A 56892-nucleotide genomic window follows, 5' to 3' on the forward strand; every position below is an offset into this window, starting at 1 on the left:
GGGGGCGGCAGTGTCATTGCGGCCCTCACGGGGCCACCGCACCCAGGCCGTCACCCCGGCTCTCACCGGCATCCAACCACGAGCACTCTTCCAGTGCCCGCACCAAGGAGGGTCCAGTAGTGACCGCCACCCTCGACACCCCGGCCACCGCGTCCGGGACCCGTCCGGACAGCGGCCCGCGGCCGCACCCGCGCCGCTGGCTCGGCCTCTCGGCGATCCTGGCCGCGACCCTGCTGAACCTCCTCGACTCGACCGTGGTGAACGTGGCCGCGCCCGCGATCCGCGCGGACCTCGGCGGGTCCTTCGCCGCGCTCCAGTGGATGGCCGCCGGGTACACGCTCGCGCTCGCCGTCGCACTGCTCACCGGCGGGCGGCTCGGCGACATGTTCGGCCGCAAGCCCGTCCTGCTGGTCGGCGCGGCCGGGTTCCTCGCCACCTCGGCGCTCTGCGCGCTCGCCTGGTCGCCGGAGAGCCTGATCGCCGCCCGGGTCGCGCAGGGGCTGTGCGCGGCGGTGATGGTGCCGCAGTGCTTCGGGCTCATCCGCGACCTGTTCGGCGCGAAGGACATGGGCAAGGCGTTCGCGCTGTTCGGCCCGGTGATCGGGCTCGCCACGATCCTCGGCCCGGTGATCGCCGGGGTGCTGGTGGACGCCGACCTGCTCGGCACCGGCTGGCGCGCGATCTTCCTGATCAACATGCCGGTCGGCGCGTACGCGCTGGTCGTCGGCGCCCGCGTGCTGCCCGCCCCGGCCGCCGCCGACCGCTCCGGCGGGATCGACGTCGCCGGCATGCTGCTCGGCGGGCTCGGCATGAGCATGCTCGTCTACCCGCTCGTCCAGGGACGCGAGCTGGGCTGGCCCACCTGGACGCTGGCCGTGCTCGCCGGTTCCGTTCCCGTCCTCGCCCTGTTCGCGCTGCACCAGCTCCGCCGCTCCCGCCGCGGAGGGACGCCGCTGCTCCGCCTGTCGGTGTTCGCCAACCGGTCCTACTCCTCCGGCGTCCTGTTCGTCGTCGTCTTCTTCGGGACGATCACCGGCTTCTCCCTCGCCGTCGGCCTGTTCCTGCAGCTCGGCCTCGGCTACACGCCGCTCGCGGCGAGCCTCGCGATGTCGTCCTGGGCGGTCGGCGCGTTCGCCGGGTCGGCGTTCAGCGGCATGACGATGACCCGGCTCGGCCGGACGATCCTGCACATCGGCCTGGTCATGATGGCCGCCGGGCTCGGCGGGCTGTACGCGGTGTTCGAGGCGGCCGGGACGGGCCTGACCGGCTGGCACCTCGCCGCCCCGCTGCTGGTCTTCGGCGCCGGGATGGGCATGATCTTCGTCCCGCTGTTCGACATCATCGTCGCGGGCATCGCCGACCACGAGGTCGGGTCGGCGTCGGCGGCGCTGGAGTCGATCCAGCAGCTCGGCGCGTCGCTCGGGATCGCCGTCCTCGGCACGGTGTTCTTCGGCGCGGTCGGCGCCCCGGCGGCCGGGCACTTCGACCCCGCCGCCGCGCTGGACGCCGCGAAGCGGGTCGCGGAGCTGACGCTCCTCCTCACCGCCGCCGCGTTCCCGGTGGCGTTCCTCCTCCCCCGCCGTGCCCGCGAGACCCCCTGACCCCGTCCCACCGCGCGGGCCCGCCGTCCCCTCCCGGGGCGGCGGGCCCGCGCGGTTCAGGGGCTCAGCGGCGCAGGCGGGCGGCGGCGATCGAGGTGAAGTAGCCGATCTCCGGGACGCGCATCACCCGCGCCGTCGCCACGTAGAGCGCGCCGCCGCCGAGCCCGCCGACGACGACGGCCAGCAGGTCGGACAGCCGTCCGCCCGGCAGCCGCCCGAAGCTCCACACGGCCGCGACGGCGAACACGAACGCGGGCAGCGCGGCCGCGTGCAGCCGGACGAGCGCGCGGCCGATCCGGCGCCCGTCCAGCCCGCCGAGGCGGCGGCGCAGCACGAACACGGCCCCGGTGCCGCCGACCAGGTAGAACAGCCCGTACGCGGCGGGCAGCCAGACCACGACCTGGCGGGCCGGGAGGAACTCCAGCAGCGCGACCGCGGTGACGGCCTGCGCGATCCCGGCGGGGACGGCGATCAGCCCCGGCGTCCGCGTGTCGCCGAGCGCGTAGAACACGCGCATGAGGAGCTGGTGCAGCGTGAACGGCAGCACCATGAACGCGAACACCGTGAGGACGGTCCCGATGCGGTGCGCCCCGGCCTCGGACAGGCTGCCGTGGGCGAACAGCACCACCGACCCGGGGACGGCGAACACCAGCATGCCGAGCCACAGCGGGACGAGCAGCGCGCACGCCAGCCGCAGCCCGCGCGAGAAGTCGTCGCGGACGAGGTCGCGCCGCCCGGTGGCGACGTGCGCGCTCATCCGCGGCAGCAGCGCCGTGATCACCGACACCGCGACGATCGCGTACGGGAGCTGGAACACGACGAGCGCGAACGAGTAGGTGGCGATGCCGCTGCCGCCGCCCGGGGCCCGGTGCCCGGCCCGGGTCGCGACGTTCGCGGTGATGAGGACGCCGACCTGCACGACCACGACGTAGACCAGCATCCAGATCGCGGTGCGGGCCGCCTCGCCGAGGCCGGACCCGCGCAGGTCCAGGCGCGGCCGCCAGCGGAACCCGGCGCGCCGCAGCGTCCAGGCGAGGACGGCGCTCTGCGCGACCGTCCCGAACGCCGACCCGAGGCCCATGAGCGTGAGCTGCGCGTCGGTGACGGTGGCGGGGGTCCGGCCGCGCCCGGCGACCCAGAGGAACAGCAGGCCCGCGCCCATCGTGATGACGTTGTTGACGACCGGCGCCCACATCGGCGCGCCGAACCGCTGCCGGACGTTCAGCATCGTGCTCGCCAGCCCGCTGACGCCGATGAAGAAGATCTGCACCAGCAGCAGGCGGGTGAGCAGGACGGTGACCTCGCGCTGCCGCCCCGTGTACGCGCTCGCGTAGACGGAGACCAGCAGGCCCGCGCCGAGGACGGCGACGACCGTCAGCACGGCGAGCGCGAGCAGCACGACGCCGAGCAGCCGCCGCTCGGTGGCCGCGCCGCCGTCGGCGTCCGCGAGCCGCCGCCTGACCAGGAACGGGACGAACACGCTGGCCAGCAGCCCGCCGAGGAGCAGCTCGTAGACGGTGTAGGGGACCATCTCGGCGGCCTTGTAGGCGTCGCCGAGCAGCGCGGTGCCGAGCGCCGCGCCGATCACGACCGTGCGCATGAACCCGGTGAGGCGGGAGAAGAACGTCGCGATCGCCATGACGGCGCTGGAGCGCGCGACGCCCCGCGGCGCGGCCTGCCCGGCGCCGCCGAGCTCGACGCCCTCGGAGCCGGGCCGGACGGCGGGACCCGGGTCGCCGACGCCGTCCGGGTCGCGGACCGGGACGAGGCCGGGCTCCGGCTCGCCGGGCGGCTCGGCGCGCTCCGCCTCGTCGAAGACCCCCGGCATGAGGGGACGTCCCCTGCCCCGCTCGGTGTCCGGCTCGCGCGCGTCCGTCCCGCCGTCCGTCCCGCCGTCCGTCCCGCCGTCCGTCCCGCCTTGCGGCCCGCCGTCCGGCGGCGCGGGCTCGGTGTCAGGCTCGCCCTCGGTCATCGGCACCACCCCCAAGGGCGCCAGTATGCCCGCGGGCTCCGCGTGGCGGGCGGTTTCAGGTGATCATGAAACGGACCGCGGACACCGCGATCACGACGCCCGCCACGGCCCAGTACGCGCCCGCCGCCGCCGCGACGACCCGCACGCGCCGCGGCTCGGGCAGCGCGGTGAACGTGAGCGTCCAGGCCAGCAGCGGCAGGACGAGGATCGCGTGCATCGTCACGAAGTGCGCGGGCTTCAGCGCCGCGACGACGTGGTACGCCGCCTGCTGGTCGCCCGACTCGACCTTCGCCACCCCGCGGGCGATCATCGCGGCGCCGGACGCCAGCGCGAGCATCAGCGCCGCGAACCCGGACCGGACGGCGAGCCGCATGCTCGGCGCCGTCTGCGGGTTCGCCTTGAAGGCGGCGACCGCGAGCGTGACCAGCGTGACGACGAGGACGCCGCCGCCGGCCGCCAGCATCCGCGTGATCACCGTGTCGAGCGCCGTCTCCATGTTGAAGTGGGACGGCACCCGCCGCCACGCCTGCACGGTGATCAGCGCGACCTCGACGACGCAGTCCGCCGCGAACACCCCGACCAGCGCGTTGCGCGCCCGGTCGCCGAGCCGGACGAACGACCCGACCCACGCGATCGTGACCAACGTCAGTCCGAACGAGAGCCCGAACGTGACGGGCTTGCGCCAGGAGACGGGGCCCGTCCAGGGGCCGCCGTCGACGGCGAAGACGACCAGGTGGAACAGGCCGGAGAGGATTAGCGCGGCCCCGACGGCGTAGGCGGCGCGCTCGACCCGGCGTCCGCCGGTCCAGGCCGACCGCAGGCCGCGGAGCGCGTCCGCGACCGGCAGGCCGCGCGGGACGTCCACCGAACCGGCCATGTCCCCTCCCAAAATGAGTGAGTGCTCACCCAGTATGGATGAGCACCCACGCGGAGCACAAACCGGGCCGCCCGCCCGGCCGGGTCAGCGGAGCGCCGCCTCGACCGCCGGGACCCGCACCGCGCGGCGCGCCGCGCCGTGCGCCGTGACCCCGGTGAGGACGGCGGCGAGCGCGACCACCGCGACGTAGGTCCAGACGCTGCCGTCCGGGGTGGCCGAGTCGCGCCGGGCGAGCCCGAACGGGACGATCGTGAAGACGGACGCGACCGTCCCGCACAGCACGCCGGTGACGGTCAGCACCGCCGACTCCAGGCCCACCGCGGCGAGCACCTGGCCGGGCGTGGCGCCCGCGAGTCGGGTCTGGCCGAACTCGCGCCGCCGGTGCGCGATCGCCGCGATCAGCGTGTTCACCAGCATGATCGCGGTGAACAGCACCACCATGCCGATGACGACGAAGTTGAGCGTCTCGATGCTCTTCTGCTCGGCCGTCTTGGCGAGCCCGGCGTCGTCCATCGCGGCGTTCTCGGTCGCCTGGAGGAACAGGGTGCCGACGGCCGTCCCGACGAACAGGATGACCGGGGTGACCGCGGACGCCAGCGCGGACGTCCGGCGGCGCATCGTCGCCGCGGCGAGCTCGCCCGCCGAGCCGAGCGCCCGCAGCGGTCCGGCCGCCACCGCCGTCGCCCCGCGCATGATCACCGGGCTGAGCAGCGCCAGCCCGATCGCGGCGAGGATGTCGGCCTGGCCGGACGTCGCCATCGCGTCGCTGCCCTTGCCGTCCATCACGGTGACGGTGATGAGGGCCTCCCAGCCGGCGGCCACGAGGAACAGCACCGCGAACACGATCCGCTTGCGGCTCATCCGCCCGTCGCCGACGGCGGCGTCCGCCATCGACTCGGCCACCCGGACGCGGGTGGTCCGGCGCGCCGTGATCATCGCGGCGGCGACGGCGGACACGAGCGTGATCCCGATCCCCATCGACAGCGCGACCGGGCCGAAGCTGTACCCGATGTCGGACGGGACCTGGTCGGTGCCGTGCAGCAGGCCGAGCAGGCCCCGGCCGAGCAGCATCGCCGGGACGATCCCGAGCAGCGCCGCCAGCACGGCGAGGCCCGCGGCCTCACCGGTGATCATCCGGCGGAGCTGCGCCGGGGTCGCGCCGACGCTCTTCAGCAGCGCGATCTCCTGCGCCCGCTGCCGGACGGCCAGCGTCAGCGTCGAGGCGACGGCGAAGACCGACAGCAGCAGCCCCCAGCCGCCGACCACGTTCGCCATGATCGACAGCGTCTCCCGGGCCGTGCCGGTCGCGCCGCTGGCCTGCGCCGTGTCGAGCATCGAGGCAAACGCCATGATGATCGCCGAGCCGAGGAACATCGCGAGGAAGCTCGCCGCGAACGCGCCGGTGCGGTGGCGCAGCGAGCGAAGGGCCAGTCCGAACATCGTCACGCCTCCGCCATCGTCCGCTGACGCTCGACCTCTTCGGCCAGGTGCGTCATCCGCTCCGCGACCGCCTCGGCGGTCGGCGCGCTCTGGTGGCCGACGATCCGGCCGTCGGCCAGGTACAGCACCGCGTTCGCGAACGACGCGGCGACCGGGTCGTGGGTGACCATGACCACCGTCTGCCCGGACATGTGCACCGACTCCTGCAGCAGGCCCAGCACGTCCCGGGCGCTGCGCGTGTCGAGCGCGCCGGTCGGCTCGTCGGCGAAGAGCACGTGCGGGCGGGTGACCAGCGCGCGGGCGATCGCCACCCGCTGCTGCTGACCGCCGGACAGCTCCGCGGGCAGGTGCCCGAGCCGCTCGGCCAGCCCGACCCGTCCGAGGACCTCCCGCGCCAGCTCCCGGTCGACCTTGCGTCCGGCGAGCTTCAGCGGGAGCACCACGTTCTGCATCACGTTCAGCGTGGGCAGCAGGTTGAACTGCTGGAACACGAACCCGATCCGCTGCCGGCGGAACTTCGTCAGCTCCGTCTCGTTCTCGCCGGTCAGCTCGGCGCCGTCCACCAGCACCCGGCCCTCGGTCGGGCTGTCCAGCCCCGCCGCGCACTGCAGCAGCGTGCTCTTGCCGGACCCGGACGGGCCCATCACCGCCGTGAACGACCCGGCGGGCAGCGACAGCGACACGCCGTCGAGCGCGACCACCCGATTGCCGTCCGTCCCGTACACCTTCCGGACGCCCTCCAGCCGAAGCGCCTCACCGGTCGCCTGGCCCGCGGGGTCCGGTCCCTTGCGTCCGAACATCGTCCTTACCTCCAGCCCGGGCGCCCTCGCCGGGCGCCTCCGAGAAAGAAGCTACGGACGGCGGACGCGCCGGAGGATGGGCCCAGCACGCCGATCGGGGTAGGCAAAACCCCACCATCGCCCGGCGCCGACCGGCCCCGGTCCGACCCGGCGCGGCCCGTTCCCACTAGGGTCGGACGCGGTGCGCCGGGAAGTCTGGTCGGCAGGTCCGTCGTCCGCATGCCGATCGGGAGTCACTGTTGGCCGTCGCCGCGATCGTCATCTTCATCGGCGCCTACGTCCTGATCGCGTCGGAGCGGGTGCACCGGACGGCGGTCGCGCTCGGCGGCGCGGGCCTGATGCTGCTCCTGCGCGTCACCGACGGGGACGCCGCGTTCTTCTCGTCCGAGTCCGGGATCGACTGGAACGTCATCTTCCTGCTCCTCGGCATGATGGTGATCGTCTCGGTGCTGCGGCGGACCGGCGTGTTCGAGTTCGTGGCGATCTGGGCGGCCAAGCGCGCGCGGGGACGGCCGTACCGGCTGATGGTGATGCTGGTCGTCCTCACGGCGGGGGCGTCGGCGCTGCTCGACAACGTCACCACCGTGCTGCTGATCGCGCCCGTGACGTTCCTCGTCTGTGACCGGCTCGGATTGCGGCCCGAGCCCTACCTGATCGCGGAGGTGATGGCGTCCAACATCGGCGGCACCGCCACGCTGGTCGGGGACCCGCCCAACATCATCATCGCGAGCCGCGGCGGACTGTCGTTCAACGACTTCCTGGTGCACCTCGCCCCGCTGATCGTCCTGCTGGTCGCGGTGTTCTGCGTGCTGTGCCGGTGGCTGTTCCGCTCGGCGTTCGAGCACGACCCGGCGCTCGCCGCCGAGGTCATGGAGCTGGACGAGCGCAAGGCCATCACCGACCGGGGCCTCCTGCTCCAGGGGCTGACCGTCCTCGGGATCGTGGTGGTCGCGTTCGTGCTGCATCCCGTCCTGCACTACGAGCCGTCCGTCGTCGCGCTGCTCGGGGCCGGGCTCCTCGTCGCGGCGACGAAGGTGACCACCGAGGAGGCGCTCAGCGAGGTCGAGTGGCCGACTCTGGTGTTCTTCGCCGGGCTGTTCGTCATGGTCGGCGGGCTGGTCGAGACCGGCGTCATCGGCGACGTCTCCAGGGCGGCGGCCGACGCGACCGGCGACCGGCTCGGCGCCGCGTCCATGCTCCTGCTGTGGGCGTCCGCCGGGTTGTCGGCGATCGTGGACAACATCCCCTACGTGGCGACGATGAGCCCGATCGTGTCGGACCTCGTCCAGCAGCACCCGGGGACGGACGGCCACGTGCTGTGGTGGGCGCTCGCGCTCGGCGCGGACCTCGGCGGCAACGCCACCGCGATCGGCGCCAGCGCGAACGTCGTCGTCCTCGGGATCGCGGCCCGAAACGGCACGCCGATCAGCTTCTGGCGGTTCACCCGCCACGGCCTCGTCGTCACCTTCGTCACCATCGCGCTCGCCACGCCTTACCTGTGGCTCCGCTACCTGTAGCGATGGGCCAGGATGAGGGGATGGACGAGGTACCTGAGGACTGGGAGCGCGCGCTCGCCGTCGTGGCGCACCCCGACGACCTGGAGTACGGGGGCTCGACCGCCGTCGCCAAATGGACCGCCCAGGGCAAGACGGTGACGCAGGTGCTCGCGACCCGCGGCGAGGCGGGGATCGACTCGATGGACCCGGACGAGGTCCGCCGCGTCCGCACCGAGGAGCAGATCGAGGCGGCGCGCCGCGTCGGGGTCGAGGCCGTCGAGTTCCTCGACTTCGCGGACGGCGTGCTGGAGTACGGCCTGCCGCTGCGGAAGGCGATCGCGGCGGCGGTCCGGCGGCACCGCCCCGAGGTGGTGCTGTCGGTGAGCTACCGGGAGCGCTTCCCCGGCGGCGGGTTCAACATGGCCGACCACCGGGCGCTCGGCCTCGCCGCCGTGGACGCGATCAGGGACGCCGCGAACCGCTGGGTGTTCCGCGACCTCGGCCTCGAAGCGTGGCAGGGCGTCCGGTTCGCGCTGCTCGGCGGCTCGCCGGAGGCGGCGCACTACGTGGACGTCACCGGACATCTCCAGGCGGGCATCGACTCGCTGCTCGCGCACCGCGTGTACTTCTCGAACCTCGGCGCGGACTTCGACGCCGCGGGGTTCCTCACCGGCATCGCCGAGGAGGGCGGACGCGCCGCCGGGGTCGAGCACGCGATGACGTTCGAGATGATCGCCTGAGCGGTTCTGCCCTGACCGTCAGTGGCGGGCGTTGGGCCGCTTTCCCTTGTTGCACTTACCGCGTTTACGGGCCCGTCGCTTGCGCGTCTTCTTCGACATGTCCTGATTCAGCACCCGGCGGGCGGCCCTGGCAAGGGACGGCCGGCGCGCCGCACGGAAAAACCCGCCGTGCCGCACGTCCGAAAAGGCGTGCGGCCGGCGGGTCTGAGAACTCGGGCGGTACCGGACCGGGACGGGTCAGCGGACCTCGGTGATCTCGGGGCCGCGCTCGAAGGGGTTGAAGGTCTCGACGGCCTCCTCGCCCTCCTCCTCGCCGCCCTCGCTGAACTCCTTCGGGATCTGGAGCTCGAGCAGGTCGCGCGGCGGCATCGGGGCGTCGCCGCGGACGACGACCACGCCGTTCAGGACGTCTTCGAGGACCTGCCACTGCTCCTCGTCCTCGATCGCGGCGCCCTGCACCACGGCCTGGAGGAACCAGCGGGGGCCGTCCACGCCGAGGAAGCGGATGATCTGCGGGGCCCAGCCCTGCTCGACGAACTCCGCGGGGATCTGCTCGCGGGCCTCGGCGGGCATCTCCGCGAGGACCTCCTCGGTGAGCGGCGTCGGGATCATCGCGAGCAGCTCGGTGCCGAACGGCCCCTCGCCCTCCTGGATCTGGCCCTGCGCCTCTTCCTGGATGTCCTTGGCGGTCTCGCGGCGCACGTCGTCCCAGATGCCGGTGCGCTTCGGCGCGGCGAACGCCTGGAGCTGCATCACGCTCTGCTCGTACTGCACCAGGACCGCGACCGGGCGCCCGTCGAGCGGGTTGCCCTCCTCGTCGACCTGGGTGGCCTCGAAGTTCACCTGGAAGCCGAGCCCCTGCGCGACCGGGACCAGCATGGAGCCGAAGTCGAGCCGCTGGATATCGGGGAAGGAGTCCTCCGAGTCCCACGGTCCGCCCGCGGCGCTGTCGGCTCGCTCCGCCACGGCGGGAGCCTCCTCCTCGGTGTCCTCCGCCGGCTCCTCGGTCACCTCGGGACCCTCAGCGGGCTCCTCGGCCTGCCGGCGACGTCCAAAAGCCACGACTCACGCTCCTTCTCGACTGTGCTCATTGTTCCCGAAAACGCGCGTGGAGCCGAATCCGCCGGTGGAGCCGAAGCCGTCGGTTCCGCGCGCCGACCCTGGCAGCTCGGAGACCTCGTGGAACACCGCGTGCTCCACCCGCTGCACGACCAGTTGCGCGATGCGGTCGCCGCGCCGCAGCGTCACGGTGGCGCGCGGGTCGGTGTTCAGCAGGGTCACCTGGATCTCACCCCGATAGCCGGCGTCGACCGTACCGGGTGCGTTGACAATGGTCACCCCCAACCTAGCGCCCAAACCGGACCTCGGGTGAACGAACGCGGCGTAGCCGTCGGGCAGCGCGATCGCCATCCCGGTCGGGACGACGGCACGCTCCCCGGGCGGCAGCTCGACGTCCACGGCCGCGACCAGATCGGCGCCCGCGTCGCCCGCGTGCGCGTACCGCGGGAGGGGCAGCTCGGGGTCCAGCCGACGGATCAGCACCTCGACCTTGCTCACGGTCTCACCTCATGATCACCTGCCGGAGAACCACCCGACCCTATCCGGGTCGCGGGGCCCGGCCGGAGCTGAAACGCCGGGGCTGGAACGCCGCCGCCGCGCGGGTCCGGCAGTTGACCCTACCCGCTCCCGCGGATGACCACTTCCGGAAGGTTTGGCCCCTAAGCGAAGGATCACCCGTAGCGTTACCTCTGTTACCCGCGGTGCTTCTGTGGGACATGCGTCCCGCAGGAAGGGGACGGCATGGGCAGACCCGAACGCGACGCCGACGACCGCGTCACACATCGCTCCCTGGACGGCGTGCGCGTCCGGCTGACCGGCCCGCACGACCTCGACCGGCCCTGCACGTCGGTGGCGCGGATCGCCGACCGCGGGCGGCTCCACGAGATCTCCAGCGGGACGCGCGCGGACGCGCTCTCCTGGGCCGACGACATCGGCGTCGAACGGTTCGACGAGGAGTTCCGCGTCCAGGACGGGCGGCTGCGCGTCGGCCGGACCGAGACCCGCGACCCCGACACCGGGCAGCGCGAACCCGTCCTCGCCGCCGTGTGGGAGGGCCGCCGCCACGCCGTGTTCACGCACCTCTACCACGCGCGCCCGGCCGACGCGGTGGCGTTCTTCGGAACGCTCCGACTCGCCGAGCACGACGACGGGATCGTCGCCGTGCCGCGCGGGCGGGCCCGCCGTCCCGACCCGGCGGAGCTGGTGAAGGAAGTCCCCGGGCTCGGCCTCCTGGAGATCACCGCGCTGACGACGCGGACCCGTCGGCGGCTGCCGCCGTGGCGCGGCGCGTCCGTCGCGGGCGGCGAGCTTTTCCAGGACACGGTCGAGGGGCAAGGGCCCTATTTCCTGCTCGCGCTGAAGGCGCTGCTGGTGACCGTGCTGCCGGAGGAGGACCGGGTGCGGGACATCCCCCGGCGGCTCGCCGGGCTGGCGGTCGAGGCGGTCCGGTGACGGGCCTGCTCGCGGGGATCGCGGCGGTCGCGCTCCCGCTCGTGCTCCTGGGTTCGGTGTTCGGCCAGGTCAGACGGCCCGGCGTGCTGGTGTCGGCGGTGCGGGCGCAGGGCGTGGTGCCGCACGCCCTCGCCGGACCGGCGGCGGTGGCCGCGATCGCGGCGGAGGCGGCCGTCGGCCTCGTCGGCGCGGCGGCCCTCGTACTCGGGCTGGACGGGGCGATGCGCGCGGCGTCCGGCGCCGCCGCCGTGCTGCTCGGCCTCTACGCGGTGTACGCGGCGCACGTGGCGCGGACGCGGCGCGGCGTCCCGTGCGGGTGCGCGGGCGCGGACACACCGATGACCGGCTGGGTCGCCGGACGCGCCGCCGCCCTCGCCGTGCTCGCGCTCGCCGGAGCCGTGCGCGGCCTGCCCACCGACTTGTCCGCGTACGAGGCGTCCGTCGCCGGGACGGCGGGGCTGGGTTTCGCGGTGATCCTCTGGACGCTCCCCCACGCAATGATCGAGAGGAGGTCGGCCGGATGAGCTTCCAAGCCAGCGCCCTGCTGCTGTCCTGGGCGGCGATCCTGCTGCTCGCCCTGGTGGTCGCCGGTCTCGTCCGGCAGGTGCACGCGCTGACGCGGGGCGCGCCCCGGCCCGCCGAGCTGGGGCTGCCGCCGGGACGTCCCGCGCCCGCGTTCGACCGGCTCGGGCCGGGCCTGCTGCTGTTCCTGGACCGCGACTGCGGTGTCTGCGCCGACGTGCTCGCCGCGGCGGGCGGGTCGGACCGGCCGCTGCACGCGATCTTCGCCGGGGAGGCGGCGGACGAGGCGGCGGCCCGTCCGGGGCTGACCGTGCTGGCGAACGAGCGGGACGGCCTGTTCGCCGACTACCGCGTCCCCGCCACGCCGTTCGCCGTCGTCGTCGACCCGGACGGGCGGGTGCGGGCCGCCGAGCCCGTGGGCTCCCCGGCGGCCCTCCACGAGCTGACCTTGGAGGACGCGCGGATGGGCGGGACACGATGATCGAACTGGATGACATCCCGCCGCTGCGCGGGCCGCGTCCGGCGGGCGCGCAGCGGGTCCGGCGGCGGCCCGTCCCGGCGGACGCGCCGCGGCTGCGCCCGGCGCGGCGCAGCGTCCTCGCGGGGCTCGCGGCGGCCGGGGCCACGGCGGGCCTCAAGGCGCTCGGCGTGTTCCCGCCCGCGCGGGAGGCGCTGGAGTCCGGGTTCCAGTTGGTCGGCTACTACGACATCTATCCGCGCTGCCCCTCGTATGCGTCGAACCACAATTGCTCGCCCGGCTGCGGGCCGAGCTACGTGTGCAGTTGGTGCTGCCGGACGAGCGGCAAGTACAAGGGCTTCCACAAATCCGGGGTGTCGAATCCGGGGTGGTACAAGCTGCGTCCGAACCAGTGCTACAGCGGCGGTTACGACGGTTGGATCTGGGCATACGCGAAAAGCTGCGGGTCCTGCAAGAAGGGCGTCACCTGGCGCTGCCACGACGGGTGGAAGAAGTCCCAAAAGGGCGTCTGGTACAAGACCATCTGCCGCAAGGCGACGGCGTGCAAGAACTGACCGCCGGACGAACCCGGCGCGGTCTGACCGATCCCCTTCTCCCTGTCGCGGCTCTCACCCTGATCGCGCTTTCCGCCGCCGCGTTGGACGCCGCCGTCCTCTGCTGGGCCTCGATCGGCGCGCTCGCCGGGTTCTCGCTTTCCGGGAGCGTTTGAACGCGGAACAGCGAATCCGTGCTGTTCTCGCCAGGTTGGCGGGCCCCCGTACGGCAGGACGAGGTCCTGGCCGTCTTCATCTTCGGGCTCCTGCTCGGAGGGACGCTCAGCGCGGCGGTGATCTGGCTGCTCTCCGGCCTTTCGGCACCGTTGCCGCCGTCCGTCCGGGTGGGCGCGATCCTGGCCGTCGCCGTTCTCGGCGCGGCCCGGGAAATGGGCTTGATCCGCCTTCCGCTCCCCCAGAACGCGCGCCAGATCCCGTCGGACGTCCTCCAAGCGCATTTGCGCCGGGGCGCCTTGCAATTCGGCTTCGAGTTGGGCACCGGGGTTCGCACTTATGTCTCGTCCAGTGCGCCCTATGTACTGGCCCTGGCGCTTTTCCTCAGCCACGGCCCGCTTCGCACCGCCCTTCTGGCAGGCGCCGCATTCGGCGCGGGACGCGCACTGAGCGCCGCCCTCACCTACCTCTCCCGGGACGCACATCGCGACGCCGCCATCGCCGCGCGAATGCCTCCGGTACGAAACGCCACCGCACTGACCGCGCTCGCCGCCCTCGCTCTCCTGCTGCTCGCCTGATGTGGCAGATGCGCACCGCCTTCCTGCCGCCGTTCGGGACGATCGTCGTCGCGGCGGTCGTTCCGCTGGCGGCGGGGCTGTACCTGCTGACGTCCGGGGCGTGGACGGCGGCGGAGCGGGCGGTGCTGCGGCGCGGGGTCGTCCTCGCAGGGGCTTGACGGAGGTCCGGGCGGTCGGTTCGATGGAAACCGAATGACGTTCTGACTCAGGGCGGGCGGTGCGCGGTGGCGGCGACGGTACGGGACATCGGCACGATCGACCTGTCCGACCTCACGTTCTGGTCGCTGCCGCCGGAGCGGCGGCTCGCCGCGTTCGCGCGGCTGCGCGAGCGGGAGCGTCCCGCGTTCTTCCCCGAGCTGAAGCTCCCGTTCATCCGGACCGGCCCCGGCTACTACGCGCTGACCAGGCACGCCGACGTCGTCGAGGCCAGCCGGACGCCCGAGGTGTTCAGCAGCGAGCCGTGCTCCAACAGCGTCGCCGACCTGCCCCGGTACATGGCCCGCTACTTCGGCTCGATGATCAACATGGACGACCCGCGGCACGCGAAGATCCGGCGGATCGTGTCGCGGGCGTTCACCCCGCGCGTCCTCGCCAAGCTGGAGGCCGACCTCCAGGCGACCGCGACGCGGATCGTGGACGACCTGCGCGGCCGGGGCTCCGCCGACTTCGTCACCGAGGTCGCCGCCCGGCTCCCCCTCCAGGTCATCTGCGACATGACGGGGATCCCGCACCGGCTGCGCCCGATGGTCTACGACCGGACGAACACCATCCTCGGCCTCGGCGACCCCGAGTACACCGGCGGCAAGGACTTCAACCGCGACGGCATCACCCGGATCGGCGTCCTGTACGGCCTACTCAAGGCCATGACGGCCGGATACGAGTTGAACCACCTGGCGATGAAGCTCGCCCGGCGGCGGCGCAGGCACCTGGGCGACGACCTGGTGTCGCGGCTCGTGTCCGCCAACGTGGACGGCGAGTACCTGACCGACCAGGAGATCGGCTCGTTCTTCATCCTGCTCGTCGTCGCCGGGAACGAGACGACCCGGAACGCCATGTCGCACGGCCTCAAACTGCTCACCGACAATCCCGAGCAGCGCGCCCTGCTGATGGAGGACTTCGACGCCCACGCGCCGGGCGCGGTGGAGGAGATCGTCCGGATGGCGACGCCGGTCATCCAGTTCCGCCGGACGGTCACCCGCGAATACGAGATGAACGGCCAGCGGTACGAGCGGGGCGACAAGGTGCTGCTGTTCTACAACTCCGCCAATCGCGACGCCGCCGTGTTCGAGAACCCGGACGCCTTCGACATCACACGCTCCCCCAATCCGCACGTGGGGTTCGGCGGCCCCGGCCCGCATTTCTGCCTCGGCGCGAACCTGGCCCGGCGGGAGATCACGGTGATGTTCCGGGATCTGCTCACCCGCCTCCCGGACATCCGTGCGACCGGCGAGCCCCGGATGCTCTATTCGAACTTCATCAACGGCATCAAGCACCTGCCCTGCGAATTCTGACCGGGCTCACGTCCGTCCGGCCGCCCGCGCGGCGGGCGAGACGGCGAGGTAGGCGTGCACGGCCTCCTGGCCCATGAAGCCCCTGACCTTCCGGTGGAGGCGCTCGTCGTCCTCGACCAGCGGGAGTGTCTGCTTGTAGACGTGCACGAACCAGCGTTCACCGGCGGGCAGCAGCAGGTGCAGGACGTTGACGAAGTGCGTCGCGACGGGCTCGTCCGGGATCCAGTGCAGCGGAGTGCCGGCCCAGTCGAACCTGACGCGGCGCGGGGTGATGACGGGATGCCGCTCGTCGATCTCGCTCATGTCGCCTCTCCCCGGACAGCCCGGCCCGCCTCATCAATTGGACGTAGCGTCCAATATGAGGAGTGCGCGGAATCCGCGTCAAGGGGCGGCCGGGGCCGTCCGGGGTGATCTAGGTAACGGGTGCGAGGACGACGTCCACGGTGAGGTCGGCGGGCGCGTCCTCCAGCGTCAACTCGGCGATGCGCCCGGCCGCGGCCAGGTCCGGCCGCGCGATCCGGGCCGCCTCGGCGCCGCGCACGACCGCGCGGGAGACGTCCGCGCGCATCGACGCCTTCGCCTCCGACTTCGCCTTGCGGACCTGCCGCAGCGCCTCCCCGGTCGCCGCGAGGACGGCCGGGTCGCCGCCCGGCGGCAGCTCGGCGGGCGACGGCCAGGACGCCGTGTGGACCGACCCGTCGCGCCACCACGACCAGACCTCCTCGGTCACGAACGGCAGCACGGGCGCGAACAGGCGCAGCAGCACCGACAGCGCGGCGCGCAGCGCGGCCCGCGCCGACCGCGCCTCCGCGCCCTCCCCGTACGCGCGGGTCTTGACCAGCTCCAGGTAGTCGTCGCAGAACTCCCAGAAGAACCGCTCGGTCCGCTCCAGGGCCCGCGCGTAGTCGTAGCCGTCGAACGCGGCCGTCGCGTCCTCGACGACGGCGGACAGCGCGGCCAGCATCGCCCGGTCGAGCGGCTCGGTCACCGGCGCGTCCGGCTCGACCTCGCCGAGCCCGAGCACGAACTTCGAGGCGTTGAGGATCTTGATCGCGAGCCGCCGCCCGACCTTGATCTGCCCGGTGTCGAACGCGGTGTCGGTGCCCGGCCGCCCCCCGGCCGCCCAGTACCGGACGGCGTCCGACCCGTACTGGACCAGCAGGTCGATCGGCGTGACGACGTTGCCCTTCGACTTGGACATCTTCTTGCGGTCCGGGTCGAGGATCCAGCCGGACAGGGCCGTCGCCTTCCACGGCAGCGACCCGTGCTCCAGATGCGCGCGGACGACCGTGGAGAACAGCCACGTCCGGATGATGTCGTGCGCCTGCGGCCGCAGGTCGTACGGGAAGACGCGGCCGAACAGGTCGGCGTCGCGCTCCCAGCCGCCCGCGATCTGCGGGGTGAGCGACGACGTGGCCCACGTGTCCATCACGTCGGGATCGCCCGCGAAGCCGCCGGGCGCGCCGCGCTGCTCCTCGGTGTACCCAGGCGGGACGTCCGAGGACGGGTCGACGGGCAGCGCGCTCTCCGCCGGGACGATCGGCTCGTCGTGGCGCGGCTCGCCCGCCTCGTCCAGCGGGTACCAGACCGGGATCGGGACGCCGAAGAACCGCTGGCGCGAGATCAGCCAGTCACCGGACAGCCCCTCGACCCAGTTCTCGTAGCGGGCGCGCATGTAGGCCGGATGCCAGGTCAGCTCGCGGCCGCGGGCGAGGAGCTCCGCGCGGACGCCCTCGTCGCGCCCGCCGTTGCGGATGTACCACTGCCGGGTCGTGACGATCTCCAGCGGCTTCGACCCCTTCTCGTAGAACTTCACCGGGCGGATGATCTGGCGGGGCTCGCCGTCCAGGTCGCCGGACGCGCGGAGCAGCTCGACGACCCGCTCCTTGGCGGAGAAGACCGTCTTGCCCGCCAGCTCGTCGTACGGCCGCGCGGGGACGCCGGGCGGCGGGTCGGCGGCGAGCCGACCGTCCCAGCCGACGACCGCGCGGGTGGGCAGGTTCAGCTCGCGCCACCAGACGACGTCGGTGACGTCGCCGAACGTGCAGACCATCGCGATGCCGGAGCCCTTGTCGGGCTCGGCGAGGCGGTGCGCGACGACGGGGACCTCGACGCCGAACAGCGGCGTCCGGAACGTCCGCCCGAACAGCTCCCGGTAGCGCTCGTCGTCCGGATGCGCGACCAGCGCGACGCACGCGGGCAGCAGTTCGGGACGTGTCGTCTCGATGTAGACCGGGCGCTCGTCGCCGTGGAAACGGATCCGGTGGAACGCGCCGGGCTGGTCGCGGTCCTCGAGCTCGGCCTGGGCGACGGCCGTGCGGAACGTGACGTCCCAGAGCGTCGGCGCCTCCGACACGTACGCCTCGCCGCGCGCCAGGTTGCGCAGGAACGCGCGCTGCGACGCCGTCCGGGAGACGGCGCCGATCGTCGTGTAGAGGCTGCTCCAGTCGACCGAGAGGCCGACGCGGCGCCAGATGTCCTCGAACGCCTTCTCGTCCACCGCGGTCAGCCGTTCGCACAATTCGATGAAATTGCGGCGCGAAACGGGGATCTGCCGTTTGGCGTCCGGCTCGGCGGGCGGCTCGAAGTCGGGGTCGTACGGCAGCGACGGGTCGCACCGCACGCCGAAATGGTTCTGGACGCGGCGCTCGGTGGGCAGGCCGTTATCGTCCCAGCCCATCGGGTAGAAGACCGCGCGACCGCGCATCCGGTGGTACCGGGCGACGGTGTCGGTGTGGGTGTAGGAGAAGACGTGGCCGACGTGCAGGGAGCCGCTCACCGTGGGCGGCGGGGTGTCGATCGAGAAGACCTCGCCGCGCGGCCTCGTGCGGTCGAAGCGGTGGACGCCCTCGTCGTCCCAGACGCGTACCCACTTCTCCTCCAGGCCGTCCAGGGAGGGCTTGGCGGGGACGTGCGGAATACGCGGCTGCTCTGTCATGCGCCAATGGTATTGACATCCGCGCCGATCGCACTCCGGTTATCGGCCCGGACGCGGCGATCACCGGCGGGCCGTTCCGGTAGCGTCGGAGACCACAGGACGACTGGAAGGACGAACATGGCGGACAAGGGCGACATCGGCTGGCGGGTCGTCGCCGGCGCCGCCGCCTTCGCGGGCGGCTTCGTCGCGAAGAAGGCGATCACGCTGGCCTGGAAGAAGAGCACCGGCAAGGAGCCGCCGACGAACCCCGAGTCCCCGGACGTGGCGCTGGCCGAGGCGATCGGCTGGGCGGTGGTGATGGGCGTGGGGATGGAGCTCTCCCGCCTCCTCGCCACCCGCGTCGCCGCCCGGCAGTGGGCCAAGGGCACCGGCGAGCTGCCGTCCCACCTCAAGATCGAGGTATGAGCCCGGGGCCCGCCGGGTCAGCCGCGCGGCAGCGGCGGCGGGGCGCCGGTGTTCGCGCGTAGGTCGTTGCGGATCTTCGTGCCGAGCGCCCGCGTCGCCGAGCGGTTCAGCGCCGCGCCCGCCGCCGCGCCGGTGAGCAGCGGGCCCATCGTGCCCATGGTGCGGCCGAACGTGCGGAGCATGCGTTTGCGCAGGGCCGTCTTGGCGGCCGTGCCGAGCGCGCTGGTGAGGGAGCCGGCCTCCAGGGGGTTGATGCCGCGCTGCCGGGCCCAGGACGTGACGAACGCCGCTCCGCGCGCCGTCCCGGTGCCGTGCACCCGGACGCCGTACACCTCGTGCAGCTCGGCGATCATCTTGACCTCGATCGCCGCGACGACCAGCGTCTCGGCGGCGAGCTGCGCGGGCGCCGTGAGCAGCAGCGGCGGGGCGGCGAACTGCACCGCGGCGAGCGCGCCGCCGGCCGCGCCGACGGCGGTGGTCGCGTTCCCCGCCGTCTTCACGACCCGGTCGGCGAGCTCCTCGCCCATCAGCCCGCGGTGGTGCGCCTGCAGCGTCTCGATGTCGCGGATCGGAATGTGGGGACCCACCTCGACCAGCAGGTCGCCCAACCACCGTCCGCGCGCGAGACCCACGGCGCCCGCCCTCCGGGCGCTCTGGCCGAGAAGCGCGGCCAGCCGCCCGAGCAGCCGTCCGCGGGTCTCGCGGTCCATGTCCTCGTCGCCGGTGAGCCGCCCTATCAGCTCACCGACCTCGGCGGAGCCGTCGCCGGGCGGCGGCTCCGGGTCGTCCCGGCGCTCGATCTCTCCCGTCACCCGCGGCCACTCCCGGTCAGGCGGCGCACTCGCGGCAGATCGGCTGGCCGTTCTTCTCGGTGGCCAGCTGGCTGCGGTGGTGCACCAGGAAGCAGCGCGTGCAGGTGAACTCGTCGGCCTGCCGCGGAACCACCCGGAAGGTGAGCTCCTCGTTGGACAGGTCGGCGCCGGGCAGCTCGGCGACCTCGCCGGCGTCCAGGTCCTCATCGATGATGCTGGCGGCCTTGTCGGCCCGCCGGGCCTGGAGCTCCTGGAGGCTGTCCTCGCTGAGATCGTCGTCGGTCTTGCGTGGGCTGTCGTAGTCGGTCGCCATCTTCTATCTCCATCCCCCTCAGTGCTTTATGCGCCCCGTCGCGCGGAACTAACGCACGGGGGGCCGTTCTTGTGCCCGATCCGGGCGGGAAATTCTGTCACGGTTGGTGACCTGCGACACACGAGGCGCGACCGTTCCCACGAGTGACACCCATCACCCGGTTCTCTTCCTCGCGATGTGTCTTCCGTCACACGCCCGGCGTTGGCCACGGTCTGGTCCGGGACCGGGGCGCCCGCCGGGGATCCCGCGGCGGCCGGGATCATATCGGTCCCGGCGGCGTTCCGCGCGCCGACCTCCCCGGCGTGGCGGATCGGCGCGATCGACCTGCTCGTCCGTCGAACCGCACACTTCGGTGAAACGTCTGAACTAACGCGATATCGTGCCCGCCTGAGGTTGGGGGCGGGTCCCCTGCGGGGTCCGTCCGGCATTCACCGGCCGAAGGCCCCGCTGCGGGGTCCGGCGCACACTATCGCGGGACATCACTGCGGGTCACTGGAGGGTCAGATGCCGGATGCCGCTCCGCTGGAGCCAGGCGATCCTAGGGCACTGGGACAGTACGAAGTCGTCGGACGGCTCGGCGCCGGGGGGCAGGGCGCGGTCTTCCTCGGCCGGGCGCCGGGAGGCGAGTACGTCGCGGTCAAGCTGCTGCACGCGCAGATGGCGAACGATCCCGCGGCGCGGGCCCGGTTCACGCGCGAGGTGAGCGCCGCGCAGAAGGTGGAGCCCTTCTGCACCGCCCGCGTGATCGAGGCCGACGTGCACGGCGACCAGCCGTACGTCGTCAGCGAGTTCATCGACGGTCCCTCGCTGCACGACGTGGTCGCGCACGACGGTCCGCGCAGCGCCGCCGAGCTCGAACGGCTCGCGATCGGGACGGTCACCGCGCTCGCCGCGATCCACGAGGCCGGGATCGTGCACCGCGACTTCAAGCCGAACAACGTCATGCTGGCCGCGGACGGCCCGCGCGTCGTCGACTTCGGCATCGCGCGGACGGTCAACTCGCAGGAGAGCGCGGTCACCGCGACCGGCATGGTCGTCGGCACGCCCGGCTACCTGGCGCCCGAGCAGCTCACCGGCGCGCCGCTCACCCCGGCCGTCGACATCTTCGCCTGGGGCGCGACGATGGTGTTCGCCGCGACCGGCCAGTCGCCGTTCGAGGCCGACACGCTGCCCGTCATCATCAACCGGATCCTGAACGAGGAGCCGGACCTGTCCGCGCTGCCCGCCGGGCCGGTGCGCGACCTGATCGGACGCTGCCTGTCCAAGGACGCCGGGCTGCGTCCGCCCGCGCCGCAGCTCCTGCTGAACCTGCTCGGGCACGTCGGCGCCGCGCCGGCGGGCCAGGGCGACCAGGAGGACCTGCTGAACCAGGGCACCCGGATCGCGTCGCAGCTCGCGCCGCCGCCCCCGGTGCCGCCCGCGCCGCGGCCCCAGCCGCCCCAGCCGCAGCACCAGATCACGCCGCCGCCGATGCCGATGCACCAGGCCGGGATTCCGCAGGGCGGGATGCAGGGCGGTATGCCGGGCGGCCCGCAGGGCGGGATACATGGGGGCATGCAGGGGCCACACACGCCGCCGCCGCAGCCGATCACCCCGCCGCCCATGCCGATGTACCAGGGCGGGGGGATGCCGCCTCCGCCGCCCACGTCGCCGGGCCCGCCGATGCGGCACCCCGTCCCGCCGGGGCCGGGGTTCGCGCCGCCGAAGCAGTCCAGCTCGGCCGGGCCGATCATCGCGATCGGCTGCGGCGCGCTCGCGCTGATCGTGATCATCGCGATCGTGGCGATCGCGGTGGTCGCGGCGAACAACGACGACCCCGACCCGACCCCCACGTACCTGCCGCCCAGCACGTACACGCCGAGCGAGACGCCGTCGTCGCGGGTGACGTCCGGCGGGCTGCTCGGCGTGTTCGACGGCGACGGCAACCAGCCCGCCGCGGGCTCGGGCCACACGACCTTCCAGGTCCGGTTCGCGCTGCTGTACACGAGCGGCACGGCGCGCTACACCTACCCGTCCGGTTCGCAGGACAACTGCTACACGCGGCTGTCGCTGCTGTCCGGCGACCAGAGCAGCGAGAAGGTCGAGTACCAGGAGACCCCGATGGCGGGGATGGACCCGAAGGAGTGCGCCTCCGGGTACATCACGTTCATCCCGTCCTCGGGCGGGAGCACCCTGAGGTGGGAGTGGCGGCAGAACCGGACCGAGCCGACGGCCTCCGCCTACGGAACCGTCTCCAAGTGATGGCCCGGCCCGAGCGCGGCCGAGTCCGGGCGACGCCGGCGGAGTCGGGGTGACCAAGGAGGTCGCCCCGCTCCGCGCGGGTGATCCGTCCCGGCTGGGCGCCTACCGGCTGGCCGGGCTGCTCGGGGAGGGCGGTCAGGGCACCGTCTACCTCGGCGAGGACGAGCCCGGCCACCGGGTCGCCGTGAAGCTGCTGCACGCGCGGTTCAGCGGCGACCCGAAGGCCAGGTCGCGGTTCGCGGCCGAGGTGGCGGTGGCGAAGCGGGTCTCGGCGTTCTGCACGGCCCGCGTCCTCGACTCCGACGTCGAGGGCGACCGGCCGTACATCGTCTCCGAGTACATCGACGGCCCGTCGCTGTCGGAGGTGCTGGCGGCGGAGGGCCCGCGGCGCGGCGCCGCGCTGGACCGGCTCGCGATCGGGACGATGACCGCGCTCGCCGCCATCCACCAGGCGGGCGTGGTCCACCGCGACTTCAAGCCCGCGAACGTGCTGCTCGCGCCGGACGGCCCGCGAGTGATCGACTTCGGCATCGCGCGGGCGCTGGACGCCACCGGCACGATGTCCAGCACGGCCGTGGGGACGCCCGCGTACATGGCCCCCGAGCAGATCTCGGGGGCCCGGGTCGGCCCGGCGGCGGACGTGTTCGCCTGGGGCGCGACGATGGCGTACGCGGCGAACGGGCGGGCCGCCTTCGGGCAGGACTCCATCCCGGCGGTCATGCACCGCATCCTCAACCTGGCGCCCGACCTCGGCGACCTGCACGAGCCGCTGCGCCAGATCGTCGCGGACTGCCTCAGCAAGGACCCGGCGCTGCGGCCCGCGTCGCAGCGCGTCCTGGCGCACCTGCTCGACCTGGCGGGGAGCCTGCCGCAGCCGGGCGCGCCGCGCGACACGGGCGGCGGCGAGGCCGCGGTGATGCTCACCCAGGGCGCGGCCACGGCGGCGACCGAGTCGGCCCGGCTGCGCGCCACGGCGCCGCCCCCGGCCAACGGCCCGCTGGGACCGCCCCAACTGCCCGGCGCGACGTGGCCGCCGCCTCCCCCGCCGCCGGACGGGCAGGGGTTCACGACCTGGCCGTCCGCCGGGCCGGTGGGCGCCGGCCCGCGGCCGCCCGGCGGCCGCAAGCGCGGGATCGGCGTGCTCGCGGGCGTGAGCGGCGCCGCGCTGGTCGCGCTGATCCTCGCCGGGACGGCGGTCGGCGTCCTGATCGCGAACCGCGACCACGACAAGACCACCACGAGCGCCGTGCGGGTCGGCGGCACGCTGGAGATGCTGTCCGACGACACGACCACCGACGGACTGCTCGACCCGGGGCACGCCGTCGGCAGCACCCAGCAGTTCCTCGCCAAGCAGCTGTTCACCGGACTGACCGCGCTGGACGGGGAGGGCGTGGCGCAGAACCGGCTCGCCACCACGATCACGCCGGACGCGTCCTGCCAGACCTGGCGGATCATCGTCCGGCAGGGGACGACGTTCAGCGACGGCGAGCCGGTCGACGCGGAGGCGTTCGCCCGCGGCTGGGCGCGCGCCGCCGCCGTCACCGAGGGACCCGCGTCGTACCTGATGAACGACATCGACGGGTTCCAGGGGGCGTCCACCGGGTCGCCGGGCGAGCTGTCCGGCGTCAAGGTCGCGGGCCCGGCAGACCTCAGCGTCAGGCTGACCTCCCCCAACTGCGAGTTCCCGACGCGGCTCGCCAACCCCGTGTTCGCGCCCGTCCCCAAGGCCTCGGGCGACGCGAAGAACTCGACCTACAACACGCGGCCGGTCGGGAACGGGCCGTTCAAGCTGGAGAGCTTCACCGAGAACCGCAGCGCCGTGCTCGTCCGCAACGACAAGTGGGCGTTCGGCAAGACCAGGCTCGACAAGGTGAACATCCGGCTCACCTCCGACGCGGCGGTCGGGCGCGCCGCGTTCACCGGGGGTGAGGTCGACCTGGCCATGCTCGGGTCCGGTTCGGGGCCCGCGCAGGCCCTCGGCTCGGACGCGGTGACCCGTCCGACGCCGTTCACGCGGATGGTCGTCCCGCTGACCCGGCGCGGCCCGCTGCAGAGCCGGGACGCGCGGCTCGCGGTGTCCTACGCGCTGGACCGGACGAGGGTCGCCGCGGGGACGCCGGGGTTCTACGAGGCGGCGCACGGCATCGTCCCGGCGGCGGTCCCCGGCGGCTTCGGACGGCCCGGTCCCTGCCCGTCCTGCGACACGCCCGACGTGGCGAAGGCCAAGGAGCTGGCGGCGCGGGCGAAGCTCGGGCCCGGCACGAAGATCCGGCTCTACCACCCGAACGTCCAGACCTACCGGCCCATCGCCGAGCTGGTGTCCCAGCAGCTCAGGTCCGCGCTCGGCTGGCAGGTCGAGCTCCGTCCCACCGAGTTCGTCGACCTCCGCAAGACCCTCGCGGGGAAGGACGCCTCCGGCCTCGCGCTGTCCTCGTGGGGGCCCGACTACCCCACCCCGTACACGGTCCTGTGGCCCCTGCTCGGGAGCACGGCCGCCGCCACCGAGAGCAACGGGTACGCCAACTACAACGGCTGGCGTAACGCGAGGTTCGACGAGCTGGTGTCCAGGGCGCTGCGCAGCACCTCCGCCGAGACCCGCACGTCCCTCTACAAGGAGGCCGAGAAGATCGCGCTGGACGACCTGGCGCTCATCCCGCTGACGTCCAGCCGCCGGGCGGCGCTCGCCCGCAAGACGAAGTTCACGGACCTGAGCCTCGACTACGACGGCGACCCGGTCCTCGTGGCCGCCAGGCTCAAGTAGCGCGGCCCCCCCGAGGGCTCAGCCGGACGGCAGCCGGACCGTGACGATCAGCCCGCCGCCGGGACGCGGCGCCGCGTACACCGCGCCGCGGTGCGCCAGGACCACCGACCGCACGATCGACAGCCCGAGCCCGGCACCCTTGGACGACTCGACCCGGTCGGCGTTCAGCCGCCGGAACGGCTCGAACAGCCGCTCCACCTCGTAGGCGGGGACGGCGGGCCCGGTGTTCTCGACCTGCACGGTGGCGTAGCCGTCCAGCAGGCCGGTGCGGATCCACAGCTCGCCGCCCGCCTCCTCGTTGTGCTTGACCGCGTTCTCGACGAGGTTGGACACGAGGTGCTCCAGCAGCACCGGGTCGCCGAGCGCCTTTCCGGGCGTCAGCTCCGGGTGGACGGACACGTCGTTGTCGTGGTCGCGGCGCGCCGAGTGCTCCAGCACCGTCGCCGCGACCTCCGCGAGGTCGACGGGGGTGCGGGTGGTCAGCTCCCGCTCGCTGCGGGCGAGCAGCAGCAGGCCCTCGATGAGGCGCTCGTGCCGGGCGTTGGTCGCGAGCAGCGTCCGGCCGACGGCGCGCAGGTCGTCGGACACGTCGGGGTCGCCGAGCGCGACCTCCAGCAGCGTCCGGTTGATCGCGAGCGGGGTGCGCAGCTCGTGCGAGGCGTTCGCGACGAACCGGCGCTGCGAGTCGAACGCGTGCCCGAGCCGCTCCAGCATCGCGTCGAACGTGTCGGCCAGCTCCTTGATCTCGTCGTCCGGGCCCTCCAGCGCGATGCGCTCGTGCAGGGTGCTCTCCGACAGGCGGCGGGCCGTGGTGGTGACCCGCTGCAGCGGGCTGAGCGCCCGGTCGGCGACGAACCAGCCGAGCACCAGCGTGATGATCCCGACGCCGCCGAGCGCGAGCAGGGACCGTCCGACGAGCTGCTTCATCGTCTGGTCGACGAACTGGCGCTGCAGCGCGGCGGCCTGCTCGTCGGTGGTGATGCCGTAGCCGAGCACCTTCACGTTGCCGAGGATGTCGGCCATCAGCACCGACATGACGAACAGCAGCAGGGCCCCGGCCAGGAAGAACAGCAGCCCGTACAGGAGGGTGAGGCGCAGCCGGACGCTCATCCGGCCGGGCAGCGCCTTCAGCTCGGCGAACGACCCGGCGTTCTCGCCGCGCCACATGCCCTTCGGCGCCGGGGGCGGCTCCGGGACCTGCTGCGGGCCGGGGCGGCGCCACCGCCCGCCGCGCCGTCCGCCCTGGGCCGTGGCGTCCTCGTGGTACGTCCCGCCGGCGCCGGGCAGGGCGGACGCGGCGGTCGCGCCGGGCAGGGCGTCCGGACGGGGCTCCTCGGAGCCGGTTCGGGGTGCGTGATCGGCGGTCACAGTCGGTATCCCACTCCCGGGACGGTCTCGATCACCGGAGGTTCGCCGAGCTTCTTGCGCAGCGTCATCATCGTCACGCGGACCACGTTCGTGAACGGGTCGATGTGCTCGTCCCACGCCTTCTCCAGGAGCTGCTCGGAGCTGACGACGGCACCGTCCGCGCTGAGCAGGACCTCCAGGACGGCGAACTCCTTGCGGGTCAGCTCGACCGGGCGGCCGTCCCTGGCGACCTCGCGGCGGGCCGGGTCGAGGCTGATCCCGGCACGCTCCAGGACGGGCGGCAGCGGCGCGGCGGCGCGCCGCCCGAGCGCCCGCACCCGCGCGATCAGCTCGGCGAACGCGAACGGCTTGGCGAGGTAGTCGTCGGCGCCGATGGACAGGCCCTCGACCCGGTCGCCGAGCTCGCCCGCCGCGGTCAGCATGATGATCCGCGCCGGGTAGCGCTGCGCGACGAGCTGCTTGCAGACGTCGTCGCCGTGCACCTTCGGGAGGTCGCGGTCGAGGACGATGACGTCGTACTCGTTGACGCCCGCCCGCTCCAGCGCGCCCGCGCCGTCGTAGGCCACGTCCACGGCCAGCGTCTCCCTGCGCAGGCCGGTGGCGATGGCGTCGGCGAGCACCCGCTCGTCCTCGACGACTAGAACACGCACGGCTCCCCCTCCATGTCCGGGGCGCGGGACGCCCCGGGTTCCAGATATCCCACGCGGGCCGTAAGAAGCCCGTAAGCACCTGTTCACGCGATCGCCCGACCGGCCGTGATCCGCCGGACGCAACAATCCGCGAAAATTGCATCGGCGTACAGGTTTACCTCCAGCCTAGGTCTGGGTACGCATGGGCACGATCCGGGAGGAGGCCAATGGGCGAGTTGTCACGCATGATCCAGCAGCGGCTAGACGACGCGTACGCGTCGCTGCGGAGCGCCCACGCAGAGGGAGACACCTACCTGGCGGACATCCGCCAGGAGGAGATCAACGACCTGCGCCGGATCGCAGCGAACAACGACATCGGCGTTGAGCCACCCCGCTGCGACTGAGGACACGCGAACCGAGACGGGGAGCCCGGGACCGCCGCCGGTCCCGGGCTCCCCGTCGTCGTAGCGGGGGGATCAGTCGGTGAGCGGGTCCAGCGGCGCGAGGAGCGCGTGCAGGGCCTCGAACGTGCCCGGCCCCGCGGCGATGGTCAGCTCCGGTCCCGCGGGCGCGCCGTGCAGGCCCCCGACCCGTCCGCCCGCCTCCTGGACGATCAGCCCCCCGGCCGCGACGTCCCACGCCTGGACGCCCCGCTCGTAGTAGGCGTCGACCCGTCCGGCGGCGAGCGAGCACAGGTCGACGCAGCAGGAGCCGCCCCGGCGGATGTCGCGGACGTTCGGCAGCACCCCGGTGAGGACGCGGGCCTGCCCGGCGCGCCGTTCCGCCGAGTATCCGAAGCCCGTGGCGACCAGGGCGCGGTCGAGCGGGACGTCGGAATTCACGTGAAGTTCACGCGAGCCGGACGCGGTGTGCAGCAGCGCTCCCCCGCCGCGCACGGCCGTGTAGGACTCGCCGCGGCGCGGCATCTCCACGGCCCCGGCGACGGCCGTGCCGTCCACCTCGGCGGCGATGCTGACTGCCCAGTCGGGCAGGTCGTAGAGGTAGTTGACGGTGCCGTCGATCGGGTCGATCACCCAGCGGACGCCGCTGCCGCCCGCCTGGGTCCCGCCCTCCTCGCCGAGGAAGGCGTCGTCGGGACGGGCCGCGCGGATCCGCTCGACGATGAGCTGCTCGGCGGCACGGTCCATCTGGGTGACGACGTCGGTCGGGGACGACTTGGTCTGCACGACGTCCGGACCGTCCGCCGGACGCTTGTCGACCAGCATCCGCCCGGCCTCCCGGGCGGTCTCGACGGCCAGTTTCAGCAGTTCCTCGGGCAGGCTCATCGCGTCTCGTCCAGGAGGAGTTGGCGGGGCAGGGCGGCGAAGCGGGGGTCGGCGCCGGGGGTGGCGGCGCGGGCGAACGCGATGCCGAGTTCCTCCGCGCGTCCGGCGGCCTCCACGTCGAGGTCGTACTTGACCTCCATGTGGTCGGAGACGAACCCGATCGGCACGACCGCGACCGCGCGGACGCCCTCGCCGTGCAGCTTCTCCAGGTGGTCGGTGATCTGCGGTTCGAGCCACGGCTGCGTCGGCGGCCCGCTGCGGCTCTGGTAGACGAGGTCCCAGGGCGTGCCGGGGGCCGCCTTCTCGGCGACCGTCCGGGAGGCGGCCTCCAGCTCGTCCACGTACAGCTCGCGGTTGGGCTGGGAGAGCGGGACGCTGTGCGCGGTGAAGATCAGGCGCGCGTCCGCCGGGAGGCTGCTCAGGGCGTCCTCGGCGGCGTCCACGAACGGGTCGATGAAGCCGGGCCGGTCGCAGTAGACGGGGAGCTTGTCGATGACCGGCGCGTCCTCGACCTCCTCGCGTGCGCGGGCGATGTCGGCGAGGTACTGGTCGTTCGTCGAGTAGCCGCTGTAGGCGGACGTGACGAACGCCGCCGCGCGCCGGACGCCGTCCGCCTTCATCTGCCGGACGGTGTCGGCCAGATAGGGCGTCCAGTTCCGGTTCCCCCAGTAGACGGGGAGGTCCAGGCCGTGGGAGGCGAAGTCGGCCTCGATGGCGCCCTTGAGGTCGCGGCAGAGCTGGTTGATGGGGCTGACCCCGCCGAACAGGTAGTAGTGCTCGCCTACCGCCTCCAGCCGTTCGCGGGGGATGTTGCGGCCGCGGGTCACGTTCTCCAGGAAGGGGATCACGTCGTCCGGTCCTTCGGGGCCGCCGAAGGAGAGCAGGAGCAACGCGTCGTACGACGACGTCATGTCTCCATCCAACCAGGCCCTCGCGCGTGCCCCGTGCGGGCCGGGTCGCGGGTCGGCTCGCGGGCCGGGTCAGTCGAACCGGGCCTGGTACGCCTTGGCCAGGTTGAGGACCTTCTGGACGTACCAGTCGGCGTGGTTGTACTGCCACACCGCCCTGTAGAGCTGCTGCCCGCCCCGTCCCCCGCCGCTCGCGCACAGGTACTTCGCGGCGGCGGGGACGGCGTCGTAGGGGTTCATGATGTCGGCCTTGCCGTCATGGTCGCCGTCGACGCCGTAGGTCCGCCAGGTGGCGGGCATGAACTGCATCGGGCCGAGCGCGCCCGCGCTGGAGGGGCCCGCGTTGCGCCCGTGGTCGCTCTCGACCTGGCCGATCGCGGCGAGGACCGTCCAGGACAGGCCGGGGCACGTCCGCGCGGCCTGCTTGTAGAGGTCGAGGTAGCCGCCGGGGCGACCGCTCTCGCCGGGCGTCTGGAACCGCCGCTCGTGCAGGTTCACGACGTTCGCGCCCGGTCCGAGCGCCTTCGTGACCGCCTGGACGACCTTCGCCGGGCTCACTCCCGGCGCGTTGACGAGGAGCGCGATGTTCGGGACGAGCCCCATCCTGCCGCCGGACGTCCGGCTGACGAGCATGTCGATGCCGGGCAGGCCGAAGGCGCCGGAGCCGCCCATGGTGAGGTTCGGCATCGTCCGCCCCACCACCGGGTAGCGCATGCCGCGGTTGAGCCTGAGCTGCTCGGCGGCGGCCGGGGAGACGACGAAGTGGTCGGCGGCGAGGGCCTCCCACAGGTCGGTGCGCTTGGCCGTCCCGGGCGGCGTCCAGGACCGGAAGGACGACGGGTCGACCGCGAACGCGTTGACCTGGCGCCCCTGGAGCTGGACGGCGCCGCCGTCGACGGCGACCACGTCCCTGACCTTGCCGAGCTTCGCGACCTTCCTGATCCGCGCGGCGGTGATCGACCGGCCGCCGACGGCCAGCACGTCCGGCGGGACGACCCTGCGCAGCGGCGCGACCTGCCCGCCGCTGACCACGTTCACCGGGTCGCCCGGCGGCGCGCTCGGCGGCGGCTCGTCCCCCGCCGCGGCGGGCTCGGCGTCGTCGGCGGTCAGCGCGGCGAACACGCCGCCGGATCCGGTGGCGACGGCGAGGAGCGCGATCGCGGCGACGGTGATCGGCAGGGCCCGGCCGCGCCGGCGCCGGGCCGGGGCGGGGCGCTTCCTCACCGGCTGCGCGCCGCGCGGGCGCGTGGCGGACGTCCCGTTCCCGCCGGGACCGGCCTCCTCGGCGGCGGCGTCGCCCATGGACCCGTGCGGTGCTGACCCGTGCGGTGCTGAAGGAGGAGCCACAACATTCCCCAACGAGAGTCGCTACTGACGGTTACCCGGCGTTCGCTTCTTTCCCTCACGGAACGGGATCATGAGGATCATGAGGTCGGCGGCGGCCGAACCGGTACCCACCGACGTCCGGTCCCGAGGGACGGATCGGATCGTATCGCCTCAGACCGGACAGAAATGTGAACTTTTCTCGCGAACAATCGCCGAGTAGAGTCACGCCATGTCCCCCGTGAAGTCCCCCGCGAACGACCGCGCCTGGCAGAACTGGGCGGGAAACCAGCAGGCGGCGCCCCTGCGCGTCGTGACGCCGGGCACCGGCGCCGAGGTGGCCGACGCGGTCCGGGCGGCCGCCGACGACGGGCTCACGGTCCGCATGACGGGCTCCGGGCACTCGTTCACCGGCGCGGCCGTCGCGGACGGCATGCTGCTGCGTCCCGACGCGCTGACCGCGGTGCGGTCCGTCGATACGGCGACGGGACTCGTCACCGTCGAGGCGGGTCTTCCGCTGCACACGTTCAACCGCGTCCTGGACGAGCACGGTCTCGCGCTGGCCAACATGGGGGACATCCAGGAGCAGACCGTCGCCGGAGCCCTCCAGACCGCCACCCACGGCACGGGACGCGACAGCGCGGGCCTGGCCTCCCAGGTCGCCGCGCTCGAACTCGTCCTGGCGGACGGCAGCGTCGTCACCTGTTCCCGTGAGGAACGACCGGACCTGTTCGACGCGGCACGGGCGGGCGTGGGCGCGCTCGGCATCGTCACCGCCATCACCTGGCAGACCGTCCCGGCCTTCCTCCTGCGCGCACGGGAGGAGCCCATGAAGTGGGACGAGGTGCTCGCGCGCATAGACGAGTTCGACGCGGCCAACGAGCACTTCGAGTTCTACTGGTTCCCGCACACCGAAGGGTGCCTGACCAAGCGCAACAACCGCGTCGAGGGCCCGGCGGAGCCGCTGTCCAAGGTCAAGTACTGGCTGGACGACGAGTTCCTGTCCAACAAAGTGTTCGGAGCCGTCAACAGGCTCACGCACCGGGTGCCCTCTACGACGACCTTCGTGAACGGCATCTCCGCCAAGGCGCTCGGGGCCCGTACCTACAGCGACACCTCGTACAAGGTCTTCACCAGCCCGCGGACCGTCCGGTTCAAGGAGCAGGAGTACGCGATCCCGCGCGAGGAGCTCGTCCCCGCACTGCGCGAACTCCGTTCCCTATTCGCCAGGAAGGACTGGCGGATCAGCTTCCCCATCGAGGTGCGGCTGCTCCCCGAGGAGGACGCCTGGCTGTCCATGGCCCATGGACGGCGGAGCGCGTTCATCGCCGTGCACGTCTACCACCGCGACCCCCACGAGGACTACTTCAAAGGGGTCGAAGACCTGTTGACGTCCCTGAACGGACGTCCGCACTGGGGCAAGCTCCACACGCGCGATGCCGCGTACCTGGAGAAGGTCTATCCGCGATTCGGGGACTTCCGCGCCCTGCGCGACGAACTCGACCCGGAGCGCCGCTTCGCCAACCCGTACACGAACCAGGTCTTCGGCGAATAGGCGTCGAAATAGGCGTCGAAACAAGCGGGGCCTTAGTCGCCCGGGGTGGTGCGCTGCTGCTCGGCTCCGCCCGGCGGCTGACCGCCGTCCTGCGGGTTCTCGGTGGGCGCCGGGGTGCTCGGCGCCGTCGGCGTGGGCGTCGTCGGACGGCCGGTCGGCTCCTGCTGCGTCGGCGTCTCGGTCGGCCCGGTCGGCTGCTGCCCGCCCGGCGTCGTCTGCTGCGTGGACGGGGCCCCGCCGGTCGGGGTCCCGGTCGGCGTACCGCTCGGCTCCGTCGTGTTGTCGGTCCGAGTCGGCGTCGGGGTGTCGTCCTGCTTCCCGCCCCCGTTGCCGCCCAGCACGTTGGTCACGGTCAGGCCCTTGTCGCTCTTGCCGATGGGCTGCCCGGTCGTCGCCTCGTAGAGCGTGATTCCGCCGATGACGATCGCGAACACCGCCGCGGACGACACCACGAGCTTGACCCAGTGCGCCTTGGCCCATTCGACGGTGCTCTGCAGCGCCGACCGCCGGACGACCTCGCGGACCGCCTCCTCGCCCGCCTCCTCGGCGAGGGAACCGGCCACGGCGTCCACCGGGTCCAGGCTGGTGGCGTTGGGGTCGCCGCCGCCGAGCATGGGGTCGAACCGGGTCGCGTTAGGGTCACCGCCGCCGAACGACGGGTCGAGGCGCGTGGCATTGGGGTCGCCGCCGCCCTGGAACGACGGGCCCCGCCGGGTCGCACTGGGGTCGCCGCCTTGGAACGGGAAGCCGAGACCGGCGGCGTGTCGGGGCCAGGCGACGGTGCGCGTCGGGTCGGCGCTGGTGGCGGCCTCGGCGGCGTGGTCCGCCGCGTCCCGCCGCCGGACCGCCGCCTGGACGTGTGACAGCTCCTTGAGCTGCTCCCGGCCCTGGTCGAGGTAGTGCTTCCCGACGGCCGACCCGGCCGTCGAGATCACGCTCATCAGCGCCGCGCCGATGATCGTCCCGTAGACGCCCAGGTAGGACGCCCCGAGCGCGGCCACTCCCGTCGCCGCCGCACTCGCGATCAACTGCGTCGTGCTCAGGTCCGGCAGCTTGCGCGGCATTCCCCGGCTCACCCCTGTCCGTTGATGTCAAAACCCCCGAAAAGAAACTAACCGGGACAAGTCGGTGTTCCTGCCGCGGACGTGACGCTCGCAACTCCGAACCGGTGGCGCCGCACCCGCCGGTCAGGCACGGTGAGGAAAAAGATGGACAAGAATCGAGCGGGACGGGCCCCCGTCGTACTCGTCACCGGCAAGCTTGGTCAGGTGCCCTCTTCGACCTCGTGAAGGGGGCTTCGAGAGCGGCGATGTTCGGACATGCCGGGTACGGTGCTGGCAGCAGGTGTGTCCGAAAGAGAGACTCGGGAACCCGGGGGAAGGGCACGCATGCGCCCTCGGTGGGCATCGGGCGGCCGACCGTCGAGCACGGTCCGCCGCACCGGCGTCCTCCGTGCCGTAAGGACAGGGCAGGAAGGACACGCATGCAGGAGCTGCGCCTCGTCGCGGTCAGCGAGGACGGTACGTACCTCGTCCTGGCCACCGCGGGCCGAGGCACCCGGTTCACCCTGCCCGTCGACGACCGGCTCCGCGCCGCGGTCCGTGGGCACTTCTCCCGCCTCGGCCAGTTCGAGATCGAAGTGGAGAGTCCCTTGCGCCCCAAGGAGATCCAGGCCCGCATCCGGTCCGGCGAGACCGCGGAGGAGATCGCCGAGTCGGCCGGCATCCCGGTCGAACGCGTCCGCTGGTTCGAGGGCCCGGTCCTGCAGGAACGCGAGTACATGGCCCAGCAGGCGCAGCGCGTGGCGGTGCGCCGCCCCGGCGAGTCGGCCCCCGGCCCGCCGCTCGGCGAGACCGTCGAGGAGCGCCTCGGCCGCGGCGGCGTCGACCTCGAAGAGGTCGAATGGGACTCCTGGAAGTGCGAGGACAGCACCTGGCGCGTCCGGCTGTCGTTCTTCGACAACGGCCGCCCGCACGCCGCCGAGTGGACGTTCGACCCGCGCCGCCGGCACGTCTCCCCGCTGGACGAGGTCGCCGCCCGCCTCACCGCCGTCGAGTGGGACGACGAGGCCCTGTCCGACACGGTGACGCCGCTCGTGCCGCGCCGTCCCGCCATGAAGGTCGTGTCCAACGACCTCGACCGCGACTTCGACCGCGACTTCGACCGGGGGCGCGAGCGCGACCCGGCGCCGCGCGGGCTGCCCGCCGAGTTCCCGGCGGAGTTGCCCGCCGAACCCGCGCAGGCGGGCCCGTCCGCGCGGCCCGCGCCGTCCGGCAGGCCCGAGCCGCTCCGCGCCGCCGAGCCCCGCGAGTACGTCGCCGAGCGCGGGCGGATGGTCGAGCCGCGGCCGTCCGTGCGCGAGCCCGGCGAGGCCGCCGCGCTGCACGAGGCCGCCCCGCCCCGGGAGCCGGACGAGCGGACCGAGCCCTTCGCCCGCCCGAGCGCCGCGCCCGCGCCGCTCCGTCCGCGCGTCGCCGAGGAGCCCGCGGCGCCGCCCGAGGCCGTCCGCGAGGCGGTCCGCGAGGTCGCGCCGCCGGAGGACGAGCCCGCCGCCGAGACCGACGAGGCGGCCGAGCCCGTCGTATACGAGCGCGCGGACGCCCCCGAACAGGCGACCGAGGCCGACGAGGCGGAGCAGCCCGCCGAGCCGGTCGCGGAGGAGACCTCCGAGACCGACGAAGCGGACGAGACGAGCGAAGCCGACGAGGAGCGTCCGGCCGACGAACCGGAGCCCGAGCCGGAGGCGGCCGCCGAGCCCGAGGAGGCGGACGTCGCCGAGCCGGGGCCCGCCGTCGCGAAGGCGCCGGAGGCCGAGCCCGTCGCGGCGGAGCCGGAGCGTGCGCCGGAGCCGGAGCAGGACGAGCCCGCGCCGGAGAAGAAGCCAGCGGCGGCGCAGCGTCCGGCGCAGCGGCAGCCTGCCAGGGCGCCCGCGAAGAAGAAGCCCGCCGCGCGTCCCGCCATGCCCGCCGCGCAGGACAAGCCCGCCACCGGGTCGCCCGCCGCCGCGGCGGCGGCGAGCGGCGGCGACTCGGCCGCCGCACAGCGTCCGGCGCGGCGCCGCAAGGCGAAGGGCAAGCGCGCGTCCGTCCCGTCGTGGGACGAGATCATGTTCGGCGCCCGCCGTCCCGACTAGCGGTCCGGCGGCGGTTCCAGGAACGGGGTCACCCACGCCGGGGTGATCCCCGCGGCCAGGGACACGGCGTCCGCCTCGGACATGTCCGCCGCGGAGTAGCCGCCCTCGCCCGCGCCGACCGCCGCGAACAGCGTCGCGAGGCCCAGCCTGCGCTGGAAGAGCGTGCGGCGGATCCGCCAGCCGACGACGGCGCCGTGCTCGACGACCACCTGCCGCCGCCGCAGCGACCCCGACCGGACGCTGAGGCGCTCCCCGTCCGTGACGTGCCCGAGCTGCCGGTACCGGTCGAGCCCGAGCAGGACGGCGGGCCCGGCGAACGCGGCGAACCCGGCCGCGACCCACGGCTGCCCGGCGACCAGGGCCAGCGCGGCGAGGCCCAGCGGAAGCGCCACCGCCCGCGCCACGCGGCGTCCCCGCGCCGCGGGCGGATGCCTGGTCAGCGGGCCGGGGACGGTCCCGACGACCCGCGCCGCCAGCGCCTCCGCCACCGGGCGCGGCGCGGCGGGCAGCAGCCGCCCGCGGTGCGCGGCGTCCCCGAGGCCGGTGATCAGCGCCCCGAGCCGGGTCACCCCGGCCGCGCGCTCGAACGGGTTGTCGGCGAGCTCGACGCCGCGCAGCCTGCGCCGCTCCAGCGACACGCTGCGCCGGGTGAGCAGGCCGCGCTCGGCGACGAGCGACCCGTCCCGCTCGTGGACGGTGAAGTCCCAGTTGAACAGCGTGAAGACGATCACCGACATGACCGGCATGGCGATCAGGACGAGGATGGCGAGCGCCACGACGAGCGCCGTGGGCAGGCCGACCAGATCGTGGCCCACGCCCTCCACCCGCTCCCGCGTGATGAGCCCGAGGTCGTCGCCGAGGTTGTAGAGGGTCCCGAGCAGGCTCCCGGCCAGCGCGAACGGCGTGAGCAGGTACGCACCGCTGAGCGGGGCGTACACGTACCAGCGCCGTCGCATCCGGGCCAGGACGCGGCGCGGCGGCGCGGGCGCGTCACGGGCCAGCAGGACGCGCCGCAACCGGTCCGCCTCGTGCCGGGACACCGCGTTCAGCGTGCCCTCGCCGCCGTCCGCGCCCGCGTCGATGTCGACGGCCGCCAGGCCGAGGATGCGGTGCGGCGGGGACGCGCTGATGTCCACGCCCCGGATCCGGTCGCGCGGGATGCTCTTGACCGACCGTCCGATGAGCGCCCGGCGCAGCTCGATGCGGTCGCCGTACAGGACGTAGGTGAACGTCATCCAGTCGGCGACGTGGAAGGCGAGCCCGAACGCGAGGCCGACGAGCGTGAAGTGGAACGCCGTGGACATCCCGCCGACCAGCAGCCCCGTCGCCCCGGCGGCGATCAGCGCGATCAGCTCCCGGACGGCGCCGACGACGAACGTGAACGGGTGCAGCCGCTGCGCGTGTCCGACGTCGGACGGGCCGCCGGGCACGGCGCCGTCGCCATGCCCGTTGGACGCCGTGACGCCGACCGGACTCCCGGCGGGACTCCCGGCGGGACTCCCGGCGTGTTCGGAGACGGACGCAGGGACGAGTCCGGGTTCGCGGACGGATTCCGGCGCGGACTCCGGTACAGGTTCCGGCGCGGGTTCGAGGGCTGGTTCCGGCGCGGAGTCGGGGACGGGCTTCGGCGCGGGGTCCGGAACGGCGTCGCCGTCTCGCAGGTTCACGTGGCGTCGTCGCGGAGGTCGTGGGCGCGGTGGGCGAGGTCCTCGGCCAGGCGGGTCGCCACGTCCACCGGAAGGCCGGAGACCTCCGACGACCCGGTGTGCGAGGCGGTGTTGACCTCGATGGTCGCGAGGCCCAGCATCCGCTCGATCCAGCCCTGCTCGGTGTCGACGGTCTGGATGCGGCTCACGGGGACCAGCAGCCACTCACGGCTGAACCATCCCGTCCTGGTGTAGACGACGTCCGCGCTGACCTCCCACCGGTGGACGCGGTAGCGCCACACGGGCGCGACCGTCACCATGAGCAGGCCCGCCGCGCCGACGACGTAGGGCAGCCAGCCGACGCGCCCGGTCAGCCAGCCCGGCATGTCGTCCCACCCGGAGTCGCCGACCCAGGTCGCGACGCCCAGCGCGAGGCCGAACGCCAGCCCCCACAGCAGCAGGTACTCGATCGCCCAGTGCGCGACGGCACGCGGCGAGACCCGGTTCTCGGGCGGCCGCAGCCGCGGCGGGCCCGCTCCCCCGCCGTCCCCGCCGTCTCCGTCGCCCTCGTCGCCCAGGTCGTGGCCGCACCGCACCGACGTCACATCGCGAGTCTAGAACGCCGGAGGCGCCCTCCCGTTCTCACGCCAGGCGCGAAATCGCCCGGCCCGGGGCATCGTGGCGGGCATGTCAGCGTTCTGTCAGTGGCGCATGCGATGTTGGGAGCGCGTCTGAACGCCGCTGACGGAACCGCGTCCGAGGCGGCGGAAAAACAGGATGCGCACCACCCCGGACACCGCATATTTTGACTGGCTCCCTCCCCGGAGGGGGGGAGACGTCCGGCGAACGACCCACCTAGGAGATCACATGACTTACGCCATCCAGGCCGAAGGTCTGGAGAAGCGGTTCGGTGAGACCCAGGCGCTGGCCGGCGTCTCACTCACCGCCGAAGCCGGAACGGTCCTCGGCGTGCTCGGGCCGAACGGCGCCGGGAAGACCACGATGACCCGCATCCTCGCCACGCTGATCGAGCCGACCGGCGGCAGCGCCAAAGTCGCCGGGTTCGACGTGGTCAAGGACGCCCACAAGGTGCGCCAGCTCATCGGGCTGACCGGGCAGTACGCCGGGGTCGACGAGATGCTCACCGGCACCGAGAACCTCGTCCTCATCGGACGGCTGCTCGGGATCTCGCGGAAGGAGTCCAAGGCGCGGGCCGCCGAACTGCTGGAGCGGTTCCAGCTCACCGAGGCCGCCGAGCGCGCCGCCAAGACCTACTCCGGCGGGATGCGCCGCCGCCTCGACCTCGCGGCGAGCCTGGTCGGCCGCCCGCAGTTCCTCTTCCTGGACGAGCCGACCACCGGCCTCGACCCGCGCAGCCGCAACGGCCTGTGGGACATCGTCCGCGGCCTCACCGACGACGGCGTCACCGTCCTCCTGACCACCCAGTACCTGGAGGAGGCCGACCAGCTCGCCGACGACATCGTCGTCATCGACCGCGGGCAGGTCATCGCGCACGGCACGTCCGACGTGCTGAAGGCGCAGGTCGGCGGGCAGGTGCTGGAGGTCACCCCGGTCAGCGCCGCCGACCTCGACACCGTCTCGCGGATCGTCGGCGAACTGGCCGAGGCCGTCCCCGAGGTCCGCGACGGGCTCGTCAGCGCGCCGATCACCGACCCGCAGCTCATGCCCGCCGTCGTCCGCCGCCTCGACGACGCGGGCGTCACCGTGGGCGAGCTGTCCCTGCGCAAGTCCAGCCTGGACGAGGTCTTCTTCGCCCTCACCGGCCACCACACCGACGACATCGACGCCGAGGCAGGCGAACTCGCCGACGCCGACAAGGAAGGGGCGTCCGCATGACCGCCGCGACGTTCGCGCCAGAGAACCTGTCCAAACGGGTCTCGCCGGGCACCGCCGTCCGCAACACGCTGACGCTCGCCTGGCGCAACCTCGTCCAGATCAAGCACAACCCGATGGAGCTGCTCGACCTCTCCATCCAGCCGATCATGTTCGTGCTGCTGTTCGCGTACGTGTTCGGCCCGGCGATGACCGGCAGCGTCGACAAGTACCTGCCCGTCGTCATCCCCGGCATCATCGCCCAGAACGCCCTCTTCGCCGGGATGAGCACCGGCTTCGGGTTGAACACCGACATCACCAAGGGCGTCTTCGACCGGTTCCGCAGCCTGCCGATCTCGCGCAGCGCCCCGCTCGCCGGACGGATCATCGCCGACACCGCCAAGCAGGCGTGGTCCATGACGATCCTGCTCGCCGTCGGGTTCGCCATCGGGTTCCGCGTCGAGACGAACGTGTTCGCGCTGCTCACCGCGTTCGTCCTGCTGCTGGCCTTCGCCGTGCTGTTCTCCTGGACGTCCGTCTTCATCGCGATGAAGGTCAACGAGCCGGAGAAGGTGCAGATCTTCGGATTCGTGGTGATCTTCCCGCTGAGCTTCCTCAGCACCGCGTTCATCCCGAACACCGACGGCATCCCCGACTGGCTCGCGTTCATCATGGACAACAGCCCCGTCACACAACTCGTCGAGTCCATGCGCGGCCTCCTGGTCGGCGGCCCCGTCCTCGAACACGCCTGGATCGCCCTCGCCTGGGGCGTGGGCATCTCACTGGTGTTCGCACCGCTGTCACTGAGGGCGTTCAAAAAGCGGGCGTAGTTAGCCCAGGGGGGCGACCCCCTGGAACCCCCGTTGCGCACGGCGGGCCGTTTCCCGATTCGCGTTCGCTTCTCGGGAAACGGCCCGCCGTGCGGCGGTTCGTGCGGCCTCCGGCGCTGGGGCGCCTCCGGCCGCACGAACCGTGGCCCCGGCTCAGGTTCCGTCCAAGAGGAATCCCCCTGGCACGTCCGAGAGGGTTTGCTCTGGCACGTCCGAGAGAGTCTTGTTCTGGCAGGTCCAGGGCAACCTGTCTTGGGGGTGCGGGGGCGGGCTAGCGGGCGACGGTTGTGGGGGGTTCGGGTGGGGTCAGGTTGAAGGTCTCTAGGACGTCGTTGAAGGTTTTGGTTGTGCCTCGGGTGTAGGCGGCTCGGTAGGCCGGGTCGCCCAGGGTTTTGCGGGCGGCGGACTCTGTGGCCAGGACGTCCGGGAGGGACAGGTCTCGGGTGCCTCGGAGGGCGTCGGCCGTGCCCAGGAGTTCGGCCGCGCGTTCCGGGTCGCCCAGGGCTCGGGCGCGTTCCGCGTGTCCGGCCAGGACGTGGGAGACGACCGGGTAGTCCTGCGACCGGACGGCGCAGCGCAGCGCCTCGTCCAGGCGGGCGGCCGCGTCGTCCATGGCGCCCGTCTCGATGTCGAGCCGGGCGGAAGTGCAGAGGACCAGGGCCCGGAACTGCGGCGGGCCAGGCAGGTCCGCCGTGAGCCGGTCGGCGCGCGACAGGCGGCGCCGCGCCTCGGCCGCGTCGCCGGAGCGGCGCGCCAACTCGCCGAGCTGGTAGTGCAGCGCGGCCGTCTCCTCCGGCCAGGCCGTCTCCCGGGAGTCGCGCATCGCGGTGTGCAGCAGCGCCTCGGCGCGGTCCCGCTCGCCCGCGAGGTCCATCTCGTTCGCCAGCTTCATGTGGACGTGCAGGAGCCCGGTAGTGCCGCCGCCCAGCTCGGCGTTCAGCCGCAGCGCCTCCTCGTAGAGGGCGACGGCGCCGCGGTGGTCGCCGCGCCGCCCGAGGATCTCCGCCTGCGACGTCAGCGTGAACGACTGGCCCCACCGGTCGCCCGACTCGCGGAAGGCGGCGAGCGACCGGTCGAAGGCGTCCTCGATCTCGTCGACGCGGCCGAAGTTCTGGGCGATGTGGCCCCGCATGAAATGGCCGAGGCCCCGGACCCACGGGTCGGGGTCCGCGACGAGGCCGCGGACGCGCCCGCCGGGATCGTTCTCCCAGCCGCCCAGGTACATCTGGACGGTCTCGACCGCCAGCCGCAGCACCGGGTGCAGGTCCGCCCGGTCGTACCGCGAGCAGATCGCCCGGGTGCGGTCGAGCCAGGACGCGGGCAGCTCCCCCGGCCGCTGGCTGTCGAACAGGATCATGGCGCCGAGCGCGAGGGCGCGGGCGGTGACCTGGTCGTCCGGGACGCCGGGCAGCGCGAGGATCTCCTCCAGGTTGTCGGCGCCGTCGCCGAGGCGCCCGTGCAGGAACCAGTACCAGCCGAGCGCCGCGCAGAACCGCAGGGCGAGCGGGGCGTCCGCGGCGGCGACCGCCCAGCGCAGCCCGGCCGAGATGTTGTCGTGCTCGGCGGACAGCCGCCGCAGCCAGACGAGCTGGTCCGCGCGGATCAGGCGCGGCTCGGCCGCCTCGGCGAGCCGCGCGAAGTACTCGGCGTGGGCGCGTCCGGCCGCGTTCTCCTCACCGGCCTGGACGAGGCGCTCCAGGCCGTATTCACGGATCGTGTCGAGCATCCGGTAGCGGGGGTCGTCGCCGTCGCCGTCGACGACCAGCAGCGACTTGTCGGCCAGCGCGGCGAGGGCGTCGAACACCTCGGAGCGTGCCAGGTCCGGTCCGGCGCACACGGCCTCGGCGGCGTCCACGGTCGTCCCGCCGGGGAAGACGGCGAGGCGCCGCCACAGGGCGCGTTCGGGCTCGTCCAGCAGGTCCCAGCTCCATTCGACGACGGCCCGCAGGGTCCGGTGGCGCGGCAGGGCGGTGCGGCTGCCCGCGTTGAGCAGCCGGAACCGGTCGTCGAGCCGGGACGCGACCTGCGCGGGCGTCAGCGCCCGCAGCCGGGCGGCGGCCAGCTCGATGGCGAGCGGGATCCCGTCGAGGGCCCGGCAGATCCGCACCGCGGACCCGGCGTCGGCGCCGGTCGCCGCGAAGCGCGGCGAGACTGCGGCGGCCCGGTCGGCGAACAACCGGACGGACGGGTACGCCGCCGCCTCCTCGGGCCCCGCGGACGGCGGCGGCAGCTCCAGCGGCTCGACCGTCCAGAGGCTCTCCCCGGTGATGCCGAGCGCCTCGCGGCTCGTCGCGAGGACCCGGACGCCGGGGCAGCGCGCGAGGACCGCGTCGGCGAGCCGGGCGGCGCCGTCGAGGAGGTGCTCGCAGTTGTCCAGCAGCAGGAGGAGGCGCTTGTCCGCCAGCGCCGACACGAGCCTGTCCAGCGGGTCGGCCGGGTGGTGGGGCTGCGGGCGGCCGGGGACGGCGGCGATCGGCGGCGGCTCGCGCAGCCCGAGCGCGCCGAGCACGGCGGCCGGGACCTCGGCCGGGTCCGTGACGGGCGCCAGCTCGACCAGCCAGGCGCCGTCGGGCGTCCGGGCGCGTCCGGCCGCCTCCAGCGAGAGCCTGCTCTTGCCCGCGCCGCCCGGCCCGGTCAGCGTGACGAGCCGGGACGCGCCGAGCAGCTCGTCGACCCGCTTGAGATCGTCGTCGCGGCCGATGAAGCTCGTCAGGCGCGCGGGCAGGTTGCCCTTCGCCGGGGCGACGGGCTCGGGACGCGGCACGTCCGGCCGGAGCGACGGCTCCTGCCGCAGGACGGCCAGGTACAGCGCCTCCAGGTCGGGCGACGGATCGACGCCGAGCTCCTCGCCGAGAACCCGTTTCGCCTCGTCGTAGCGGGCGAGCGCGTCGACCTGCCGCCCGGACGCGTACAGGGCGCGCATCAGCAGCGCCGTCACCGGCTCGCGGAGCGGGTCGGCGGCCGCCAGGGCCTCCAGCTCCGGGACGAGCTCGCGGTGGCGGCCGAGCGCGAGGTCGGCGTCCAGCCGCTCCTCCAGCGCGGCGCGGCGCAGCGCGTCCAGCCGGGCGGTCGGGGCCTCGGCGAAGCGGAGCCCGGCGGCGTCGGCGAGGGCCGGGCCGCGCCACAGCGCGAGGGCGGCGCGGAGCCCGGCGGACCGGGCCTCGGGCGCGTCCGCGCGGCGCGCGTCCCGCACCCGCGCCTCGAAGTCGCGGGCGTCGACCGCGTCCGGCGGCAGCGCGAGCCGGTACCCGCCGGGGCGCGACTCGATCGCGTCCCGGCCGATCACGGCGCGCAGCCGGGAGACGAGCGACTGCAGGGCGTTCGGCGCGCCGCGCGGGACGTCGTCCGCCCACAGCCCGTCGATGAGCCGCTCGGCCGGGATCACCGCGCCGGGGTCAAGCGCCAGCAGCGTCAGGAGCGCGCGGAGCCGGGCGCCCGCGACGTCGACGGGCGCGCCGCCGTCCGCGCGCACCTCCAAGGGGCCGAGGATGCCGATCCGCACCGGCTCATTGTGCCCCGGAACGCGCGACGCCCCGGCGGCGCGCGGCCGCCGGGGCGTCCCCGGGCCGGTGATCAGGCGGCGTTCTCCGACACGGGCCGCTCCGCGTTCCGGTGCCCGGCGCCGTCGAGCGCGGCCAGCTCGAAGTCGGCGCGCGGCTGTTCGACGGTGGCGAGCGAGACGGTCTCGCGCTTGAGGAACAGCGCGAGCGTCCAGTCCGCGACGACGCGGATCTTGCGGTTCAGGGTCGGCACCATCGCGCCGTGGTAGCTGCGGTGGAAGAACCACGCGGGCCAGCCCTTGAGCTTGATGCCGAGCGGGTTCGCGACGCCCTTGTGCAGGCCGAGGCCCGCGACCGTGCCGAGGTTGCCGTGCACGTACGGCTTGAGCGCCTTGCCGCGCAGCGACCGGACGATGTTGTCGCCGAGCAGCTTCGCCTGCCGGACGGCGTGCTGCGCGTTCGGCGGGCAGAACTCGCCGTCCTGCGTGAGGTCCGGGATGGCGGCGTTGTCGCCCGCGGTGAACGCCCGGACCAGGCCCTCGATGGTCAGGTACTCGGTGCCCCTGACGCGGCCCTTCTCGTCCACGGGCAAGTCGCCGCGCCGGACGACGGGCGACGGCTTCACGCCCGCGTTCCACACGAGCGTCCCGGCCTGGAAGGCGCTGCCGTCCGACAGCTCGATCCGCCCGTCGACGGCGGAGACCAGGAGGGTCTTCATCTTCACGTCGATGCCGCGGCCGCGGAACTGCTCGGCCGTCCAGCGGCCCATCTCGGGGCCGACCTCGGGGAGGATCCGGTCGGTGGCCTCGACGAGCATGAACCGGAGGTCCTGCGGGGTGACCTTGCGCATGTACTTGGTGGCGTCGCGGGTCATGTCCTCGAGCTCGGCGATCGCCTCCACGCCCGCGAAGCCGCCGCCGACGAACACGAAGGTCAGCGCCTTGCGGCGCAGCTCGGCGTCGTCGGTCGACTCGGCGATCTCCAGCTGCTCCAGGACGTGGTTGCGCAGGTGGATGGCCTCGCCGACGGTCTTCAGGCTGATGCCGTTCTCGGCGAGCCCGGGGATCGGCAGCAGCCGCGGCACCGCGCCCGCCGCCATGACCAGGTAGTCGTAGTGGATCCGCTCCGGCGGCCCGGCGAGCGGCTGGACGATCGCCCACCCCTCGTCGTGGTTCAGCTCGGTGACCCGCGCCTTGCGGACGGTGCACTTCGGCAGCACCCGGCGGAGCGGGACGACGACGTGCCGCGGGGAGATGTTCCCGGCCGCGGCCTCGGGAAGGAACGGCTGGTACGTCATGTACGAGTTCGGGTCCACGACGGTGACCTTGACCTCGCCGCGCTTCAGCTCGCGCTTGAGCTTCTTCTGCAGGCGGAGGGCGGTGTACATGCCGACGTAGCCACCTCCCACGATCAGGATGTGGGGGGCGCCCGCGGCGTCCTCGACGGGCCTGGCCATTGCGGCCTCCAAATGTCGCGGTCAGCTTGTGAAGACATTCACAAGCTACCTGATGGAACGTCCCTCGCACCAATCAATAACCGGGGAAGAACGTCAGAACTTCCCGTCCTGGCAAACCTGGACGCCGATAACGCTGTGAAACACGCCACTCCTTGTCGATTTCCGGGTGGAGGCGGCCTCCAGCGCACATGACCAAGCTCACAGCGTCCGCGCTCGGCAGACCACGCGCGGCCCGTCCGAACGACCCGTTCCACCCCCCGCGACGCCCTATCGTTGGGGCGGACGAGGGAAGGGGGCGCCGGGGCGGGACGCGCGCGGCCGACAGGCGGGCCTGGACGGCGGCGATCCGGCGGCGCGCGGCGTACGATCTCGCCCGGGAGCGAAATCGATGATGAGCAGAGACCGGCGTCCGATCAAGGCCGCGGCGGGCGCCCTCGCCCTCGCCGGGTCCCTCGGCGGCTGCGGGCTGATCGGCCAGCCCGAGAACAAGAGCGCCGAATTGTCCGAGTGGTTCACCGTGACCAGCCCGGTCTTCCGCGATGGGCGCGACTTGCCCCCGCGGTACGGCTGCAGGACGTACGCTGGCGGACAGGGCAGGACCCCGCCGCTGCGTTGGTCGGGCACCCCGGCCGGGACGAGGTCGTTCGCGATCGTCATGGACGACCCGGACGCGTCCGGCGGCGCCTACGTCCACTGGGTGATCGCGGGGATCGACGGCACCGTGAACGAGCTCGTCGAGGGTGCCCCGCTGGACAGGACCGTCGAGGGAACGACCACGGAGAAGAAGGTGGGCTACGCGCCGCCGTGCCCGCCCAAGGGAGAACGGCACCAGTACCGGTTCACCATCTACGCGCTGGACGATCCGGCGCCGTTCCAGAACGGGGCCGCACTGAAGGACTCGCTGCCCGCCATCGCCGAGCACACCATCGGGCGGGGACGGATCACCGGGAACTTCGGCGGCAAGCAGGCGCGTTGATCGTGGAGCGCGAACGCACGGTCAGCGCGGACCCCACGGGGGGCCGGAGCCGACAGGGGTGTGCGGACGGGCCGGGCGGCCGGTCGGCACGCGCCGTGTGAGGGTTAAATGTGCGCGAAGGGTGTGACAACGGTCATAGCGGTCGGAGACAATCTGGCTGAGCCGGGGCGGCCGGCTCCCGGGACGAACCGGCCGCCGACGTCCACCGGCACGGACCCGCGGTCCGCGCCGGAGACTCTCGCCGGGCCAAGGCATTGGGTGGTGGCATGACTTCTTACATCGTGGTCTTCGGCCTCATTGTGGTCGTGGTCCTCGTGGTCGTCCTCGTGGCGCTCGGTCTGCGCGCCAGCAAGGCCGGACGCGACGACGACGACTGGATGGACGACGAGCCGAAGCAGCCGCGCGGCCGCAGAGGAGTCCCGCCGCCCGAGGACGCGGGCGGCCCGGACGAGTACGGCGGCTACGGCGACGGCTACGACACCGGGTACGACGCGGGCTACGACCGGCACGGCGCGCCCGAGCCCGTCGCCGCGCCGGACCGCCGCGTCGCCGGCGGGCCGCTCGCCGCCCCGACGTCCGCTCCCGCCCCGCCGCGTCCGTCGGCCCCGGCCTCCGACGAGATGGAGGACGACGACTACTGGGCGACGATCACCTTCGACAAGCCCAAGTTCCCCTGGCAGCACGACGAGAACGGCGAGCGGCCGGGCGTCGACCCCGCCGCCGACCCGCTGAACGCGCAGGGCCCCGCCGACCAGCCGGTCGACCAGCCGGGCCCGCCGCACCCGAGCCTCACCCAGCCCGCCCTCACCCAGCCGGTCTCCATGAACGCCGACGGGCAGCCGCTCGGCATGGACGGCCAGCCGCTCGGCATGGGCGGCGGCACCGGCCCGCAGCAGATGCCCGCGCCCGGCGGCTTCCAGGGCGGGTCCCCGTTCGCGGGCCACGACCCCGGCTCGACGGCGCTCGACCCCATCCCCACCGACCTCGGCCAGGGCATGCCCGGAGGCCAGCCGTCCTACGGCGGTCCCGGCGTCCCCGACCAGCAGGTGTACGGCGGGCAGGAGCCCCAGCCCGCGTACGGGGCGGCCGACTACGGGGGCGGCGAGCCGTCCTACGGAGGCGGCGGCCAGGACCAGGGCTACCAGGACCAGGGCTACTCCGACCAGCCCCAGTACGGCTCCCACGAACCGCCGTCCTACGGCGACTACTCCGACCCGCTCGGCGGACGCCCGCCCGCGAGTCCGCCTTCCAGCGGGCGCCCGGACGCCTTCGGGCCGTCGACCACGGGCCCGTCCACCACCGGACCCTCGACCACCGGCCCGTCGCCCGTCGGTCCGGGCGGGCCGCTCGGCGGCGACCCGCGCGTGTCCGACCCGCTCGGGCTGCCGCTCGGCCGTCCGGACGAGCCCGCCGCCCCGCCGCCCGCGCCCGCCGCACCGGCGGCCCCGGCGGCGCACGCCGGCGGCGGGTCCGACACCGACGGCCACAAGCTCCCGACCGTGGACGAGCTGCTCCAGCGCATCCAGAACGACCGGCAGCGGACGTCGGGTCCGTCCGACCCGGGCGGCTCCTACGGCGGCGGCTCCCTGAACGACCCGCTGGGCGACCCGCTCGGCACGGGGTCCTTCGGCGGCGGGTCCGGAGGCCCGGCCCCCGGCGGGAACACCGGGCCGTGGCCGTCTCCCGGGCAGTCGAGCGGCTACGACTCGGGAGGCGGCTCCGGGCTGCCGTCCGGGTCCGGGTACGACTCGGGGCTCGGCGCGCCGTCCGGCTACGGGCAGGGGCAGCAGAACGACGGCTACCCGACGGCCCCGGCCTACGGCGAGACGGCGTCGCCCCGCTACGACGACCCGCTCGGCGGCGGCCGCGACTCCTTCGGCGGGACGTACGGCGGCGCGGAGGGCGGCTCCGGCGGCGGCTCCAACACCGGCTCCGGCGGCGTCTACGGCGACTTCAGCGGCAGCAGCTACAACGGCGGCAACGACCCGCTGTCCGCCCCGCACGACCCGTCCGCCCAGGGCGGCTACCCCGACCCGAACGCCACCCAGGCGTACCAGCAGGGCGGCTACTCCGGCGGCTACCAGCAGGGCGGCTACCAGCAGGGGCAGCAGAACGACAACTCCCAGTACGGCTCCCGCCCACCGGCGGACGACTGGGAGAACTACCGCCGCTGAACCACCCGCGTTCGAGGGCCGCCGGATCCGTCCGGCGGCCCTCGCGCTTTTCCCGGCCGACCGTACTGGCCCGGTGACGGACCTATGGCGGGTAGATCGCCGGGCATCCTGGTTATATACACGGAGTGACTTCAAAGCCACTCAGTGTTCCGTCTTCCTTCCGCCGTGATCTGCTCGCCTCGTTCGTCGTCTTCCTGGTCGCGATCCCCTTGTCGCTGGGCATCGCGGTCGCGGCGGGCGCGCCGGTCGAGGCCGGGCTGATCGCCGCCGCCGTCGGCGGGATCGTGGCCGGGACGCTCGGCGGGTCGCCGCTCCAGGTGAGCGGGCCCGCGGCCGGGCTCACGGTGATCGTCGCGGAGCTGGTGCAGACCTACGGCTGGCGCGCCACCTGCACGATCACGCTGCTCGGCGGGCTGCTGCAGATCGTCCTCGGCGCCTGCCGGGTCGCCCGCGCCGCGCTCGCCGTCTCCCCCGCCGTCGTGCACGGAATGCTCGCGGGCGCCGGCGTCGTGATCGTCCTGGCGCAGGCGCACGTGGTGCTCGGCGGCGGGCCGCAGGAGTCGGCGCTCGCCAACCTGCGGGAGCTGCCCGGCCAGCTCGCGCACCCGCACCCCGCTCCGGCGCTGCTCGGCGGGCTGACGGTGCTCGTCCTGCTGGCCTGGTCGCGGCTGCCGCGCGACGGGCGGCTGCGGCTCGTGCCCGGGCCGCTCCCGGCCGTCGTCCTCGCCACGCTGGCCGCCTGGTCGCTCGGCTCGGACGCGCGCCGCGTCGACCTGCCGGACACGCTGCTCGGCGGCTGGAGCGCGCCCGTCGCGCCGCACGGCTCGCTGCCCGGCGTCGTCGGCGCGGTCGTGTCCGTCGCGCTGGTCGCGGCGGTCGAGTCGCTGCTGTGCGGGGTGGCGATCGACCGGGCGCGGCCCGCCGGGGTCCCGCGCGCCGACCTCGACCGCGACCTCGTCGGCCAGGGCGCGGGCAACGCCGTGTCGGGGCTGCTCGGCGGGCTGCCGATCGCGGGCGTGATCGTGCGGAGCACCGCGAACCTGGAGGCCGGGGCGCGGTCGCGATGGTCGGCGGTGCTGCACGGCGTGTGGGTGCTCGTCCTCGCGCTGGCCTGCGGGCCGCTGATCGAGCAGGTCCCGGTGGCCGCGCTCGCCGCGCTGCTGATCGTGCTCGGCGTCCGGCTGACCGACCTCGGACAAGTCCGCGACCTGCGGCACCACCGCGAGGCCCCGGCGTACTACGCGACCCTCGCCGGGGTGGTCCTGCTCGGGCTGGGCGAGGGCGTGCTGCTCGGCATCGGGATCATGGCGGTGCTGGCGCTGCGGCGGCTGACCCGGCTGTCGGTGCGCGCGGAGCGGCTCGTCCCCGCCCCGGACGACGGCCCCGCGCCGCTGCGCGCCCACGTCGTCGTGGAGGGGACACTGACCTTCCTCGGCGTCCCGAGGCTGACGCGCGTGCTGCAGGACGTCCCGCCCGGCGCGCACGTCGATCTGGACCTCGACGTGGACTTCATGGACCATGCCGCGTTCGACGCCGTCCACCGGTGGCGGCTGGCCCACGAACGGCAAGGTGGCAGGGTCGACATCGACGAGGTTCACGAGGCTTGGTATGAAAGAGCTGTGACAGGCGATATGTCCGCTCCACGTAAGCCGCCCTCGTCGTCCCGCTGGTGGGCCCCCTGGGCGAACCGGCGACGGCGCCCCCAGGCCGAGCTGGACGCCCCCGAGGTGTCCCCGGCCACGGTGCTGCTGAACGGCGTCCGCGAGTACCACGGCCGCACGGCGCGGCTCGTCCGGCCGATCATGGCCGAGCTGGCGATGGCGCAGAAGCCCGAGCATCTGTTCATCACCTGCGTCGACTCGCGCATCGTGCCGAACATCATCACCGCGAGCGGGCCCGGCGACCTGTTCATCAACCGGAACGTGGGGGCGCTCGTCCCCCGGCACGGCTCCCGGACGCCGGACGACTCCGTCGCCGCGACCGTCGAGTACGCGACCAACGTCCTCGACATCCGGACGATCACCGTCTGCGGCCACTCCAACTGCGGCGCCATGGCCGCGCTCCTCGCGGGCGGGACGGAGGTCGAGCACCTGACGGGGCTGTCGCGCTGGCTCAAGCACGGCAACCACAGCCTCGCCCGCTTCCTCGCCGAGGAGCCGTCCGGCACGGACGAGCCGCCGCTGACCCGGCTCTGCAAGATCAACGTGATGCAGCAGCTCGACAACCTGCTCACCTACCCGTGGCTGCGGGCACGGGTGGAGGCCGGGGAGATCGAGCTGGTCGGGCTCTACCTCGACCTCCAGTCCGCCAAGGTCGAGATGTTCGACCGGGCGCGGGGGGCGTTCGTCCCCGTCCCGGACGAGCCCGTCCCGGACGCGGCGCCCCACTCCTGGACCATCGGCTAGAAGGCGTCGGCCCAGTCGATCGGCTGGGCCGAAGCATGGGTTGGGGAGAAGCGCGGGTTGGGGAGAAGCGCGGGTTGGGGAGAAGCGTGGGATCGTCCCTCCGCCCGGACGACCCCACGCGCTCGGCGACGGTCTGCGGTTCAGTGCGGCGAGCCGGGGGACGGCGACGTCCCGGCCAGCTCGCCGTCGCGCTGCGCGGTGTCGCGGACGTACATCCCCGTCACCCGGCGCGCGCGCCGCGCGCGCCGGTCGGACGCCGGCAGGAACAGCGCGTCGCGCCGGCTGGCGCGCGAGAAGTCCCACAGGTAGACGAGTCCCGCCAGCCCCCCGGCGAGCACGAGGGCCACGAACACGATGACGAACATCTGCGCTCCTCTCGACGGGGCACAGCACCCGGCCCCGCCGTCGTCACCGATCAGGGCGATCAGCTCTTACCTGGACGGTAAGCGCACCGTTTCATCCGTTCTGTGTCGCGTGCCCCAATCCAGTCGCGTCGTACGCCCCTCCCTCACGTCCCCACCGGAGCGCGGGCGCGGGCGCGGGTATGAGCGGATGCCGTGAGCCAGATCCCGTGAGCCGCCGCCGCGGGGTCGCTAGCAGCTCTTCCACGCGAGGCGGTAGACCGTGCTGCCGCCGTCGCCGCTGTTCATGGAGACGGAGCTGACCTTCGTCCCGTCCGAGGCCCCCATGTCGACGCGCAGTTCCGTGTTGACGTTGAAATTACGCTCCACACCGCACGGTTTCCACACGAAGTTGCTCTCCGGAATCACGTCGGTGAACTTGAAATTGCTACTGGGGCCGGACAGTTCGGCGGAGCGGCCCTCCGTCTGCTGGGCGCCCTGGAAATAGTAGCTGGACTTGTAGGTGGCCTTCGCACCGGTTTGCAGGCTGGCATGGATGCCGTGGTCAATCCCGGAGACGGCGTAGGTGAAGCCCTCCGGGACGCGAATTCTCAGATTCAGCTGGCAGTTCCTGCGGGCGTCCGTCGGTTTGGACGACCCGCCCGCCTGGGCCGTGAAAGCGGTGTATCCGATGCCGAACGCCCCGGCGTCCGGCGACAGGGTGGCCGAGGTCGTGCCGACCGCGCAGCCGGAGCCGTTGGTGGTCACGATGTCGATCGTGACACCGCTCGGGCCCGCGGCGGGCGTCCGCGTGGACGCCGCGGCCGAGGGGACGAGACCCGAGGTCAGGGCGAGCGCCGCGGCGGACGCGGCGGAAATGGCGATCCCTTTACGCATGTGATTCCCTCTTCACGGAATGTGGTCGATTTTCTTCGACGGCCGAAGAGGCGTGCGCCCGGGAATCGGATTCCCAGGCGCACGTCAATGAACACGGATCCAGGATCTTGACGGAGGTTAACCAGGGCTCAGGGGCCTGTCAATCGCCGATTTTCAACTTTCAACGGCGCCCGTTAAACCATTCAGTTCTTGACGGCGATGCCGCCGTGAATGGTGACCTGCGGGTCGTCCAGCCGGGACGACTCCTCGTCGGGGTGCCAGCGGTGAACGGGGACGACGCCCGGGTCGAGGATTTCAAGGCCGTTGAAGAAGGTCTCCACCTCCGGCTTGGTACGCGCCACGGTCGGGATGCCGTGCGCGTTGTAGGCGGCCACGCCCGCGGCCACCACCTCGGGATTGTTGTCCAGCGTGGTCGTGGACAGCGCGAGGACGCTGCCCGGGGCGAGCGGGGCCATGAGGTGATCGATGATCCGCCGTACCTCGGCGTCGTCGATGATGAAATGCAGGATGGCGATGAGGCTCAGCGCGACGGGCTGGCTCAGGTCCAGATATTCGCGCAGTTGGTCGGACTCTAGAATCGCGTCGGGATTCCGGAAATCGGCGTCGAGATAACCCGTCCTGCCCTCGCGGGAGCTCGTCAGCAGGGCCCGCGCGTGGACGAGCACGATCGGGTCGTTGTCGACGTAGACGATCCGCGACTCGGGCGCGACGCCCTGCACGACTTCGTGCAGGTTCGGGGACGTGGGCAGTCCGGTGCCGATGTCGAGGAACTGCCGGATGCCGCGTTCGGCGGCCAGGTGATGGACCATCCGCGCCATGAACTTGCGGTTCGCGCGCATGGACACCGGGAGGTTGGGCCAGTCCGCGACGATGTTCCCCGCCGCCGCGCGGTCGGCCGGATAGTTGTCCTTGCCGCCGAGAAGGTAGTCGTAGATCCGGGCCGAATGCGGGATGTCGGTCTGCAGATCCAGCTCACGCCTGGTCACATCTGTCCCCTGGTCCATCGAGTGACTAGATGATCTACTTTAGGCGATTCCTTCCACGGGAAAGCACATCGGTTTCATCCAGTGAAACGGACAGGAGTGACAGAAAGGATGTGGGTGGACGAGTCGGCTTATAAGCCGGGTTCTGTGCCCGCCGCCCGAACGGGCGGCGGGTGACGGCCATCCATCTCGGGCCGCCGTTGCCGACGGCCTCCAGCGGTCTACCCGCAGGCTCGGGCGGGCCGCCCTCGAACGCCTGCGCGGGGCCCGGAGGCCCCTTCTTGACCTTGCTCCGGGTGGGGTTTACCGAGCCGCCCACGTCACCGTGGGCGCTGGTGAGCTCTTACCTCACCGTTTCACCCTTACCACCGGCGGACCGGTGGCGGTCTGCTTTCTGTGGCACTGTCCCGCGGGTCGCCCCGGGTCGGCGTTACCGACCACCCTGCCCTGTGGAGCCCGGACTTTCCTCGACGGGGATCGCTCCCCGACGCGGCCGTCCAGCCGGCTCGTCCACCACCACGAAGGCTATCGGGTGTGGCAAATCACGGGAGCGTGGTGAGGGCCTCGTCCAGGCGGGACTGGGGCAGGGCCTGGTCCTCCATGCGTCCGGCCAGGAAGCGGTCGTAGGCTGCCATGTCCAGGTGGCCGTGGCCGCAGAGCGCGGTGAGGATGACCTTGGGCTCGCCGGTCTCGACGCAGCGGCGGGCCTCCTCGACGGCCGCGGCGAGCGCGTGCGTGGGCTCGGGCGCGGGGACGATGCCCTCCGTCCGGGCGAACAGGACGCCCGCCTCGAAGCACTCGCGCTGCGGCTTGGCCTCGGCGCCGAACAGGCCGAGGTCGTAGATGTGCGACAGCAGCGGGGCCATGCCGTGGTAGCGAAGCCCGCCGGCGTGGATGGGGTCGGGGACGAAGTCGTGCCCCAGCGTGTGCATCTTGAGCAGCGGCGTGAGGCCCGCGGTGTCGCCGAAGTCGTAGGCGTAGCGGCCGCGCGTGAAGGACGGGCACGCCTCCGGCTCCACCGCCCGGATCTCGGGGTTCATGCGCCCCCGCAGCTTCTCGCGCAGGAACGGGAAGGACAGCCCCGCGAAGTTGGACCCGCCGCCGGTGCACCCGACGATCAGGTCGGGCGCCTCGTCGACCATGGCGAGCTGTTCGAGCGCCTCCTCGCCGATCACCGTCTGGTGCATGAGGACGTGGTTGAGCACGCTCCCCAGCGCGTAGCGGGTGTCGTCCGGGGCGGCCGACTCGACGGCCTCGCTGATCGCGATGCCGAGGGAGCCGGGCGAGTCCGGGTCGTCCGCGAGGACCTTCGCGCCGGACGCGGTGAGCGGCGACGGGCTCGCGTGCACCCGCGCCCCGAACAGCTCCATCATCGACCGGCGGTAGGGCTTCTGGTCGTAGGAGGCGCGCACCATCCAGACCTCGCAGTCGAGGTCGAACTGCGCGCACGCGAACGCGAGGGCGCTCCCCCACTGCCCCGCGCCGGTCTCGGTGGTCAGCCGCCGGACGCCCTGCCGCGCGTTGTAGAACGCCTGCGGGACCGCCGTGTTCGGCTTGTGCGACCCGGACGGCGAACCGCCCTCGTACTTGACGTAGATGCGCGCGGGCGTCCCGAGGGCGCGTTCCAGGCGGTGCGCGCGGATCAGCGGCGTCGGCCGCCACAGCCGGTAGACCTCCCGGACCTCCTCGGGGATCTCCACGAAGCGGTCGGCCGTGACCTCCTGCGCGATGAGGTCGGCGGGGAACAGCGGGGCCAGGTCGTCCGGGCCGAGCGGCTCCCGGGTGCCGGGGTGCAGCGGCGGGGGCGGCGGCGCGGGCAGGTCGGGGACGACGTTGTACCAGCGGTCCGGGAGCCTCGACTCGTCCAGCAGGATCTTGGTGGTCACGGGTCCTCCCCCAGGTCACGGCGGCGATCGCGGCCTTTCGCGCAGCGTAGGCGGCGGCGGGCGGGCAGGGGAAGGCCGGTTCCGGTCAGTTCCCGCTCAGGTTTCCAGATGGTGGACGTCGTTGAACGCGCGGAGCGTCGCCGGGCCGTCGGCGTACCAGTCGATCGAGGAGAGCGACCCGACGTCCAGGTGCATCCGGTACAGGGCCGGGAGGGGGGCGCCGAGGGCGGTCGCGACGAGCAGCTTGATCGGCGTCACGTGCGAGACGACGAGCACGGTCCGCTCGCGGTGGCGCACCTTGAGCTTGTCGAGCGCCGTCCGGACGCGCCGGGCGGCGTGCGCGAAGCTCTCCCCGCCGGGCGGTGCGGCGTCCGGGCTCGCGAGCCACGCCTTCAGCTCGCCGGGCCAGCGCTCGCCCGCCTCGGCGAACGTGAGCCCCTCCCACTCGCCGAAGGCGGCCTCGCGGAGGCCGTCCTCGACCCGGACGTCCAGCCCGGTCGCGGCGGCGACCTCGGCGGCCGTGTCGCGGCAGCGGGCCAGCGGGGACGTGACGATCGCGTCGAGGCCCCGCCCCTTCAGCGCGAGCGCGGCGGCGCGTGCCTGCGCGCGGCCGTGCCCGGTGAGCGGGGCGTCGGTCGTCCCGGCGAAGCGCTTCTCGACCGACAACGGAGTCTCGCCGTGCCGCAGCAGGACCGTGGTCAGCGGCGTGGACGCCGACGGCGCGGGCGGCGGCTCCGGCTCCCCCGGCTCGTCCTCCACCCGGCGGACCCAGTGCTCGCCGCGCGCGGCGGCGTCCATCGCCTCGTTGGCGAGCCGGTCGGCGTGCGCGTTCCGGTTCCGCGGGATCCAGCCGTAGGACACCGCGCCGAGGCCCTCCGCCAGCTCCCTGGCCTGGAGGGCGAGCGGCACCATGTCCGGGTGCTTGATCTTCCAGCGGCCGGACATCTGCTCCACGACGAGCTTGGAGTCCATCCGGACCTCGACGCGGGCGGACGGGTCGATCTCCGCCGCCGCCCGCAGCCCCGCGATCAGCCCCCGGTACTCGGCGACGTTGTTCGTCGCGTGCCCGATCGACTCGGCGACCTCGGCGAGCACCTCCCCGGTCAGCGCGTCGCGGACGAGGGCCCCGTACCCGGCCGGCCCGGGATTGCCGCGCGACCCCCCGTCCGCCTCGACAACGAGCTTCCGCCCACTCACAGGCCGGACTCCGGCGTCCGGACGAGGATCCGGCGGCACTCCTCGCAGCGGATCACCTCGTCCTCGGGCGCGGTCCGGATGTTGTTCAGGTCGACGGTGTTGAGCGCCAGGTGGCAGCCCTGGCACGCGCCCCGGAACAGCTTGGCCGCGCCGACGCCGCCGAACTGGCCGCGCAGCTTCTCGTAGAGGGCGAGCAGCTCGTCCGGGACGTCCTTGGCGACGGCGGTGCGCGCGGCGCTCGTCGTCCCGGACTCCTCGTCGATCTCCCGCCGCGCGGCGTCGCGGCGCTCGGCCAGGGCGGACAGCTCGCCCTGCGCGGCGGACTGCTCGGCGCGGAGCGCGGCCACCCGGCCCTCCGCCTCCTCCGTCCGCTCCATGATCTCCAGCACGACCTCCTCCAGGTCGGACTGGCGGCGCTGCAGCGACTCGATCTCCGTCTGCAGGCTCCCGAGGTCCTTGGCGGACGTCACCTGCCCGGAGTCGAGCCGCTTCTGGTCGCGGTCCGCGCGGGTGCGGACCTGGTCGACGTCCTGCTCGGCCTTCCGCTGCTCCCGCTGCAGGTCGCCGACCTCGGTCTCGGCCGCCACGATCGCGTCGCGCAGCTCGGTCAGGCGGCCGTCGAGCCGCTCGATCTCCGCCAGCTCGGGCAGCGTCCGGCCGCGGTGGGCCAGCCGGTCCAGCGAGCTGTCGAGGTCCTGCAGGTCGATCAGGCGAAGCTGGGCTTGCGGTGCGGCTTTCAAGTTGCTCCTTCGTCGTGGAGGCGCCACGCGTCGGTGACGAGCGCGGACACCCTTGTCTCCAACTTGCCCGTGTCCGGCGAGACCGCGGCCAGCCGCCGCTCGGCGTCGGCGAGCCAGGGCCACTCCGTCGCCCAGTGCGCGGCGTCGACCAGCGCGGGCCCGTCGTGCTCGGCGAACTCCGACGCGGGATGGTGCCGCAGGTCGGCCGTGAGGTACACGTCGACGCCCGCCGCCCGCGCGGTGTCGAGCAGCGAGTCGCCCGCGCCGCCGCACACCGCGACCGTGCGGACCTCGCGGTCCGGGTCGCCCGCCGCCCGGACGCCCTGCGCGGTGGCCGGCAGGCCCGCCGCCGCCCGCCGGGTGAACTCGCGCAGCGTCACGGGCTCGGCCAGCTCCCCGATCCGGCCGAGGCCGCGGCGCGGGTCGTCGGCGGCGGGCGCCATCGGACGCAGGTCGCCGGTCAGGCCGACGGCGCGGGCCAGCGCGTCCGACACCCCCGGGTCGGCCCGGTCGGCGTTCGTGTGCGCGGTGTGCAGCGCCACCCCGTTCGTGATCATCCGGTGCACGAGCCGCCCCTTGGGCGTGGTCGCGGCGACCGAGTGGACGCCGCGCAGCAGCAGCGGATGGTGCGTGACGATCAGGTCGGCGTCCCAGTCCAGCGCCTCGCCGACCACGGCGGCCGCCGGGTCGACGGCGAACAGCACCCGGCCGACCTCCCGGTCGGGATCGCCGCAGACGAGCCCGACCGCGTCCCAGGGCTCCGCCCACGCCGGCGGATACAGCTCCTCAAGTGCCGCGATGACATGGGATAGGCGCACGTCCCGCAGGCTACCGCGCCGGGCCGCTCCCAACGAGCCGCCGTGCGTCACGGGGACCGCCGGGGGTCTGGAACGATGGCCTGGGGCCATCCCGAGCGAGAGGAGCACGCCATGTCGGCTTCCGGCGCCGCCGCGGAACCGGAGCCCGCGGAGCCCGCGGCGGAACGTCCGTTGATGCCCGGCTACGGCATCCAGGGACCGGACGAGGGAAGCGGCCTGCTCCCCTGGTCGTGGGCCGTGGAACGGCTGCGGGCGGCGCGCAACTTCTGGCTGAGCACCGTCCGGCCGGACGGGCGCCCGCACAC

Annotated in this window: 50 protein-coding genes and 1 other RNA gene (1 of these 51 only partly in view); 22 read left to right on the forward strand and 29 right to left on the reverse strand. The window is 73.3% G+C overall.

Annotation, left to right across the window (positions count from 1 at the left end; translation table 11 throughout):
- The first annotated feature begins 119 nt into the window (after window positions 1-119).
- Window positions 120-1601, forward strand: coding sequence for an MFS transporter (locus FXF65_RS38325; RefSeq protein ID WP_148355208.1), 1482 nt, complete (start codon window positions 120-122; stop codon window positions 1599-1601).
- A gap of 64 nt (window positions 1602-1665) precedes the next feature.
- Here the strand turns inward: FXF65_RS38325 and murJ are convergent, their stop codons facing one another.
- The 4 genes from murJ to FXF65_RS38345 all read right to left on the reverse strand — a co-directional run bounded on the left by murJ (window position 1666) and on the right by FXF65_RS38345 (window position 6690).
- Entirely contained in the window at window positions 1666-3429 is a 1764-nt protein-coding gene (murJ, locus tag FXF65_RS38330) for a murein biosynthesis integral membrane protein MurJ (protein WP_148355586.1), read from the reverse strand.
- Between the two features lie 199 nt (window positions 3430-3628).
- Window positions 3629-4450 carry a hypothetical protein gene (locus tag FXF65_RS38335; RefSeq protein ID WP_222868971.1) on the reverse strand — a complete coding sequence of 274 codons (822 nt, stop codon included), beginning with the start codon at window positions 4448-4450 and terminating at the stop codon, window positions 3629-3631.
- 84 nt (window positions 4451-4534) lie between these two features.
- Window positions 4535-5890 carry an FtsX-like permease family protein gene (locus FXF65_RS38340; RefSeq protein ID WP_148355587.1) on the reverse strand — a complete coding sequence of 452 codons (1356 nt, stop codon included), beginning with the start codon at window positions 5888-5890 and terminating at the stop codon, window positions 4535-4537.
- Window positions 5891-5892: 2 nt separating this feature from the next.
- Window positions 5893-6690 carry an ABC transporter ATP-binding protein gene (locus tag FXF65_RS38345; protein ID WP_148355210.1) on the reverse strand — a complete coding sequence of 266 codons (798 nt, stop codon included), beginning with the start codon at window positions 6688-6690 and terminating at the stop codon, window positions 5893-5895.
- Between the two features lie 239 nt (window positions 6691-6929).
- Here FXF65_RS38345 and FXF65_RS38350 point away from each other — a divergent pair, with 239 nt between their 5' ends.
- Window positions 6930-8207: an ArsB/NhaD family transporter gene (locus FXF65_RS38350; protein ID WP_425458766.1), complete on the forward strand. Its 1278-nt coding sequence runs from the start codon at window positions 6930-6932 to the stop codon at window positions 8205-8207.
- A gap of 20 nt (window positions 8208-8227) precedes the next feature.
- Window positions 8228-8926, forward strand: coding sequence for a PIG-L deacetylase family protein (locus FXF65_RS38355; RefSeq protein WP_246199375.1), 699 nt, complete (start codon window positions 8228-8230; stop codon window positions 8924-8926).
- An 18-nt stretch (window positions 8927-8944) separates the two neighbouring features.
- Here the strand turns inward: FXF65_RS38355 and FXF65_RS46420 are convergent, their stop codons facing one another.
- The 3 genes from FXF65_RS46420 to dut all read right to left on the reverse strand — a co-directional run bounded on the left by FXF65_RS46420 (window position 8945) and on the right by dut (window position 10483).
- Window positions 8945-9025, reverse strand: a complete 81-nt coding sequence (locus FXF65_RS46420) for a 50S ribosomal protein bL37 (RefSeq protein ID WP_483902918.1) — start codon at window positions 9023-9025, stop codon at window positions 8945-8947.
- Window positions 9026-9163: 138 nt separating this feature from the next.
- Window positions 9164-9937, reverse strand: a complete 774-nt coding sequence (locus FXF65_RS38360) for a DUF3710 domain-containing protein (RefSeq protein WP_246199376.1) — start codon at window positions 9935-9937, stop codon at window positions 9164-9166.
- 54 nt (window positions 9938-9991) lie between these two features.
- Window positions 9992-10483, reverse strand: coding sequence for a dUTP diphosphatase (gene dut, locus FXF65_RS38365; protein WP_148355218.1), 492 nt, complete (start codon window positions 10481-10483; stop codon window positions 9992-9994).
- A gap of 243 nt (window positions 10484-10726) precedes the next feature.
- Between dut and FXF65_RS38370 the strand changes: the two genes are divergently transcribed.
- From FXF65_RS38370 to FXF65_RS38395, 7 genes are all read left to right on the forward strand, one after another.
- Complete coding sequence (locus FXF65_RS38370) at window positions 10727-11437, forward strand: hypothetical protein (protein WP_148355219.1); 711 nt, start codon at window positions 10727-10729, stop codon at window positions 11435-11437.
- Window positions 11434-11961, forward strand: a complete 528-nt coding sequence (locus tag FXF65_RS38375) for a MauE/DoxX family redox-associated membrane protein (RefSeq protein ID WP_148355221.1) — start codon at window positions 11434-11436, stop codon at window positions 11959-11961. The genes FXF65_RS38370 and FXF65_RS38375 overlap by 4 nt, the downstream gene beginning before the upstream one ends.
- Entirely contained in the window at window positions 11958-12440 is a 483-nt protein-coding gene (locus tag FXF65_RS38380) for a thioredoxin domain-containing protein (RefSeq protein WP_148355223.1), read from the forward strand. Before FXF65_RS38375 ends, FXF65_RS38380 begins: the two co-directional genes overlap by 4 nt.
- Window positions 12437-12991 (forward strand): hypothetical protein, encoded by a 555-nt coding sequence (locus FXF65_RS38385; RefSeq protein WP_148355225.1) that lies wholly within the window; start codon window positions 12437-12439, stop codon window positions 12989-12991. Before FXF65_RS38380 ends, FXF65_RS38385 begins: the two co-directional genes overlap by 4 nt.
- A gap of 173 nt (window positions 12992-13164) precedes the next feature.
- Window positions 13165-13722 (forward strand): hypothetical protein, encoded by a 558-nt coding sequence (locus tag FXF65_RS38390; protein WP_148355227.1) that lies wholly within the window; start codon window positions 13165-13167, stop codon window positions 13720-13722.
- 8 nt (window positions 13723-13730) lie between these two features.
- A complete protein-coding gene (locus tag FXF65_RS44235; protein WP_187412775.1) occupies window positions 13731-13880 on the forward strand; it encodes a hypothetical protein in 150 nt (49 codons plus the stop codon).
- A 66-nt stretch (window positions 13881-13946) separates the two neighbouring features.
- Window positions 13947-15233 carry a cytochrome P450 gene (locus FXF65_RS38395; RefSeq protein ID WP_148355229.1) on the forward strand — a complete coding sequence of 429 codons (1287 nt, stop codon included), beginning with the start codon at window positions 13947-13949 and terminating at the stop codon, window positions 15231-15233.
- Window positions 15234-15239: 6 nt separating this feature from the next.
- Here the strand turns inward: FXF65_RS38395 and FXF65_RS38400 are convergent, their stop codons facing one another.
- Together FXF65_RS38400 and valS are read right to left on the reverse strand one after the other, a co-directional pair.
- The gene (locus tag FXF65_RS38400; protein WP_246199377.1) at window positions 15240-15536 is read right to left on the reverse strand and encodes a metal-dependent hydrolase; all 297 of its coding nucleotides are present in this window, start codon (window positions 15534-15536) and stop codon (window positions 15240-15242) included.
- A 109-nt stretch (window positions 15537-15645) separates the two neighbouring features.
- The gene (gene valS, locus FXF65_RS38405; protein WP_148355231.1) at window positions 15646-18171 is read right to left on the reverse strand and encodes a valine--tRNA ligase; all 2526 of its coding nucleotides are present in this window, start codon (window positions 18169-18171) and stop codon (window positions 15646-15648) included.
- Between the two features lie 117 nt (window positions 18172-18288).
- On the opposite strand from valS, the gene FXF65_RS38410 reads away from it, so the two are divergent.
- Window positions 18289-18576 carry a DUF4235 domain-containing protein gene (locus FXF65_RS38410; protein WP_148355233.1) on the forward strand — a complete coding sequence of 96 codons (288 nt, stop codon included), beginning with the start codon at window positions 18289-18291 and terminating at the stop codon, window positions 18574-18576.
- Window positions 18577-18593: 17 nt separating this feature from the next.
- On the opposite strand, the gene FXF65_RS38415 is transcribed toward FXF65_RS38410, so the two are convergent.
- Both FXF65_RS38415 and FXF65_RS38420 read right to left on the reverse strand, forming a co-directional pair.
- Window positions 18594-19388, reverse strand: a complete 795-nt coding sequence (locus FXF65_RS38415) for a hypothetical protein (RefSeq protein WP_246199378.1) — start codon at window positions 19386-19388, stop codon at window positions 18594-18596.
- A gap of 16 nt (window positions 19389-19404) precedes the next feature.
- Window positions 19405-19701, reverse strand: a complete 297-nt coding sequence (locus FXF65_RS38420) for a DUF4193 domain-containing protein (RefSeq protein ID WP_067893074.1) — start codon at window positions 19699-19701, stop codon at window positions 19405-19407.
- A gap of 504 nt (window positions 19702-20205) precedes the next feature.
- Between FXF65_RS38420 and FXF65_RS38425 the strand changes: the two genes are divergently transcribed.
- Both FXF65_RS38425 and FXF65_RS38430 read left to right on the forward strand, forming a co-directional pair.
- Entirely contained in the window at window positions 20206-21942 is a 1737-nt protein-coding gene (locus tag FXF65_RS38425; protein WP_148355234.1) for a serine/threonine-protein kinase, read from the forward strand.
- A 49-nt stretch (window positions 21943-21991) separates the two neighbouring features.
- A complete protein-coding gene (locus FXF65_RS38430; RefSeq protein ID WP_148355236.1) occupies window positions 21992-24703 on the forward strand; it encodes an ABC transporter substrate-binding protein in 2712 nt (903 codons plus the stop codon).
- 18 nt (window positions 24704-24721) lie between these two features.
- Here FXF65_RS38430 and FXF65_RS38435 read toward each other — a convergent pair whose 3' ends face one another.
- Window positions 24722-26071 (reverse strand): sensor histidine kinase, encoded by a 1350-nt coding sequence (locus tag FXF65_RS38435; protein ID WP_246199379.1) that lies wholly within the window; start codon window positions 26069-26071, stop codon window positions 24722-24724.
- A complete protein-coding gene (locus FXF65_RS38440) occupies window positions 26068-26721 on the reverse strand; it encodes a response regulator transcription factor (protein ID WP_067893068.1) in 654 nt (217 codons plus the stop codon). The genes FXF65_RS38435 and FXF65_RS38440 overlap by 4 nt, the downstream gene beginning before the upstream one ends.
- 206 nt (window positions 26722-26927) lie before the next feature.
- Between FXF65_RS38440 and FXF65_RS44240 the strand changes: the two genes are divergently transcribed.
- Entirely contained in the window at window positions 26928-27104 is a 177-nt protein-coding gene (locus FXF65_RS44240) for a hypothetical protein (protein WP_165964506.1), read from the forward strand.
- Window positions 27105-27176: 72 nt separating this feature from the next.
- Here the strand turns inward: FXF65_RS44240 and FXF65_RS38445 are convergent, their stop codons facing one another.
- The 3 genes from FXF65_RS38445 to FXF65_RS38455 form a co-directional block, all read right to left on the reverse strand.
- Complete coding sequence (locus tag FXF65_RS38445; RefSeq protein WP_148355238.1) at window positions 27177-27986, reverse strand: inositol monophosphatase family protein; 810 nt, start codon at window positions 27984-27986, stop codon at window positions 27177-27179.
- Complete coding sequence (locus tag FXF65_RS38450) at window positions 27983-28897, reverse strand: ferrochelatase (protein WP_148355240.1); 915 nt, start codon at window positions 28895-28897, stop codon at window positions 27983-27985. Before FXF65_RS38450 ends, FXF65_RS38445 begins: the two co-directional genes overlap by 4 nt.
- A gap of 69 nt (window positions 28898-28966) precedes the next feature.
- Window positions 28967-30196, reverse strand: coding sequence for a lytic transglycosylase domain-containing protein (locus FXF65_RS38455; protein ID WP_148355242.1), 1230 nt, complete (start codon window positions 30194-30196; stop codon window positions 28967-28969).
- A gap of 253 nt (window positions 30197-30449) precedes the next feature.
- Here FXF65_RS38455 and FXF65_RS38460 point away from each other — a divergent pair, with 253 nt between their 5' ends.
- The gene (locus FXF65_RS38460) at window positions 30450-31772 is read left to right on the forward strand and encodes a D-arabinono-1,4-lactone oxidase (RefSeq protein WP_148355244.1); all 1323 of its coding nucleotides are present in this window, start codon (window positions 30450-30452) and stop codon (window positions 31770-31772) included.
- Window positions 31773-31804: 32 nt separating this feature from the next.
- Here FXF65_RS38460 and FXF65_RS38465 read toward each other — a convergent pair whose 3' ends face one another.
- On the reverse strand, window positions 31805-32836 hold the full coding sequence (locus tag FXF65_RS38465; RefSeq protein WP_148355246.1) for a hypothetical protein: 1032 nt from the start codon (window positions 32834-32836) through the stop codon (window positions 31805-31807).
- Between the two features lie 419 nt (window positions 32837-33255).
- On the opposite strand from FXF65_RS38465, the gene sepH reads away from it, so the two are divergent.
- Window positions 33256-34905 (forward strand): septation protein SepH, encoded by a 1650-nt coding sequence (gene sepH / locus FXF65_RS38470; RefSeq protein ID WP_148355248.1) that lies wholly within the window; start codon window positions 33256-33258, stop codon window positions 34903-34905.
- Here sepH and FXF65_RS38475 read toward each other — a convergent pair.
- Together FXF65_RS38475 and FXF65_RS38480 are read right to left on the reverse strand one after the other, a co-directional pair.
- Window positions 34902-36572, reverse strand: coding sequence for a PH domain-containing protein (locus FXF65_RS38475; RefSeq protein ID WP_246199380.1), 1671 nt, complete (start codon window positions 36570-36572; stop codon window positions 34902-34904). The genes sepH and FXF65_RS38475 overlap by 4 nt on opposite strands.
- A complete protein-coding gene (locus FXF65_RS38480) occupies window positions 36569-37156 on the reverse strand; it encodes a PH domain-containing protein (protein ID WP_378232812.1) in 588 nt (195 codons plus the stop codon). Before FXF65_RS38480 ends, FXF65_RS38475 begins: the two co-directional genes overlap by 4 nt.
- 262 nt (window positions 37157-37418) lie before the next feature.
- On the opposite strand from FXF65_RS38480, the gene FXF65_RS38485 reads away from it, so the two are divergent.
- Both FXF65_RS38485 and FXF65_RS38490 read left to right on the forward strand, forming a co-directional pair.
- Window positions 37419-38408 carry an ATP-binding cassette domain-containing protein gene (locus FXF65_RS38485; protein ID WP_148355249.1) on the forward strand — a complete coding sequence of 330 codons (990 nt, stop codon included), beginning with the start codon at window positions 37419-37421 and terminating at the stop codon, window positions 38406-38408.
- Window positions 38405-39214 (forward strand): ABC transporter permease, encoded by an 810-nt coding sequence (locus FXF65_RS38490; protein ID WP_148355251.1) that lies wholly within the window; start codon window positions 38405-38407, stop codon window positions 39212-39214. Before FXF65_RS38485 ends, FXF65_RS38490 begins: the two co-directional genes overlap by 4 nt.
- A gap of 271 nt (window positions 39215-39485) precedes the next feature.
- Here the strand turns inward: FXF65_RS38490 and FXF65_RS38495 are convergent, their stop codons facing one another.
- The gene (locus FXF65_RS38495) at window positions 39486-42716 is read right to left on the reverse strand and encodes an AfsR/SARP family transcriptional regulator (RefSeq protein ID WP_148355253.1); all 3231 of its coding nucleotides are present in this window, start codon (window positions 42714-42716) and stop codon (window positions 39486-39488) included.
- A 71-nt stretch (window positions 42717-42787) separates the two neighbouring features.
- Window positions 42788-44170 (reverse strand): NAD(P)/FAD-dependent oxidoreductase, encoded by a 1383-nt coding sequence (locus FXF65_RS38500; RefSeq protein ID WP_148355255.1) that lies wholly within the window; start codon window positions 44168-44170, stop codon window positions 42788-42790.
- Window positions 44171-44558: 388 nt separating this feature from the next.
- Here FXF65_RS38500 and FXF65_RS38505 point away from each other — a divergent pair, with 388 nt between their 5' ends.
- From FXF65_RS38505 to FXF65_RS38515, 3 genes are all read left to right on the forward strand, one after another.
- Entirely contained in the window at window positions 44559-45146 is a 588-nt protein-coding gene (locus tag FXF65_RS38505; protein ID WP_246199381.1) for a YbhB/YbcL family Raf kinase inhibitor-like protein, read from the forward strand.
- A 266-nt stretch (window positions 45147-45412) separates the two neighbouring features.
- Complete coding sequence (locus tag FXF65_RS38510) at window positions 45413-47320, forward strand: hypothetical protein (RefSeq protein WP_148355256.1); 1908 nt, start codon at window positions 45413-45415, stop codon at window positions 47318-47320.
- Window positions 47321-47445: 125 nt separating this feature from the next.
- Complete coding sequence (locus tag FXF65_RS38515; RefSeq protein ID WP_148355259.1) at window positions 47446-49725, forward strand: SulP family inorganic anion transporter; 2280 nt, start codon at window positions 47446-47448, stop codon at window positions 49723-49725.
- Window positions 49726-49865: 140 nt separating this feature from the next.
- Here FXF65_RS38515 and FXF65_RS38520 read toward each other — a convergent pair whose 3' ends face one another.
- From FXF65_RS38520 to FXF65_RS38555, 8 genes are all read right to left on the reverse strand, one after another.
- Entirely contained in the window at window positions 49866-50090 is a 225-nt protein-coding gene (locus FXF65_RS38520) for a hypothetical protein (RefSeq protein WP_148355261.1), read from the reverse strand.
- 228 nt (window positions 50091-50318) lie between these two features.
- The gene (locus FXF65_RS38525) at window positions 50319-50963 is read right to left on the reverse strand and encodes a DUF4360 domain-containing protein (RefSeq protein ID WP_148355263.1); all 645 of its coding nucleotides are present in this window, start codon (window positions 50961-50963) and stop codon (window positions 50319-50321) included.
- Window positions 50964-51145: 182 nt separating this feature from the next.
- Window positions 51146-51949, reverse strand: a complete 804-nt coding sequence (locus FXF65_RS38530; RefSeq protein ID WP_246199383.1) for an SAM-dependent methyltransferase — start codon at window positions 51947-51949, stop codon at window positions 51146-51148.
- Between the two features lie 115 nt (window positions 51950-52064).
- Window positions 52065-52455: RNase P RNA component class A (rnpB, locus tag FXF65_RS38535), an RNA gene on the reverse strand.
- Window positions 52456-52488: 33 nt separating this feature from the next.
- A complete protein-coding gene (locus tag FXF65_RS38540; protein WP_148355267.1) occupies window positions 52489-53832 on the reverse strand; it encodes a TrpB-like pyridoxal phosphate-dependent enzyme in 1344 nt (447 codons plus the stop codon).
- Window positions 53833-53928: 96 nt separating this feature from the next.
- Complete coding sequence (locus FXF65_RS38545) at window positions 53929-55029, reverse strand: bifunctional RNase H/acid phosphatase (protein WP_148355268.1); 1101 nt, start codon at window positions 55027-55029, stop codon at window positions 53929-53931.
- Complete coding sequence (locus FXF65_RS38550; RefSeq protein ID WP_148355270.1) at window positions 55026-55769, reverse strand: zinc ribbon domain-containing protein; 744 nt, start codon at window positions 55767-55769, stop codon at window positions 55026-55028. Before FXF65_RS38550 ends, FXF65_RS38545 begins: the two co-directional genes overlap by 4 nt.
- Window positions 55766-56587 carry a Nif3-like dinuclear metal center hexameric protein gene (locus FXF65_RS38555; protein ID WP_246199385.1) on the reverse strand — a complete coding sequence of 274 codons (822 nt, stop codon included), beginning with the start codon at window positions 56585-56587 and terminating at the stop codon, window positions 55766-55768. The genes FXF65_RS38550 and FXF65_RS38555 overlap by 4 nt, the downstream gene beginning before the upstream one ends.
- A gap of 111 nt (window positions 56588-56698) precedes the next feature.
- On the opposite strand from FXF65_RS38555, the gene FXF65_RS38560 reads away from it, so the two are divergent.
- On the forward strand, window positions 56699-56892 hold the start of the coding sequence (locus FXF65_RS38560; protein WP_148355275.1) for a pyridoxamine 5'-phosphate oxidase family protein. The gene runs 340 nt beyond the window's last position; the window shows 194 of its 534 coding nt (coding positions 1-194); it begins with the start codon at window positions 56699-56701; its stop codon lies off the right edge, out of view.

This window comes from Actinomadura syzygii (assembly GCF_008085905.1).
Classification (GTDB): domain Bacteria; phylum Actinomycetota; class Actinomycetes; order Streptosporangiales; family Streptosporangiaceae; genus Spirillospora; species Spirillospora syzygii.

What these genes read in the sequence shown, in the direction of transcription:
- FXF65_RS38335 (WP_222868971.1), bottom strand. Translation starts at nt 4,450, where the DNA reads ATGGCCGGTTCGGTGGACGTCCCGCGCGGCCTGCCGGTCGCGGACGCG.
- FXF65_RS44235 (WP_187412775.1), top strand. Translation starts at nt 13,731, where the DNA reads ATGCGCACCGCCTTCCTGCCGCCGTTCGGGACGATCGTCGTCGCGGCG.
- FXF65_RS38500 (WP_148355255.1), bottom strand. Translation starts at nt 44,170, where the DNA reads ATGGCCAGGCCCGTCGAGGACGCCGCGGGCGCCCCCCACATCCTGATC.
- FXF65_RS38425 (WP_148355234.1), top strand. Translation starts at nt 20,206, where the DNA reads ATGCCGGATGCCGCTCCGCTGGAGCCAGGCGATCCTAGGGCACTGGGA.
- FXF65_RS44240 (WP_165964506.1), top strand. Translation starts at nt 26,928, where the DNA reads ATGGGCGAGTTGTCACGCATGATCCAGCAGCGGCTAGACGACGCGTAC.
- FXF65_RS38370 (WP_148355219.1), top strand. Translation starts at nt 10,727, where the DNA reads ATGGGCAGACCCGAACGCGACGCCGACGACCGCGTCACACATCGCTCC.
- murJ (WP_148355586.1), bottom strand. Translation starts at nt 3,429, where the DNA reads ATGCCGGGGGTCTTCGACGAGGCGGAGCGCGCCGAGCCGCCCGGCGAG.
- FXF65_RS38445 (WP_148355238.1), bottom strand. Translation starts at nt 27,986, where the DNA reads ATGAGCCTGCCCGAGGAACTGCTGAAACTGGCCGTCGAGACCGCCCGG.
- FXF65_RS38450 (WP_148355240.1), bottom strand. Translation starts at nt 28,897, where the DNA reads ATGACGTCGTCGTACGACGCGTTGCTCCTGCTCTCCTTCGGCGGCCCC.
- FXF65_RS38465 (WP_148355246.1), bottom strand. Translation starts at nt 32,836, where the DNA reads ATGCCGCGCAAGCTGCCGGACCTGAGCACGACGCAGTTGATCGCGAGT.
- FXF65_RS38490 (WP_148355251.1), top strand. Translation starts at nt 38,405, where the DNA reads ATGACCGCCGCGACGTTCGCGCCAGAGAACCTGTCCAAACGGGTCTCG.
- FXF65_RS38400 (WP_246199377.1), bottom strand. Translation starts at nt 15,536, where the DNA reads ATGAGCGAGATCGACGAGCGGCATCCCGTCATCACCCCGCGCCGCGTC.
- FXF65_RS38345 (WP_148355210.1), bottom strand. Translation starts at nt 6,690, where the DNA reads ATGTTCGGACGCAAGGGACCGGACCCCGCGGGCCAGGCGACCGGTGAG.
- FXF65_RS38505 (WP_246199381.1), top strand. Translation starts at nt 44,559, where the DNA reads ATGATGAGCAGAGACCGGCGTCCGATCAAGGCCGCGGCGGGCGCCCTC.
- FXF65_RS38455 (WP_148355242.1), bottom strand. Translation starts at nt 30,196, where the DNA reads ATGGGCGACGCCGCCGCCGAGGAGGCCGGTCCCGGCGGGAACGGGACG.
- FXF65_RS38510 (WP_148355256.1), top strand. Translation starts at nt 45,413, where the DNA reads ATGACTTCTTACATCGTGGTCTTCGGCCTCATTGTGGTCGTGGTCCTC.
- FXF65_RS38485 (WP_148355249.1), top strand. Translation starts at nt 37,419, where the DNA reads ATGACTTACGCCATCCAGGCCGAAGGTCTGGAGAAGCGGTTCGGTGAG.
- FXF65_RS38520 (WP_148355261.1), bottom strand. Translation starts at nt 50,090, where the DNA reads ATGTTCGTCATCGTGTTCGTGGCCCTCGTGCTCGCCGGGGGGCTGGCG.
- FXF65_RS38355 (WP_246199375.1), top strand. Translation starts at nt 8,228, where the DNA reads ATGGACGAGGTACCTGAGGACTGGGAGCGCGCGCTCGCCGTCGTGGCG.
- FXF65_RS38420 (WP_067893074.1), bottom strand. Translation starts at nt 19,701, where the DNA reads ATGGCGACCGACTACGACAGCCCACGCAAGACCGACGACGATCTCAGC.
- FXF65_RS38525 (WP_148355263.1), bottom strand. Translation starts at nt 50,963, where the DNA reads ATGCGTAAAGGGATCGCCATTTCCGCCGCGTCCGCCGCGGCGCTCGCC.
- FXF65_RS38340 (WP_148355587.1), bottom strand. Translation starts at nt 5,890, where the DNA reads ATGTTCGGACTGGCCCTTCGCTCGCTGCGCCACCGCACCGGCGCGTTC.
- FXF65_RS38385 (WP_148355225.1), top strand. Translation starts at nt 12,437, where the DNA reads ATGATCGAACTGGATGACATCCCGCCGCTGCGCGGGCCGCGTCCGGCG.
- FXF65_RS46420 (WP_483902918.1), bottom strand. Translation starts at nt 9,025, where the DNA reads ATGTCGAAGAAGACGCGCAAGCGACGGGCCCGTAAACGCGGTAAGTGC.
- FXF65_RS38410 (WP_148355233.1), top strand. Translation starts at nt 18,289, where the DNA reads ATGGCGGACAAGGGCGACATCGGCTGGCGGGTCGTCGCCGGCGCCGCC.
- FXF65_RS38460 (WP_148355244.1), top strand. Translation starts at nt 30,450, where the DNA reads ATGTCCCCCGTGAAGTCCCCCGCGAACGACCGCGCCTGGCAGAACTGG.
- FXF65_RS38380 (WP_148355223.1), top strand. Translation starts at nt 11,958, where the DNA reads ATGAGCTTCCAAGCCAGCGCCCTGCTGCTGTCCTGGGCGGCGATCCTG.
- valS (WP_148355231.1), bottom strand. Translation starts at nt 18,171, where the DNA reads ATGACAGAGCAGCCGCGTATTCCGCACGTCCCCGCCAAGCCCTCCCTG.
- sepH (WP_148355248.1), top strand. Translation starts at nt 33,256, where the DNA reads ATGCAGGAGCTGCGCCTCGTCGCGGTCAGCGAGGACGGTACGTACCTC.